Raw genomic sequence first — 57,671 nt, 5'->3', positions numbered from 1 at the left:
AAGACGTTCGTGATTTATGTCCTAAGATGGCGATTATCTCTAACGGAAAATTGATTTTGGAAGGAAAACCAAACGAAGCTATCGATTCTTTGAAAGATAAAATCTGGATGAAGGCGATTCAAAAAACAGAACTGAAGGATCATCAATCAAACTTTAATATCATTTCGTCCAACTTAAATTCAGGGAAAATCAATATTCATGTTTTCTCTGATCAACGTCCAGATTCTGGTTTCGAATTGATATCGCCAGATTTAAGCGATGTTTATTTTAGTGTTTTAGCTCAAAATCAACTTAAAAATTAGTGTTATGCTTTCTAAATTAATTCAATTTGAATGGCATAACAATACAAGAAGCTGGACTTTTTATGCCACATTTATCATTTATTTGGTTTTAGGATTTTTTGTGAGTGCTTTTGCGAATTTTTCTTTTTCGGGAGCTTACAAAAATAGTCCGTATGTGCTTACGTATGCGATTGGCCTAATTTCGCTGATGACGATATTTTCGATTACGCTTCAGGTTGCACAAAGTTTTTTAAAGGAATATGAAACGAAATTCGATTCGATTATTTTCTCCTCTCCTATTTCTAAGTTTCATTATTTGGCACCTAAATTTATTACTGCGTTTGCAATCGCCGTAGTTTCTTTTGGAATGTTCATTACAGGAATGATCGTTGGACACCAAATGTCATGGCTTTCTAAAAGCGAAATTGGCCCTTTTGAAATTATAAATTATCTCTGGCCGTATTTTGTAATTGTGATTCCGAATATTTTTCTTTGTCTTTCTATATTGACGGCTTTGGCTTGGCTTACGCGAAGTAAACTTTTTATTTATGTTGGCGGTTTATTAATTTACATTTTATATATCGCAGGTTCCATTTTTTCTAATTCGCCCATCTTTGCAAATGCTTCTCCGTCTTCGGCGAAAGCAATGTCTTTGGCCGCAAAAATAGATCCGTTTGGTTTGGCAGCGTTTTTAGAACAAACAAGATATTGGACTTCGATTGAAAAAAATACGGAACTGGTTTCGCTTTCGGGAAACTTTTTATTTAACCGACTGTTGTGGATTTTGGTTTCACTGTTTTTGCTTATTGTTTCTTATCGCTTGTTTTCTTTCCGAAAAACAAAAAACAAAAAGACAAAAACGCCTAAAACTATTTCAAAAGAAGCAAAAGTCTTTTCTTCGGAAATTCCAAAAAACATCGAGTTCAAAACGTTCAGGCATAATTTTGCTGTTTTTAAAAGCAATATCAAGCTGGATATTTTTTTAGTTCTAAAAGGAATTCCGTTTTTAGTGATTGTTCTTTTATTTTCGGGATTATTGGCAATCGAAATTTCGGATGAAATTGACGGCGGAATCCGATTAGCCGAAAAAATTACGGATACGGCTTTAATGATTTCCACCATAATGGATCGTTTGCCGTTTATTCTAATTTTAATTCTTCTCTTTTACAGCAATGAATTATTAAACCGAAGCGAAAATTCGACATTTGAAATGCTCGAAAATACTGCGCCCTATTCTCAATTTGTAGTTTTACTATCCAAATTGAAAGCGCTTTTTATCATTCCGTTAATCATAATCAGCATTAGTATTTTAATTGGATGCGCATTTCAGATTGTGAATCCCAATGCTCCAATCGAAACTGGTCTTTATCTTTCTTTGTTTTATTATCTCGGATTTCCGTTGTTGTTGATTTCGATTTTAGTAATTGCGATTCAAACTTTTATTAAAAATAAATACATCGGACTTTCGGTTGCTGCTTTTGTCTGCATTTTGTTTTGTACGGGAATTGGAGAACAATTGGGAATTTCGCATCCTTTACTACGATTTGGAAATGCTTTTAAAAGAGAATATTTTGATATGAATGGTTTCGGAAAATATACTTTTCCGTTTCATATTTCGGTGTTATACAATTTCGGATTGGCTTTACTGCTTCTTACTTTGACTGGAATGTTGTGGAAAAGAAATGCCTCAATCGTAAAAACCTTTCGAAGAAATTTATTGAATGGTATTCAAAAGACAACTTTTGCTTTCGGAGTTATTCTTTTTATTGGTTTTGGAAGTTATCTTTTTTATAAAACGAATATCGAATATCCGTATTTAACCGAAGAAGATCAGAATAATTGGAGCGAGCAATATGAAAAGCAATTCAAAAAATATACCAATCTTGCGCAGCCCACAATTGTTTCTGTAGAAAGTAAAGTTGATTTATTTCCTGATGAAAATCGTTATAAAGTAAAAGGCATTTATGAATTGATCAATAATTCTGAAAAATCAATTGATAGTTTACTCCTATATATAGATCGAAATTCGAAACTGACTTCTGTTGAAATTCCGAATTCTAAAAATCTCGATGATGTTTCGGCATTTCATCATTATTGGTATCGATTGGAAAAACCTTTGTTACCTCAACAGAAAATGAAAATGAGTTTTTCTTTTGAGTCGTCGTGGTCACCATTTAAAGGACATACTGCCTTTAATTCTATAATCGAAAATGGTTCGTTTATGCGAATAAGCCGTTACTTTCCGCTTTTTGGTTATCAGGAATCAAATGAAATCAGCAGTAAAAAAGAGCGAACAAAAAGGCATTTGAAACCGCAGACGCCTCTTAAAAAACTGGAAGACAAATCGGAAATTAAATATGATTTTATTGATTATGATGCTGTGGTTTCGACTTCTGAAAATCAAACGGCGATTGGTGTTGGAGATTTAATTGGGAATTGGAAAAAAGACAACCGTAATTATTTTCATTATAAATCTAACGGTAAGATTCCGTTTCGATTTGCTTTTTCTTCTGCCGAATATGAAATCCAAAAAACGAATTATAAAACTATTTCGATTGAAGTTTTTTATGATAAAAGACATTCGAGAAACATTAAAAAACTAATTCAGGATGTAAAAAATACTTTAGATTACTGCCAAAATAACTTTGGAAAATATCCATACAAAACAATTCGTTATGCCGAAGTTTCTGCTTTCGCCGATGGATTTGCCGCGACTTCTTATCCGTCGACGGTTTTTATGAAAGAGAATTTCGGATTTTACAGCAACCTCAACAATAAGGATAAGGAAGATGTAATTAATCAATTAACGGCTCATGAATTGTCGCATGAATGGTGGGGAAATTCACAAATAAGTCCGGAACAAAAAGAAGGAAGCTGGATTTTGACCGAAACTCTGGCGCAATACACTGAGCTGATGCTTTATGAAAAAGAGCATGGTTTGGAAAAAGCACTAGAAACTTTAAAAATTCATCTGGATTTATATCTAAGCAGCCGAAGTTATGATCCTGAAACGCCTTTGTATAAAACAAATTACGATACGCCGCATTTGCCTTATGATAAAGGTATGCTGGTAATGCATCAGCTTCGGGTTTTAATTGGTGAAGAAAAAGTAAATCTGGCTTTGAAAAATTTTCTGAATCATTATAAATATCCAAATCCGTTTCCTGATTCTGAAGATTTATTAAAAGAGATTTATGCTGTAACAGATCAAAAACTATATTCTAAATTAGATGAAATGTTTAAGCAGATTATCACATATTCTTCCAAAATAGAATCAGTCACCAATATTAAAAAGAATGGTTTTTATGAAGTTTCTTTTATAGCTAATTCCAAAAAGTACAAGGAAAATGCCACCGGAGAACGAAAATTAATTGCAAACGACGCCACAATAGATATTGGAATTTATGATGAAAACGGGAAATTATTTCGTTATCCTTTTGCAATCAAAAACAATAAAGTTGAAGGTAAAGTTAAACTGAAAACAAAACCTCAACGCATTGTTATTGATCCGTATTTAATGAATATTGATACTTTTATAAAGGACAACGAAAAGGAAATTGACTAGAAGTTTTTCGGTGAGAATAATTTTTAAACACATAGAAGCATAGTTTTTTTCTTTTACTCATAAAGAAAATCGAAAGAAACTAGTTTCTAACACATAGCTAGCGATGTGAATTTATGCAAGTGAAACGCCTTTTCTACATTCCAAAAAACTATGTTTCTATGTGTTTAAATTTTTATGAAACATTTTTATTTCAATTGAATGAAAATCTGTTTGTGAGTTGATTTTCCGTCGTCTTTAATTTTTAAATCTTTGTTGGATTCGATTTGAAATTTTGAAGAAGTATCAATTGCTAAAGAAATATCTTGATGTCTAAAAGTTTCTGGAATTTCCGGAAGTTTAATTGTAACTATTACTTCTTTATTTTTTTGCTGAAAATCGACTTTAATTCTGTCTCTTAACCAAATGTATTCGTAAACTTCCTGCCAAGGTGCCATCCAGATAGAATCGTTCCCTTTTGCTCCGTATTTATTGGCAAGCGTTGTCATATAGTATTTAAAATCAGGGAAACGCATGCTTAAATTCCACAGATTTGTGTTTCCTGTTCCGTGTGTAAATTCGTTAAACCAAATTGCATTGGGTTGTTTTACAATTGAATCTAAAGTTTTTAAATAGCGATCCATTGTTTTGAAACTGGTTGTATCTTTTGAACTCTGCACAAAAGTTCTGGCCGTAATCATTTTATCTAGATTTACTTTTGAATCGGCATTAAAAACTGGTCCAACACCATAATAAGACGCTACCGAAAAATGTCCGTTATTAAGTGCTTCTTTTTCATATTCCAAATAATATTTATCATCCCCTTCTCCGCCAGGAACTACAAAATGCGACATGGTAAAATCTATATTTTGTTTTATTGAAGTAGTATTTTCGGTTACTTCTGTCAAGTACTTAGTTCCATGTTTTGTTGCATGATGAAAACTGTGATTTAAAATATCCCAACCAGCATTGTACATTTCTTTAATTTCAGGCCACGAAAGATGTCCGCGATTTTCTGGCAAATCTCGAATTGAACCTCCGTTAACCGCCAAAGCCAATTTAAAAGGAATTTTATTTCCGAATCCGTCCGAATAGAAAAGTCCTTCCGAAGTTGTTCCGTCACCTCCTTGATCGATTTTCCATTCGTTAATTGATGAATTACTGATTTTTCCTCCATTCAATAATGGAAAAGCATTTAAATAAGCCGATCTGTAACCATCGTCAAGTGTAAAACTGTAAGCGAAATGTTTGTTGTATTTTAATTGCGAAACAGCAATTTTAATTTTATCTGCCGATTTTAGTTTTATTTTGAATGAAATGGTCTTTGGTTTTGAAGAATCTTTTTCGATAATTCCATTTGAAAAACTAGTAAAGCTTCCTAAGATTAAGAAAGCTATTATAAGGAGAATTCGTTTTGACATAAATTTTAGTGGTTCATTTTCGACTTAAAAGTACATTTCTTTTTCACAAAAATATTTTAAAACTGATTCTACTGCTTAAAATAATTTCTATCGATTCAAAAAAGTGAACAGATTTTAAACCTAACTTTGTACATCAAATACCAAAATTTGATTTAGCATCTCTGTAAATGACACACAAAATTTTAATTATAGACGACGAAGAAAAACTGAGAAGTCTGCTGGTTCGTATTATAAAATCGGAAGGATTTGAAGTTTTTGAAGCCAAAGATTTGAAATCCGGTTTTAAAAAACTGGAACAAACGCATATTGATGTTGTTTTATGTGATGTGAAACTTCCTGACGGAAATGGCGTTGATTTTCTTCAAAACATAAAAGGAAGTTTTCCGCTGACAGAAGTTATTCTGCTGACTGCTTTTGGGAATATTCCAGACGGCGTTCAAGCAATGAAAAATGGCGCTTTCGATTATATTGTAAAAGGCGACGATAATGATAAAATTATTCCGCTTCTTTATAAAGCTGTCGAAAAAGTACATCTACAGAAAAAAGTTCAGCAATTAGAAAAACGTATTAACGATAAATATTCTTTTAATACCATTATTGGAAAATCAAAAGGAATTGAACAAGTTATTGATCTCGCACAAAAAGTAGCCAAAACAGATTCGACTGTTTTACTTACTGGCGAAACCGGAACTGGAAAAGAAGTTTTTGCACAGGCCATTCATGAAAATAGTAATCGTGTTGGGAAATCTTTTGTGGCATTAAACTGCAGTACTTTTACAAAAGAAATTTTAGAAAGCGAACTTTTCGGTCACAAACAAGGCGCTTTTACGGGAGCAGTAAAAGATAAAAAGGGTTTTATTGAAGAAGCAAACGGCGGAACTTTATTTCTTGATGAAATTGGTGAAATGCCAATTGATCTTCAAGCCAAATTATTGCGTGTTTTAGAAACCAGCGAATATATTCCGGTTGGTGACACGACTCCTAAAAAATCAAATTTCAGATTAATTGCCGCTACAAATAGAGATTTAAAAACAGAAAGTGATGAACATCGATTCCGTTCTGATTTATATTTCCGTTTGAATATCTTCGAAATTAAATTGCCTTCTTTAAGAGAAAGAATTAAAGATATTGCCGTTTTGACAAATCATTTCGTGAAACAGTTTTCCGAAAAAACGAATAAAAAAACATTACAAATCTCTGATGATTTTCTGCAGAAATTAGAAAATTATTCCTGGCCGGGAAATATCCGTGAACTTAAAAATATAATCGAAAGATCGGTTATCTTAAGTAATGGCGATACCTTAACTTCGGATGTTCTGCCATACGAAATGCAACAACATCAAACTGAAAATAATTCAAAACCTATGTCGGCTTTCTCGATGCAGAGTGTTGAAAAACTGCATATACAAAAGGTTTTAAATTATACTAAAGGGAATAAAGCAGAAACGGCTCGATTATTAGAAATTGGAATTGCGACTTTGTATAGAAAGCTGGAAGAGTATCAAATTCAATAACAATTGCAAAATTCAATTTCAATATCAATTACAATTCTCAAAGCTTCGGAGAAGCATCATATTTATAGATTATTTTATTGCCAATAATAAAAAGCTCCAGAGGAGCGACACCTACGCAATCTGAAAAAATATGTCACCCCGCTGGGGCTTTGATAAATGTGGATTCATCATTTCTATAAATATTTCGCTCCTCTGGAGCTTGACAATAACATATCAAAACGAGAAAAGCTTATCAAAATGATAGGCTTTTTTTATGCCTGATTTTTGGCATAAAACTACATTCCTTTTATTTACAACACTTTAGCTATAAATCAACTTTTTCGGAACATATTTTGGCATAAGGAGGGAGAACATTAAAAATTCATTCCAAATGAAAAATCAAGTAACCTCAATCTACAAACAAGCCGAACGGTTTGCTGAGATAACCAAAAAATCTATTATTTCTGGAAATATAGTAAGAGCTAAGAAATGTCTGGCTCTTGCCGAACGTTTATTCATAACCGGAAGCATCGAAACTAAAAATGCCATTTCTAATGTGTATGTTTTTTCGGTTTCTTCTTTTATGGAAGTGCGTCACTGCAATATTTCTCATCTATTTCCGCAAACACTTAAAGCGGAATATATCAAGCAGGTTAATGCATCAGGAGTGTAAAAAGTTTAATCGGTTAACTGTTTAATTGTTTAACCGATCAAACACAATCTAAAATCTGAACACTAAAATCTAAAATAAATCCTATGATCACATTTCTTTTACTCGCATTGGCCGTGGTGCTATTTGCAATTTGTTTTATGTCAGTCGAATTTTTTGAAAAAATCTAAATCATGACCGCACTATTTATTATTTCAATCGCCGTTTTCGTGTATTTGGTTTATGTATTAATCAAACCTGAAAAATTTTAATAATGTAAAAAGTTATAAGTGAGATGTTAGATGTTATGCGTCCGTCTCATTTTTACAAATTACATCTTACATTTTACAAAAACTCACATATTATGAACACAGAATTATTAGGCGTCATTGGTATTTTTCTCCTCACCATTGTTTTAGCTATTCCTTTAGGAAAATATATTGCTAAAGTTTATTTAGGAGATAAAACACTTCTTGATCCGATTTTCAATCCAATTGAAAAATTTATTTTTAAAATCAGCGGTATTAATTCGGCTGAAGAAATGAACTGGAAACAACACTTAAAAGCACTTTTAAGTATCAATATGGTTTGGTTCTTTCTTTGCTTTTTTGTCTTATTATTTCAGGGATCTTTACCTCTTAATCCAGATAATAATCCCTCAATGTCACCAGATTTGGCATTTAATACTGCTATTTCATTTTTAGTTAATTGCAACTTACAGCATTACTCAGGCGAAAGCGGGGTTTCTTACCTTTCACAAATCGTCTTGATGTTCCTTCAATTTGTTTCTGCCGGTATCGGAATGGCTGCTGCCGCAATGATTTTTACAGCAATGAAAGAAAGAACTACAGAAAAACTGGGTAATTTTTATAATTATTTCATCAAAAGCTGTACTCGTATTTTATTACCACTTTCAGCAATTGTAGCTGTAGCACTAGTATTCAGCGGTACTCCTATGACATTTGAAGGTAAAGATGCTATTACAACGCTTCAGGGTGATCATGTAGAAGTTTCTCGCGGACCCGCTGCTGCCTTTATTGCTATTAAACATATTGGTACAAATGGTGGTGGATTTTTTGGAGCCAACTCAGCGCATCCATTAGAAAATCCAACTTATTTTACGAATGGAGTTGAGCTTTGGGCGCAAATGATTATTCCGTTTGCGATGATTTTTGCACTTGGATTTTATCTCAACAAAAGAAAATTAGCGAATATTATTTTGGGTGTTATGACGGTTGGTTTCTTACTCTTGGTTGTTCCAACAGTTATGAGTGAAATCAACGGAAATCCTGCTATCGAAAAAATGGGTATTGCACAAGCAACCGGAGCAATGGAAGGAAAAGAAGTTCGGTTTGGACCCGCAATATCAGGTTTCTGGAGTATTGCTACAACAGTAATTTCTACAGGTTCTGTAAACAGTATGCACGATAGTTCAATGCCTATGTCTGGTACTATGCAGTTATTATCGATGATGGTGAATGCTTTTTACGGCGGATGTGGTGTTGGTATTTTGAACTACTATATTTTCATTATTCTGGCTGTATTTATCTCCGGATTAATGGTTGGTCGAACTCCTGAATTTTTAGGGAAGAAAATCGAAGCTCGGGAAGTTAAAATTGCTGCTTTTATCGCCATCCTTCACCCATTATTAATATTAGCAGGAACTGCTTTAGCATCTTATTTTGCTGCACACGATACTGCAATGGGTTATTGGTTTAACGGAAACGCAACAGGCTGGTTAAACAATCCAGGCAATCACGGATTCTCAGAAATGTTATATGAATATACTTCAAGTGCTGCTAACAACGGTTCTGGTTTTGAAGGTTTGGGAGATAATAATCCGTTCTGGAATATCACTACAGGAATTGTATTACTGTTAAGCCGTTTTATTCCAATCATTGGGCCATTAGCAATTGCAGGTTTATTGGCAGGAAAAAAATACATTCCGGAAAGTGCAGGAACTTTAAAAACTGATACCTCAATTTTCGGAATCATGACTTTTGCTGTAATCGCAATTATTGCAGCTTTATCGTTCTTTCCAGCGTTGGCACTTGGACCTTTGGCGGAATTCTTTACACTAAAATAAAAATGCTGGATATTTTTAAACACATAAAAATAAACGCAAAATATTTCAAACATAGCCCGTGGTTTCAACCACGGGAAACGAATTGCGGGGGCAAAGATTGTGATATACGTTACGTCCCAGCGGTTAAAACCGCTGGCTATGTTCTATAATCTATGTGTTTTTAGCGCATAACATTTAACAAATAACATTTAACTTTTTACAAGAAAATGACAACTAATAAATCCACATCATTGTTTGAAAGCAAACAGGTAAAAGAAGCCTTAGCGCAGTCTTTTGTGAAGCTTAATCCAAAGTTGATGATCAAAAATCCGGTAATGTTTACCGTAGAAATTGGAACAGCCATTATGTTTGCTGTCTGCGTTTCGATCTTAATGGGCGCAAATGACCAAGGAAGTTTTACTTATAACTTAATTGTATTTTTAATTTTACTGGCAACGCTTTTATTTGCCAATTTCGCCGAAGCAATTGCTGAAGCAAGAGGAAAAGCACAAGCCGACAGTTTACGAAAAACACGTGAAGAAACTCCGGCTAAACAAATTATGCTAAACGGAGAAATTAAAAACATTAGTTCTTCTGCATTAAAAAAAGACGATATTTTCGTTTGTGAAGCAGGCGATTTAATTGCTGCCGATGGTGAAATTATCGAAGGTCTGGCTACAATCGACGAAAGTGCCATTACCGGAGAAAGTGCTCCTGTAATTCGGGAAGCTGGCGGAGATAAATCTTCGGTTACTGGAGGGACAAAAGTATTATCTGATAAAATTAAAGTAAAAGTAACTTCTGAACCAGGCGAAAGCTTTTTAGATAAAATGATTGCTTTGGTTGAAGGTGCGAGCCGTCAGAAAACACCAAACGAAATTGCCTTAACCATTTTATTAGCCGCATTTACTTTAATCTTCGTGATTGTGTGCGTTACGCTAAAACCGTTTGCCGACTATGCCAACGCACCCATCACGATTGCGGCTTTCATTGCTTTGTTTGTTTGTTTAATTCCAACTACAATTGGAGGTTTACTTTCTGCGATTGGTATTGCGGGAATGGACAGAGCGTTGCGTGCTAACGTAATTACAAAATCTGGTAAAGCGGTTGAAACTGCTGGAGATATTGATGTACTGCTTTTGGATAAAACCGGAACCATTACCATTGGAAACAGAAAAGCAACCAATTTTTATCCAACAAAAGGAATCTCTTTTGATGATTTTGTGAAATCGGCTGTTTTAAGTTCGCTTGCAGATGATACTCCAGAAGGAAAAAGTATTATTGAATTGAGCAAAACGATCAATTTAAACGGTAAAATGCAGGAAGACATTTCACATTTTACAGATAACATTTCGCACACTATAAAATTTACTGCCGAAACCAGAACTTCTGGGGTAGTATTAAAAGATGGAACTAATATTAGAAAAGGTGCTCAGGATGCTGCAAAAAATATTGCACAGCAAGCCGGAAATTCTTTTCCTGAAGATACTGCTCAACAAGTTATCACGATTTCGTCTAACGGAGGAACGCCGCTGGTTGTTATTAAAGACAATGTAGTTCAAGGTGTTATCGAACTTCAGGATATTATAAAAACCGGAATGAAAGAACGTTTTGAACGCTTGCGCAGAATGGGTATCAAAACGGTTATGGTTACGGGTGATAATCCGCTTACGGCCAAATTTATTGCCGAAGCTGCTGGTGTTGATGATTTTATCGCCGAGGCTAAGCCTGAGGATAAAATGAATTACATTAGAAAAGAACAAGCCGAAGGACGACTAGTAGCCATGATGGGTGACGGAACAAATGATGCTCCTGCCCTTGCTCAGGCGAATGTGGGTGTTGCCATGAACAGCGGAACTCAAGCTGCAAAAGAAGCAGGAAACATGGTCGATCTTGACAATGACCCAACGAAACTAATTGAAATTGTTGAAATTGGAAAACAGCTTTTAATGACTCGAGGCACTTTAACTACTTTTTCTATTGCAAATGACGTTGCGAAATATTTTGCTATTGTTCCTGCTCTTTTTATTACTGCGATTCCTGCGCTGCAAGGTTTGAATATTATGCATTTGCATAGCCCTGAAAGTGCGATTTTATCAGCCGTAATTTTCAATGCGATTATCATTCCGATATTGATTCCGCTTGCGCTGAAAGGTGTTGACTATCGACCAATTGGAGCAAGTGCCATCTTAAAAAGAAATCTTTTGATTTATGGTCTTGGCGGATTGATTGTCCCTTTTATTGGAATTAAAGTAATTGATTTAGTTGTCGCACTATTTATGTAAAAATCAAACCTGACAGGTTTTAAAAACCTGTCAGGTTCACAAAACTCAATTAAAAACATAGACTTTAAACTATAAGCTTTTAAGAAAAAACTTAGAATCTTAGCATCTTAGAGTCTTAGAATCTCAAAAGAAATGAAAAATCTATTTTCACTATTAAAACTTACCGTATTTACTTTGATTTTGTTTGCGGTTATTTATCCTTTAGCGATTTATGGAATCGCACAATTGGCTCCAAATCAAGGAAAAGGAGAAACGATTTCGGTTAACGGAAAAGTGGTTGGCTATCAAAAAATTGGTCAGAAATTCGATAAATCGAATTATTTCTGGGGAAGACCTTCGGCTGTTGATTATAATGCTGCAGGAAGTGCAGGAAGTAACAAAGGTCCAAGCAACGCTGACTATTTGGCTTTGGTTCAAAAAAGAATTGATACACTTTTATTGGTTCATCCGTACTTGAAAAAATCTGATATTCCATCAGATATGGTTACGGCTTCAGGAAGTGGTTTAGATCCGAATATTTCTCCACAAGGCGCTTTGATTCAGGTAAAACGAATTGCTAAAGAAAGAAAACTGGACGAAACTAAAGTAAAAGCTTTGGTTGAATCTAAAATTAATACAGCCGTTGTTGGTCCTGAAACAGTGAATGTTTTGGAATTGAATGCGGCTTTGGATCAGCTTCGCTAAGATGCTAAGGTTCTAAGATACTGAGCTACTAAGTTTTTCTCCTGCAAGGTTTTCAAAACCTTGTAGGTATGAAAATCGACATCAACTATAATCATACGGTAACCGAAAAGCTTGTCATCCTGAGGAACGAAGGATCACACGAGAAACTCCGTCTGCATGATCGCCAATCTTTGTCGAGCTATTAGTGTGATCCTTCGTTCCTCAGGATAACAAACAGAACTTAAACTGAAACTTATAATTAATACCTACAAGGTTTTGTCCCGAAGCTTCGGGATTGCAGGAAACAAAAACGCCTTTTTTACCCAAATGCCCTAGCCCCGATAGTAGTAGAAATCCTTTTGTGCCGGGGTTCGGCACAAAAGATTGAAACGGATAGCGGGATTAGCTCCTAAAAAATCTACTAATAAATAATAGAATACCACAAAAATGAAAAAAATAATACTTACTGCTTTAATCGCTTTTGGTTACTGCAATTTACATGCACAAGAAGAATCAAAAAGTCCGTTTACGTTTTCAGGATATGTAGACGCTTATTATAGTTATGATTTTGCAAAACCGGAAGATCATACGCGCCCGGGATTTTTTTACAGTTATAATAAAAGCAACGAGGTAAGCCTGAATTTAGGTATGGCAAAAGTGAATTATTCAAAAGATAATGTCCGAGGAAATTTTGCTTTGATGGCTGGAACTTATGCCGAATATAATATGGCTGCCGAGCAAGGTTTATTAAAAAATGTTTACGAAGCGAATGTTGGTGTGAAGATTTCAAAAAGTCATAATTTATGGATTGATGCGGGAATCATGCCTTCGCATATTGGTTTTGAGAGTGCGATTGGAAAAGATTGCCAGACTTTAACTCGAAGTATTATGGCTGAGAATTCTCCTTATTATGAAACGGGAGTTAAAATTGGTTATACGTCTGAATCTGGAGAATGGTATTTGGCAGGAATGTACTTGAATGGCTGGCAAAGAATTGAGAAAGTTGAAGGAAATCAAACTCCTGCTTTTGGAACACAGCTTACTTACAAACCGTCTGATCGAGTTGTTTTAAACTGGAGTACGTATGTTGGAAATGAACAGCCGGATATTGATAAAAAATGGCGTTATTTCAACAACTTTTACGGACAGTTTAAGGTAACGGAAAAGACAAATATTACTGCTGGTTTTGATATTGGATCTCAGCAATCGGCTAAAAATAGTAACAAATATGATACTTGGTTTTCGCCAGTTTTGATTCTGCAATACAAACCAGTTGACAAAATTCAGCTTGCAGTGAAAGGTGAATATTATAGTGATGAAAAAGGTGTAATTATCGCAACGGAAACGCCAAACGGTTTTAAAACTTACGGATTTTCGGCTAACTTTGATTACTTAGTTACTGATAATGTTATGTTTAGAATTGAAGCCAGAAATCTTTCAAGTAAAGATGAAATCTTCACAAATAAAGACAATCTTCCAACGGACACGAATACGTTTGTAACGACTTCGCTGGCGATTTCATTTTAGCTTTAGGCTATAGGCTTTAAGCAGTAAGCTTTTAAAAGTTATACTGCCTAAAGCCTAAAGCTTATTGCTTAAAGCATATTTTTATGGAACAGAAAAATAATAACGCACAGCACTTTCTCGATTTAATTCAGAAATCACGAAAGGGAAAGTTTAAAATCTACATTGGAATGAGCGCCGGTGTGGGCAAAACTTTTCGTATGCTTCAGGAAGCGCATTCGTTATTGAAAAACGGAATCGATGTAAAAATTGGCTACATCGAAACGCACATGCGAAAGGAAACACATGAATTATTAGCAGGCTTGCCTATAATTCCGAGACGGACTATTTTCTATAAAGGAAAAGAACTCGAAGAATTGAATGTTCAGGCGATAATCAATCTTCGTCCAGAAGTTGTTATTGTTGATGAATTGGCACACACGAACGTTGAAGGAAGCAAAAATGAAAAACGCTGGCAGGATGTTTTAGAAATTTTGGAAGCTGGAATTAATGTCATTTCGGCGGTTAATATTCAGCATATTGAGAGTTTAAATGAAGATGTAAAACGAATTACGAATATTGATGTTCAGGAACGAATTCCTGACAATGTTTTGCGTCTGGCTGATGAGGTTGTAAATATTGATTTGACATCAGAAGATTTGATTGCCCGCTTGAAAGAAGGAAAAATTTATACTGCAGATAAAATTCCGACTGCTTTAACCAATTTTTTTAAATCAGAACAGATTCTACAACTTCGCGAATTGGCTTTGAAAGAAGTGGCAAGTCAGGTAGTTCGAAAAGTTGAAAATGAAGTTCCGAATCTTCATGCTTTACGACATGAAAAATTGCTAGCATGTATTAGCAGTAATGAAAAAACTGCCAAAATTATAATTAGAAAAGCAGCAAGATTAGCCAGCTATTACAACGGATCGTGGTATGTTTTGTATGTAGAAACTCCGCAGGAAAGCAGTAATAGGATTGCACTCGACAAACAAAGGCATTTAATTAATAACTTTAAACTCGCAGTGCAATTAGGTGCGGAAGTAATTAAACTCGAGAATTCAAATATCGCCAATGCAATTTTGACAACCGTAGAAGAAAAACAAATTACAACTGTGTGCATCGGGAAACCACATTTGAATTTATTTAAAGTAATTTTGTCTACAACAATTTTTAGGCGTTTGCTAAACAAACTGTCTTTGTCAAATGTTGATCTTGTGATATTATCGTAAAATGTTTTATGTGAGATGTAAGATGTTATTTTTCATTTCACATTTTACAAATAACATTTCACACAAAAATAATTAATTTAGAGGATGAGATTGCTTCGTTCCTCGCAATGACTTTATGAGAATTAAAACCAAATTGAATCTGGGTGTTGGATTGTTATTTCTAATGATCATCATTCTCTCGTTAGTGAGTGCTTATTCTGTTTTTTTGATTAAGCAGGACACCGAGAATATTCTGAAATCTAATTACAATACGCTGGAATATTCGCGAAATATGATTTTTGCTTTAGACGGAATGAAATCAGATTCGAAAAAAACGATTCAGAATTTTGAAGAAAATCTTGAAAAGCAAACCCGAAATATTACAGAACCAGGCGAAAAACAAGCAACCGAACAACTGAAAGCAAGCTTTATTCTTTTAGCTAAAAATACCGCTGATGAAAGTGTAAAAGTGCAAATTCGTCAAGATATTTTTGCTATCATGAAATTAAATCTTGACGCCATAAAACAGAAAAGCGACATCGCCAAACAATCGGCTGAAACGGCAAATTTATCTATTGCCATTGTGGGGACTTTATGCTTTTTGATTGCTTTTAATTTATTGGTTAATCTGCCCAATAATATTGCGAATCCTATTAGAGAATTAACGCAGAGTATTAAGGAAATTGCGAATAAAAATTATTCAGAACGTGTTCATTTTACAAGTCACAGCGAATTTGGAGATTTAGCCAAATCGTTTAATACAATGGCACAAAAGCTGGAAGAATATCATGATAGCAATGTTTATAAACTTCTTTTTGAGAAAAAACGACTAGAAACTCTTATCAATAATATGAACGATCCAATTATTGGTTTGGATAACGAAGGAATTGTTTTGTTTGTGAATGATGAAGCGCTGAAAATTATTGGTCTAAAATCGGAAGATATTATTGGAAAACCTGCTTCTGAATTAGCGGTTTCTAATGATTTAATTCGTTCTTTAATTCTGAAAGAAAGTGAGACTCCGAAAAAACAGCCACTCAAAATTTTTGCTCACGGAAAAGAAAGTTATTTCGAAAAAGAAATTCACAATATCACGATAACGCCAACAGGCGAAGAAAAAGAGATCAATATTGGCGATGTAATTATTCTTCGAAATATTACGCTTTTTAAAGAATTGGATTTTGCAAAAACGAATTTCATTGCCACCGTTTCGCACGAATTAAAAACACCAATTGCTTCTATAAAATTGAGTCTCCAATTGCTTGAAAATGCTAAAACAGGCGATATGAACGACGATCAGAAACAATTAGTTGAAAGTATAAAAGATGATAGTCAGCGTTTGTTGAAAATTACGGGAGAATTATTGAATTTATCACAATTGGAAACAGGAAATATTCAGCTGAATATTGGAAAAAGCAATCCACATGAAATTGTGAAATATGCCGTAGAAGCTGTAAAAGTTCAAGCCGATCAAAAACAGATTCAGTTAGTTATTGATGCCAATGAAAACCTCAAAAACGTAAAAGCAGATGCTGAAAAAACAGGCTGGGTTTTGATTAATTATTTGTCAAATGCTATCAGATATTCGTCTGAAAAAAGCACGATTCTTATTAAATTAAAAGAAGAAAATAATCATATGGTTTTTCAGGTTATTGATACTGGAAAAGGAATTGAGCCAAGATACAAAGACAAAGTTTTCGATAAATATTTTCAGATTCCAGGAAGTCAGAAATCAGGAACTGGATTAGGCTTGGCGATCAGCAAAGAATTTATTGAAGCCCAAAACGGAAGTGTTGGGGTTGAGAGTAATTTAGGATTGGGAAGTACGTTTTGGTTTACGTTGAAAGTCTAAAAATTTATCAATCCAAATTCAAAAAAAATATTCTGACTGTTAAAAAAATAAAACAATTCTTATAAATTTTAAAAAAATATAATATCTTTATAATTGAATTTTGGTATTAATTAATATTCACTTAAGGTTCGATTAAGCACAAAATACTAGGTTCAAACATTCGTTAATTTTGTAAAATATAACAGCCCGAAAGATGTTCTACAAAACGATTTTCTTCCTATTTTTGTTCGGATTATTTTCTGCGAATGCACAGCAAAATGATTCCATTGCAAAAATTGACAGCACGTCAAATAATTTGAAATTCAATTACAAACAATTAATTGCTCCATCAATTTTGATTGGTTATGGTGTAATTGGTTTGGAAAGTCATCAGCTTCTGAGTTTTAACTCGCAAATCAAAGAAGAAGTTACGGAAGATATTGACGAGAAAATCACAATTGATGACTTCTCTCAATACGCACCTGCAGCATCTGTTTACGCTTTGAATGCCTTTGGTGTAAAAGGAAAAAACAATATGCGTGATCGTTCTGTCATCTTGGTGACTTCCTACGCTATTATGGCGACAACGGTTTTGACTTTAAAATCGGTTTCAAATGTAGAAAGACCAGACGGAAGTTCGAATAATTCCTTCCCTTCTGGACATACTGCAACTGCGTTTATGGGTGCCGAATTTTTATATCAAGAATACAAAGACAAATCGATTTGGTACGGAATTGCAGGTTACGCCGTTGCAACAGGAACTGGCCTTTTCAGAATTTACAATAACCGTCATTGGCTGACAGACGTTGCTGCCGGAGCTGGAATCGGGATTTTGAGTACGAAAATTGCTTATTGGATTAATCCGTATATCACTAAAAAATTGTTCAAATCATCAGCAGAAAATAAATCTACTTCTATGATAATGCCTTTTTATAACGGGCAACAATACGGTTTAGGATTTGCTAAGGTTTTTTAATTTATTAATTTGTTATAAAATGCTATTATTCTTTATTTAATATTTTAAGTTTGTTAGAAAAACAAATCAAAAATTAAATGAGTTATATAGTTGTAGATATCGAATCAGATGGGCCAATTCCGGGAGATTATTCTATGATATCTTTTGGTGCCGTCATTGTAAATGACAAATTAGATAAAACATTTTATGGCAAACTGAAACCTATTTCCGATAAGTTTGATCCGCAAGCTTTAGCAATTTCAGGTTTCGACAGAGAAACAACTTTAGAGTTTGATGATCCTAAAACGGTGATGCTAAATTTTGAAGAATGGATAAAAGAAAATTCAAAAGGAAGACCAATATTTATTAGTGATAATAATGGTTTTGACTGGATGTTTATCTGCTGGTATTTTCATCATTTTTTAAATAGAAATCCTTTTGGATATTCATCAAGAAGAATAGGCGATTTATACTGTGGTTTAGTAAATGATACTTTTGCTCAATGGAAACATCTTCGAAAAACGGAACATACGCATAATCCCGTTGATGATGCCATGGGAAATGCTGAAGCATTATTGCATATGAAAAATGAAATGCAATTGAAAATTGATTTAAAATAAACTCCCGAATTATAGCTTCATTTCCATAATTGGCATGAATCTATTTTTTATGGAAGTTTCAAATTCACCGATTTTTGTAAATCCGATTTTCTGGTAAAATTGTTCGGCATTTGGTTCTGAATCTAAAATGATTTTTTGACATTTTTCATTTCGCATTCTTTCCAAAAAATCATTCATTAAGAAAGAACCAAATCCTTTTCCTATATATTCAGGTAAAATAAATAAGTTGTCTAGTTTTACCTGATTGTTTTCTAATCTTAAATAAGAATAATAGCCAATAATCTGATTTTCATCAATCAAATTAAAAACAGGATTTTCTTCGATATAATCTCTCGTGATTGTTAGATTATTATTCCATTTCTCCATTTGCTCATCCGAATATCCCCAATATGCTTTTGACTTTTTGGTGATTTCCGTTAAACGGATATGATCTTCGGTTTTGGCGTTTTGGATGTTCATTAAAATATTGGTTTAAAGTAATTTTCTATTTTCGACAATTGCTTTTTCATATTCGGTTGAATCCATTTTCTGTAAATTATCAATCAAATAATCTATTTGTGCTAAACCAATTTCTTTATATCTTTTGACGTGTTCTTCGCTTAATTTAATTTCTCTTTGGACATCTGCTATTCCGCCTAAAAAACACCAAAGAAAATATTCTTTATTAAACACCCGAAATATAAAATTCCAATCTTCAAAATATAAAATCTGTCCTTCTATAGCTGTAAAATCTAAATAATTTTCAGCATATCTAAAACCTTCAAAAGCTTTGTTTGTAATTCTAATACTGACAAAACTCTTTTTACTGATTATTTCATTAATCTCTTCAACAGTTTTGTCATCAACACGATATGAAAATCGCAACTCATCCAGAAATTCTTCATCACTAATAAAACCAATAACTCTTAGAAACTTGTGAAATCGTTTATCCCACTCTGCAAGTGTTAATTCTGTTCTTGTTATAAAACTCACTGTGCCTGTATAAACAATAAATATCATTACTCTTAATTTCTATAGTTAATGAACCTCTAAGCATTCGAAGTATTATTCTTAATCTCTCGAACTTCACGTTTCAATTCTAAAAGCAAATCTTTCATTGCTCCAGTTTCTGTCATTTCTTGTTTTTTATCTGAACGGCCAATATTACATTCGTATTCCCAAATCTCCAAAATATCAGAAGCTTTCACTTCATAATTCGGATAAAAGCTGTTGTCAGATTCTAAAACCAAAGCGTTCTTTTTGTTTTTATTGAGACGCTTATATACCATTCCTTCATTCTTAGTAATAAGAATATAGGTTTTGCCGTCCATCACCTCTCCGAGTTTTTCTACATAACGACCAATAATAATAGAACCATCTTCGTGTGGAGGCATTGAATCGCCTTCAACGGGAAATCCGCGATGTTTTCCAGGTCCTAAAAACGGAAGTGTAATCTGCTGTAAACTTTCAATATATTCTGGATCAGCGTATCCGTTGAGGTAACCTGCTTTTGCTTTTTGAGACACAATTTCGATATAATTTTCTCCAAAACTATCCACTTGAATTGGTAAAATAAGTCGGTTGCCTTCCAGTTTTATCAAATTTTGCACATCAATTTTACGTATATCGACAGATAATATCAAGTCAATACTCATGTGAAAATATAACGCAATCTTCTTTAGAATATCATACGGTGCTTCCGAAGTTCCATCTTCGTATTTCACGTATCTTCCTCTGGTAATACTAAGGTTTTCAGCTAATTTCTCCTGTGATATTTTATGCTTAACCCTTAACGCTCTGATGTTGTCTGAAAATAAGGACATAATAAATTTGTTATAATTTGGAACAGCAAATATACTAAAAATGTTATTATCTGGACTAATTTTGCCTTATACAACGAATTATTTTTTTTGAAGTGATTACGAAATTGAACAATATAAATGCCACAAAATCAATTGAACTATACTCTCCAGATATAAGTTCGGAAGTAAAATTGCCTTTTTTTGACGTTGGTATCAGCGCTGGTTTTCCTTCGCCTGCTGATGATTTTATAGAATTATCCATTGATCTCAACAAAGAATTTATCAAGCATAAATACACCACTTATTTTGCAAGAGTAAAAGGACATTCTATGAAAAATGTGGGCATCCATGATGGTGATTTATTGATTATTGATAAAAGCCTTGAACCACAAAATAATAGAATTGCTATTTGTCAGATCGATGGAGAATTTACAGTAAAACGCATCAGAATGGAAAAAGAGATTATCTGGCTTATTGCTGAAAATGAAGATTATAAGCCTATAAAAGTGACTCCAGAAAATAATTTTGTGATCTGGGGAATTGTAGTTCATTGTATTAAAACTTTTTAAGTTATTGTCAGTCTGAGCGAAGTCGAAGACCTTTTATACGATAAAGCCCTTCGACTTCGCTCAGGGTGACAAAACAGAAATAGAAATAAAAAACAAATTAAAAATGTTTGCTTTAGTCGATTGTAACAATTTTTATGCTTCTTGCCAAAGAGTATTTGAACCGCATTTAAGAGGAAAACCTATCGTTATTCTCTCTAACAATGATGGCTGTGTTATTTCGCGTTCTGATGAAGCAAAGGTTTTGGGAATACCAATGGCAATTCCGGCTTTTAAGTATGAAGCTATTTTTAAAGAAAAAAACATTTTTGTTTATTCTTCTAATTATCCGCTCTATGGAGATATGAGCAATCGGGTCATGAATCTGCTTCAAACTTATACTCCGGAAATCGAAATTTACAGTATTGACGAAGCTTTTCTAAAATTTTCCGGCTATGATTTATTTGATCTGAATACTCTTGGTTTAAAAATGCGTAAAGAAGTCACGCAAGGAACAGGCATTCCCGTAAGCATAGGTTTTGCTCCGACCAAAGCTTTAGCTAAAATGGCGAATAAAATTGCCCGAAAATTTGCTGATCGTACGCAAGGTGTTTATTGTATTGATTCTGAAGAAAAAAGAATTAAAGCATTAAAGTGGACAAAAATTGAAGATGTTTGGGGAATTGGGCGAAAGCTCGCTAAACGACTGAAAGCAAGAAAAATCAATACAGCTTATGAATTTACGCAACTTCCGGATGCTTGGGTAAGAAAAGAAATGTCTGTAGTCGGGCTTCGGTTAAAACATGAATTAGAAGGGAAACCAACTTTGGATTTAGAAGTAGCTACTGATCGAAAAATGATTGCCACTACGAGATCTTTCGAAAAAAGATATACTAATTACGAAGAAATATCAGAACGAATTAGCACATTTACAGCTTCTTGTGCCGAGAAATTAAGAAGACAGAACTGTCATTGCAATATGGTAACTGTTTTTATACAGACTAGTTTCATAAAAAACGAAGAATCTCATTATTCAAGAAGTATTACGATTACAACAGATTTTCCAACCAATTCTACGATAGAACTTAATGCAGCTGCTCAAAAAGGATTTAAAGCTATTTTTAAAAAGGGCTATCGCTATAAAAAAGCAGGCGTAATTGTAATGGGCTTAACACCAAATAGTGAAACACAACTGAATTTATTCAACACTTCAAATCCTAAACATCAACCTTTAATGAAAGTAATTGATGAAATGAATCGGAGTTATGGCAACAATAAAATTAAATTCGGCGTACAATCTTTAGGAAGACAATGGAAAATGAAACAAAATAGATTATCTCCTAAATTTTCTACTCTCCTTAAAGATGTTATTACAGTTAAAGCTTAATTAAACAACAGAAAAAGAACATTTTACGTTATACACAAATGAAGAAGCAAGAATATGCCATAGTCGATATCGAAACCACAGGCGGAAATGCCAGTGGAAGCCGTATTACAGAAATTGCCATTATTATTCATGACGGTACAAATGTGTTGGATCGTTATGAAACACTCGTAAATCCTGAACAGGACATCCCTCCTTCTATTTTTGGATTGACTGGAATTAACAACGAAATGGTAGCCAATGCGCCCATTTTTGATGATATTTCAGAGAAAGTTTTGGAAATGCTCACTGATCGTGTTTTTGTTGCACACAATGTCAACTTCGATTATTCGTTTGTTCATCATCAACTGGAGCAAGCTGGTTTTAAATGGTCGGCAAAAAAGCTTTGTACAGTTCGTGCAGCTCGAAAAATTAAGCCTGGGTTGGGTTCTTATAGTTTAGGAAATCTTTGCAATTCTTTAAATATTTCGTTAGAGAACAGGCACCGCGCTGGCGGAGATGCCGATGCTACTGCTCTTTTATTTTCGCTTTTATTGGAATGGGATGATGCTGGAGAAATCGATAAAATGATCCAGAAAACAGCGCAAGATCAGCGCTTGCCTCCAAATCTTCCAGCAGACGATTTTAATAATTTACCTGACAAACCAGGAGTCTATTATTTTTATAATCAAGCTAAAAAAGTGATTTATGTTGGAAAAGCTATCAATCTAAAAAAACGGGTTACATCGCATTTTACAGGAAATAATATCAATTCGCAAAGACAGCATTTTCTGAGAGATATTCACGGAATTTCTTTCGAAATCTGTGCAACTGAACTCATGGCACTTCTTTTAGAGTGCACCGAAATCAAAAAACTTTGGCCAACTTACAACAGAGCTTTAAAACGTTTTGAAGCTAAATATGGCATTTATCAATACGAAGCTCGAAACGGCTATAAATATTTGGCAGTTGGTAAATTGAGTAAATTTCAGACTTGTATTCATGAATTTAATAGTCAATACGATGGCATTAATTTATTGCGAACTCTAGCCGAGCATTTTGAAATCGATCATCGTTTTTGCAAATACACAAGGCCCGAAGAAGGTGATTTTTTCCAAAATAATGACACAAAAACTTTGCCAGACGTTTCATTTCATAACGAACAAGTTGACAATGCTATTGAATTTTTATTGAATAACAGACCAAGTTTTGCCATTATAGACAAAGGACGTTCTACTGACGAAAGAAGCTGTATTTGGATCGAAAATGGTCATTTTCATGGAATGGGCTATATTCCGAGAGATGTTGCCATCAATGATTCTGATGAAGTAAAAAATTATGTTACGCCTTATAAAAGCAATCAATATATTGAGCAGTTAATTTTTGCTTATGCAGAAAAACATCCGAGAAAAATATTCTTTAACAAACAACTTTTCATTTCCTAAATCAATAAAATAGAGCTGTAAAAAATCAAAATTATGACACTATTTAGCGATACCGAATTATTTACCACTGGACACGGAGGTAAAAAAATATTTGATCTTCCGGATTGCGAACTAATTCTGATTGAAAATTTCTTCAGCAAAGAAGAATCAGATTCTTTTTATGAAAGAATACTACGCAAAACGAAATGGAGAGAATATGAAATGGAAATTTACGATAAGACCTATACCGTTCCTAGAATGATTGCTTGGTATGAAGACAAAGACAATGCAGGAGCTGATCCAAATGGACCTGACTGGACGTATGAATTATTAAAAATAAGAAGTCGAGTTGAAAAAGAAACCCAACTTGATTTTAACAGTCTTCTGTTAAATTTATACCGAAACGGAAAAGATGGCGTTGGCTGGCACAGCGATCGTGAAGACAATTCTGGCAAAGATCCAATTATAGCGTCTGTCACTTTTGGAGAAACGAGAATGTTCAAACTTCGTCACAAATTCCGAAAGGATATTCCGCTGGTTGAAATTCCGCTTCATCATGGTTCTTTCTTACTAATGGCGGGAACTACCAATAGTTTTTGGCAGCATCATGTACCCAAAACAGCGCGCAAAGTTTTACCCCGAATAAATTTAACTTTTAGGCAAACGCAACGTAATACGTAATGTATTCAGAACTAAAAACTAGCTGATTTATTAGCTTAATCTCTACGAGGAAAATTCTGTCGAAAAAAGTTAAAATACTGATTGTATGAACGTTTTATTAGGCTGAACCTTCCTTTTTTACTATTTTTGCAACCTTTTAAAAAAATATAATACCGTAATGGCTTATTCAAACAACGATTTAGCACGCTTCTTAGATGCGCAGAACAAACTTTATCTTACTGCTCTTTCTGAAATCGGAAAAGGGAAGAAAGAAACACATTGGATGTGGTTCATTTTTCCGCAAATTATCGGTTTAGGAAAAAGCGATACAGCAAATCTTTATGCCATTAATGATTTAAAAGAAGCTTCTGAGTATTTGGAACATCCAATCTTAGGAAAACATTTAATTGAGATCTCAGAATTGCTTTTAACTTTTAAAATGAAATCGGCTGACGGAATTTTTGGAGATTTAGATGCTCGAAAATTACGTTCTTGCATGACTTTGTTTTCTTTGGTAGAAAATGCAAATCCGATATTTCAGGAAGTTTTGGAAGCTTTCTTCTCAGGAGAAAACGATCCATTAACGCTGTCTATTATTAATTCAACTATAAAATCACCTACTGAACCTGCTGTTTTATAGCAAATTCATTGTGATTGTTTACATCAAAAGACACTGCTTCGTTGTATGTAGTGTCTTTTTTTATTGATGAATATCTCTAAATCAAATCATTCATTTTAAAAGAATTAGCCTTAACTTGCATATCCAACCTCAAAGCTAAACCAAATCATGAATGAAAAAATAAAAACATTACAAATTATTCATCTTGCCATTTGCGCAGGAACAGCTATTGCATATTATATTATAGGCGATATCTCATTAGAGACGCTTCGTATTCCTACTATTGACTCCTCTTCGATTGTATATCTTGCTATTCCAGCTTTAGCCTTTGTTTTAAGCTGTGCATTATTTAAAATGCAATTAAAACAAATCGATCCAAAATTAAAACTCGAAAATAAACTGCCTATTTATCAAGCAGCTTCAATTATGCGATGGGCAGTTCTTGAAGGCGCGGCTTTCATAATTCTTTTCATAAAACCTGATTTCATACTATTTGGAGTATTACTTATTATATACTTGATTTTCCTTAGACCTACCGAAGAAAGAATTAATAATGATTTGTCGGGTCTTTAAAATTATAAAGGACAAAGATTTTTCAATAAAAAAAGCGTCTTAAATTATAAGACGCTTTTTATATAGATAAAGTATTTTAAACTTGAAACAAAACTTATTCTTCTTTCGGTTTTGTTAAGTAATAAACTGGAATTCCTGCAACCATAATTAATACTCCCCATCCACAAGTTGAGAATTTAGTTATGAATAATGATATACAAATTGCTGTTGCGATAATAATATACAGCATTGGCAAAAACGGATATCCAAATGCTTTATAAGGTCTTTCTACATCTGGCATTTTTCTTCTTAAAATAAAGATTCCGTAGATTGTTAGAATGTAAAAAATCAAAACGATGATGATTACAAAATCTAATAAATCGCCATACTTCCCTGTCAAACACAAAGCTGAAGCCCAAATACATTGTGCCCAAAGCGCCCAAGCAGGCACACTCGAGCTATTTAAAACAGCTGCTTTTTTGAAGAACAAACCATCTTTTGCCATTGTATAATAAACTCTAGCTCCCGCCATGATCAATCCGTTGTTGCAGGCAAAAGTCGAAATCATAATCATAATTGCGATAATCAGTGCTCCAATATTTCCGAAAATATAATCTGAAGCCACAACCGCAACTCTATCAAATTTTGCTGTAGCGATTTCGTCAAACGGAATTACAGCTAAATACATAATATTTGTCAAAACATAAATAATCGTCACAATAAAAGTTCCTAGAAACAAACTGAAACCAACATTACGTTTTGGATTTTTAATTTCTCCCGCAATAAAAGTCACTCCATTCCAAGCATCGCTCGAAAATAAAGAACCTACCATCGCTGCAGATATTCCAGAAATCAAAGCTGTTCCGCTAATTGGCAGCCACGAACCGCTGTCTTTATCAAATGAACGTGTACTCCATCCGTCTGCCCAGTTTGCATCCCAAACAGAAGCTTTCGCGGCAAGCGTTAATCCAAATATGATTAATCCTAATAAGGATAAAATTTTAATGATTGTTAAAACGGTTTGCAGAATTTTACCGTTTTTTACCCCTCGACTGTTAATGAAGGTCAGTACAATAATTGTAAAAATCGAAACGAGTTGCGCCGCATTAAGTTTAAAAGCACCTAATTCGAACAGAACATTTTCGTCGCTTAAAGGTTCGTACAAATAAGCAGCGAACTTAGAAAAAGCGACTCCCACAGCCGCAATTGTACCCGTTTGAATAACTGCGAAAAAACTCCAGCCGTACAAAAAGGCAATCAATTTATTATAGGCTTCTTTCAAGTAAACATATTGTCCTCCAGCTTTTGGAAACATGGCACTCAACTCGCCATAACTTACAGCAGCAATAATCGTAATTAATCCAGACAAAAGCCAGATCAAAGTAAGCCATCCTGCCGAACCAACTTGTCTGGCGATATCGGCGCTTACAATAAATATCCCAGATCCGATCATAGACCCAACCACAAGCATGGTTCCGTCTAAGAGTCCGAGTTCTCTTTTAAAATTTTCTTGGTCGTTTTCTTGCATTTTTATTGGTTTAGGTTGGTTAAAGATATACTTTTTTTGGAAATGCAAATCTTCAAATTCTAAATTCCGATAATTCTTTAAAAACCGAAACCAATCTTTTTAGATTATTTTGAGCGTATCCCTCCGGGTCGGGCTATCCACTATATCTTTTATGGTGAACCCCACCATAAAAGGATGCCGTTTCTATCCCTTACGCAAACGGTAATAAAAACTTTTAAGAAAAATTCGCGTTTTACGTTTTCCCGTAAACTTATACAATTTCTACTATTTATATTTGATCAACTAATCAAGAAAAAACCAAAGATAAACAACCAATTTATGGAAATCCCTAACCAAGATTCTTTAGAAATTTCAAACCAAATTTATAATTATGCCGCAGACTTAATGTTAAATGAGCAAAAATCAGCTTCTGAAACAAAAAACGTATTGATCGCACTAGGATTAAGTTCTGAAAATGCAACGCTTGTTGTTGAAAATATAGAAGATCAAATACAAGAAGCACATAACTCAAAGGCCAGAAAAGATATGATTTATGGCGCATTATGGTTTGCTGGCGGAACTATTTTAACCCTTTCAAATATTGGATTCATTTTTTGGGGCGCAATATTATTTGGAGGCATTCAGTTTTTTAGAGGTCTAATAAATTTAAATTCTTAATTTTAAGATTAGAATTAAAAACAATCGTATGACTTGGGATCCGAAAAAATACAATGAATTTAAAACTGAACGTTCTAAACCTTTTGATGATCTTACAAGTCATATTATTGATAAACCAAATCTAAAAGTTATCGATTTAGGCTGCGGAACAGGCGAATTGACTAAAAAATTATTCGACATACTTACCAATCCGACCGTTCTTGGTATTGATAATTCAGCAGAAATGCTGGCAAAAGCGCCAAGTCAAGAGAATCTTGAATTTAGAGAAAAACCTATTTTGGAACAAGTTAAAGATGATGTTAAATGGGATTTAATTTTCTCCAATGCAGCATTGCAATGGATTGATAATCATTATGAACTTTTTCCGAAAATTATTTCCCGTATTAATCCTGGAGGACAACTTGCTGTTCAAATGCCTCAGCAAAATGAAAATATTCTCAACAAAATACTTTTTCAATTAGTTCAAGAAGAGCCTTTTGCTTCTTATCTTAAAAATTGGACGCGCCCTTCTCCTGTACTGACTTTGGATGAATATGCTAAAATTCTTTTCGAAAATGGCGGTAAAGATTTAGTTCTTTACGAGAAAGTATATCCTTTAATTTCGACTAAAAAAGATGATTTTTTTGATTTTATTTCCGGCTCAACTTTAACGGTTTATCAAGAGCGCTTAAAAGAAAAAGAATTTGAAGAATTAGCAACTGAATTCAAAAAGAGAATAGACACTTATTTTCCTAATGTCCCATCAATCTATGCCTTCAGAAGATTGCTTATTTATGCTAAATTTTAATTTTTAAAACAGCTTTTATTCTACGACTTTCTTTTAAAAAACAAATTCTAAAAACTTTTAAATACTTAAACAAAAAGATTGTTTTTTCGTTTTGTTTAAATGAATATGTTTTTGATTTTTTACAACTAAAAATTGAATAATGGAAGAGTAATTCTAAATAACGAAATGATTCATCTCCTCAAAATAAAACAATCAAAATACTGATTAACAAATAATTAAATAGAAATAATTATTTACAGAATATTTTTATTATTAGAATATAATTTTTAGAAAAAGCATAAGATAAATTTTACTATATTTGAAAGAACCAATCTAATCGTATTTATAAATGGCAAATTACATTAACAAGTGTTTAATGTAAAATATTGAAATTCTCTCCCCAAAAGATTATTTGTATTTACAAAAAATACGCAAAAAGGCACTTTATTATTAACCTACTAATTTTAAGTTTATGTCTAAGTTGCAAGCATTAAAAAACTTTCGGTTCCCAAATGTTTTCATTCTTATTTTAATAGTTTTTATTTCATGCGCATTGTTAATCTGCATCAATTTTTTTACCATTAAAATCTTATCTGCTAACAGAGCTTATGTAAATGGAGAATCCCATTATTCTAAAGGACAAAAAGATGCATCGTTGCATCTTATCAACTATCTCTATACTAAAAATCCAACTCAATGGAAATTGTATTTAGAAGAGTTAAAAGTTCCTCAAGGAGATGGTACTGCTAGAATTACGCTTTTAAAAGCTGGAGACAATGAAATAGCACGAAAAGGACTTTTAATTGGCCGAAATCACCAAGAAGATTTAAATGATATTATTTGGCTTTTTGACAATTTCAAGCAGGTTTCTTTTTTATCAAAAGCTATAGATGAATGGGGAAAAGGCGATAAATTAATCTTTAAATTATTCGTTATTGGCCAGCAGATTAATGCAAAAATCGAACGCAATCTTTTGACCGTTGAAGATCAGAAAAATTATTTAAAACAAATTAGTTTGATAAGTGATCGACTAACTGTAAATGAGCGTAATTTTTCGAACACATTGGGAGAAGGAACAAGAAAAATAAAAGATTTATTAATTATCACAAATGTCTTTTTCATTTTAATTATAATCTGCAGTGTTTGCCTTTATTATTCTATAATGGTAAAAAGATTATTGGTTTCAAAAAAAGAAACCGAAGTAAAAAATGAGAATCTTATTATTGTAAATCGTGAATTGGATCGATTTGTTTATAGCGCATCACATGATTTAAGATCTCCAATTACTTCACTAAAAGGGCTCATTGAAATAACAGCATTAGAGGATGATGTACAGCAAGTTCGAAATTATCTACAGATGATGCATCAAAGTCTTGCCCGACAAGATCAGTTCATTAGCGATATTATTGATTATTCTAAAAATAAAAGAAAAGAAATAATCATGGAACCTGTAAGTTTAAAAGAGCTGTTTAACGAAGCCATTTTACAATTAATGCACATTGAAAATGCTAACAAAATTAAATTCACACAAGAGTTATTAGTTGATCAAATTGAAAGCGATGGACTGCGCTTAAAAATAATTATCAACAATTTGATTTCCAACGCCATAAAATACTCAGATTGCAGCAAGCAAGAAATGTTTATTACGATCAAAACTTACTTTAGCGAAGGCTTAAATAAAATTGAAATATCTGATAACGGAATCGGAATTCATGAAGAACATAAAGCCAATATTTTTGACATGTACTTTGGAACAAACAAAAATAAAGGATCTGGATTAGGATTATACATTGTAAAAGAAGCTGTTGAAAATATTAAAGGAGATATCTCTGTTTTCTCAGAAAGCAAAATTGGAAGTAAATTTATAGTAACAATACCAAATTCGTATGCAGGAGTATAAACCTCAATTTGTAATTATAGAAGACAATTTAATTGACCAATTTATCACTAAGAAGCTACTTAAAAAAGGTCTTGATGTAAATCCTCTTTACATAGCCAATAATGGCAAAGAAGGAATTGATTGGCTAGTTAAAAATCCAAATCACAATTCGCTGGTTATTTTTTTAGACATTCAAATGCCTATTATGAACGGATTTGAGTTTCTGGATGAATTTTCCAGACTGCCAGAAGATATAAAGGAAAAAATTAGAATTTATGTTCTTTCTTCGACTTTAGATATTGACGAAATCAAAAAGGCTAAAGAGAACAAATATGTATCTGATTTTTGGAACAAGCCGTTCCGTTTAGATACTCTAAAAAGTACTTTTCTATAAAAAATACTAATTTAAAACGCGGTTTACTTGAGAAAAAGCTCTTGTATAATAAGGTTCTTTCGTTGAAGAAATCATTACCCCGCCGTGAGTAGAAGAGTGTACAAATTTAATTTCGCCATCAGAAACCTCTACAATCATTCCAACATGATTAATGTGTCGTCTTCCGTTTGTTCTAAAGAAAATTAAATCTCCTTTTTGAGCTTCGTCAGTACTAACTTTTGTTCCTATGCGTGACTGTTCTATGGAACTTCTAGGCAGTTTAATATCGAAATTGTTAAAAGTACAAATCATTAAACCTGAACAGTCAAAACCTGCTTTTGTTGTTCCTCCCGATCGGTATCTAATTCCAATATTTCCTGTTGCATTGGCAATAAGCTGATCTATTAAGTCTGAATTAGTTCCTGTCCTGACAAAAGTAGAATCTCTTTTTATTTCTGGAGTAGTTTCAGCAATTTGACTTGAAGGGGAAGAAACATTTGATTCCTGTAAAGTTTTTTCTGCTTGAATTGCATCTGCTTTTTCTTTTGGAACACGTATTGTTAAAAGAAATCCAACTGGCATTTTCTTTTTTATTGATGGATTCTGACGCACCAGTTCAGCCACCGTAATTCCATATTCTTTAGAAATACCATATTTGGTTTCTTTCGATTTAACTTCTCTATAAAGTTCCACCTCTGTTGAAACGATTTCCGTGGCATTTTCAGCTGGTTTTTCATTAACTGCAACAATACCTGAAGGAATAACAATTTGCTGTCCGATTTTCAATCCTTCTGTTTCTAGTTGAGGATTCGCTTTTTTTAAATCTTCTACAGAAACATTATATTTTTTTGAAATACCCCACAAAGTTTCTTTTGATGCTACTTCATGAGTTCCAGGTATATTATTGGACGGAGCATTATTTACTGCAACTTCGACATTTTTAGTTTTTGTCTTTGCAGTGCTTTTATTTTTATTAGGAATTAAAAGAGTTGAGTTAAGTTTAAGGATTTTCGGAGCATTTGGATTTGCATCTGCAATGTCTTTTACTTTCACTCCATATTTTTTAGCAATAACAGAAAGGTTCTCTCCTTGCGAAATTTTGTGCTTAATAAAATTATCCTGCGCAAAAGCCCCAAAACTAAAAAAAAACAATACTATTATTAACCTATAAACCATATTTCTTGAATTACATTTTTATTACTATTTCAAGAGCTCAAAACATTAATTTTTAAACTCGAAAAAATCATTTTTATTACGTGCATGGCGAATTTAACTTTTTAAAGTAAAAAAACCTCGATTTTTAACAACAAATTTTTGTCAAAACCTCAAATTTAAACGTTAGTTAATACCCAAAAATTCTTTTTAACTGAATTTCAAAACGTTACAAATTTATAATATTTTTCTTATAATTAAAGAAATAACAAATAAAAAACGCCCTGTTTTTACAGAGCGTTTAATTTATAATCGAAACTTAAAAAATTTAAGCTTTTCCTGCAGCAATTAAGTTTAATGCAGAACCTGCAACAAACCAACCAATTTGTCCTTCGTTGTAAGTATGGTTTGCTAAGACAATATCTTTAGAACCATCTGCGTGAACAAATTCTAATGTCAATGGTTTGCCTGGAGCAAATTCTGTTAAATCTAAGAAGTTGATTGTATCATCTTCTTGGATTTTATCATAATCTGCTTCGTTTGCAAATGTCAATCCTAAAAGACCTTGCTTTTTAAGATTTGTTTCGTGAATACGAGCAAAAGATTTTACCAATACTGCTTTAACACCCAAGAAACGAGGTTCCATAGCCGCATGTTCACGAGAAGAACCTTCTCCGTAGTTATGATCTCCAACTACGATAGATGGAACTCCAGCTGCTTTGTAAGCACGTGCAACTGCTGGTACAGCATCATACTGTCCTGTTAATTGATTTTTAACTGAGTTCGTTTTTTGATTGTATGCATTTACAGCACCAATCAGCATATTATTAGAAATATTATCTAAATGTCCACGGAAACGCAACCAAGGTCCAGCCATAGAAATATGATCAGTTGTACATTTTCCAAATGCTTTGATCAATAGTTTTGCGCCAGTAATATTTTTACCATCCCAAGCATCAAAAGGAGCCAATAATTGCAAACGCTCAGAAGTTGGATTAACCACTACTGCAACACCAGATCCATCCTCAGCAGGAGCCTGGAATCCTGGATCTTCTGCGTAGAAACCTTTAGCCGGAAGTTCATCTCCTGTTGGAGCGTCTAGCATAACTTCTTCTCCATCTTCATTAATCAGCTTATCTGTTAATGGATTAAAACCTAAATCACCCGCAATTGCCATTGCAGTTACTAATTCTGGAGAACCCACAAAAGCAAGTGTATTTGGATTACCATCTGCACGTTTTGAAAAGTTACGGTTAAAAGAGTGAACGATTGTATTTCTTTCTTCTTTTTCTGCTCCTTCTCTATCCCACATACCAATACATGGTCCGCAGGCATTAGCAAAAACGGTTGCTCCAATTTTATGGAATGTATCGATAAATCCATCTCTTTCGATAGTTGAACGAACTACCTCAGAACCTGGAGTAATTGTAAATTCCGCTTTTGTTTTTAAGTTCTTAGCGGCAACTTGCCTTGCTAAAGAAGCTGCACGCGAAATATCTTCGTAAGAAGAGTTTGTACAAGAACCAATTAATCCAACCTGAATTTGCAATGGCCAATTGTTTTTAATAGCTTCTTCTTTCATTTTAGAAATCGGAGTAGCTAAATCTGGCGTAAAAGGACCGTTTAAATGTGGTTCTAATGTAGATAAGTTGATTTCGATAACTTGATCAAAATATTTTTCTGGATTTGCATATACTTCTGGATCTCCAGTAAGGTAAGAAGCTACTTTATCTGCTGCATCAGCAACATCTGCTCTATTTGTAGAACGCAAGTAACGGCTCATAGAATCATCGTAACCAAAAGTTGAAGTTGTTGCTCCAATTTCAGCTCCCATATTACAGATTGTTCCTTTACCCGTACAAGACATTGCAGTTGCACCTTCTCCAAAATATTCTACAATTGCCCCTGTACCACCTTTTACAGTCAAAATACCAGCCACTTTAAGAATAACATCTTTTGGAGCTGTCCAGCCAGATAATTTACCAGTTAATTTAACTCCAATTAATTTAGGAAATTTAAGTTCCCAAGCCATACCAGACATTACATCTACGGCATCTGCTCCACCAACACCAATAGCCACCATTCCCAAACCACCTGCATTTACAGTGTGAGAATCGGTACCAATCATCATTCCTCCTGGGAAAGCATAATTTTCAAGTACTACTTGGTGAATAATTCCAGCTCCTGGCTTCCAAAACCCGATTCCGTATTTATTAGAAACAGAAGATAAGAAGTCGAAAACTTCATTACTTTGTGTTTTTGCTCTAGCTAAATCAGTTGCAGCATCAATTTTTGCTTGAATCAAGTGATCACAGTGAACAGTTGTAGGAACTGCCACTTTAGATTTTCCTGCATGCATAAACTGCAATAACGCCATTTGTGCTGTAGCATCTTGACAAGCAACACGGTCTGGTGCAAAGTCAACATAATCAACTCCTCTTCCAAACGCCTTCGTTGGATTTCCATCCCAAAGGTGATTGTATAAAATTTTCTCTGTTAAAGTAAGCGGACGACCAACAATCTCACGCGCTTTATCAACACGTGCAGGCATATTTTCGTACACTTTTTTAATCATTTCGATATCAAAAGCCATAGATTTTTTGTTTTTATTATTCTTTTTTGAACATGACAAGTTACAAAAAATAGAACAATTATTACTAAAAAAGCCCGAGTTTTACGACTCGGGCTTTTAAAATATTCTTAAATAATCTTTCGATTACATAACTAATTGTTTATTAGAAGGAGCGAACTTAGTTAAGTTGATTCCGTCTACCGCTGCAGTGTATTCTGCCATAGTTGGAGTTCTACCTAAAATCGTAGAAAGAACTACAACTGGCGTAGAAGAAAGCAATGATTCTCCTTTTTTACCTTCTTTATCTTCTACAACTCTTCCTTGGAAAAGACGAGTCGAAGTTGCCATTACAGTATCTCCTTTAGCTGCTTTCTCTTGGTTACCCATACAAAGATTACAACCCGGACGCTCTAAGTACAACATGTTTTCATATTCAGTACGAGCCGCACCTTTAGGAGCATTATCGTCAAATTCGAAACCTGAATATTTCTGCAATACTTCCCAGTCACCTTCAGCTTTCAATTCATCAACGATGTTGTAAGTAGGAGGAGCAACTACAAGAGGAGCATTAAATTCAACTTTTCCTGTTTGCGCTTCAACGTTTTTCAACATTTGAGCAAGGATTTTCATATCTCCTTTGTGAACCATACAAGATCCGATAAATCCAAGATCTACTTTTTTCTCTCCACCGTAGAAAGATAACGGTCTAATAGTATCGTGAGTATATCGTTTAGAAACATCAACGTTATTTACGTCTGGGTCAGCAATCATTGGCTCAGCAATCTGATCTAAATCAACTACAACTTCAGCATAATATTTAGCATTTGAATCTGGAGTTAAAGCTGGTTTCTCTGCCGATTTAATTTCAGCAATTCTCTTATCAGCTTTGTTGATCAATCCTTGAAGAACGTGTTTCTCGTTATCCATTCCTTTGTCGATCATGATTTGGATTCTGCCTTTTGCAATTTCCAATGATTCGATCAAAGTATCATCTTCAGAAATACAGATAGACGCTTTTGCTTTCATTTCAGCAGTCCAGTCAGTAAATGTAAACGCTTGGTCAGCAGTTAATGTTCCAATGTGAACTTCAATAATTCTACCTTGGAATACATTCTCTCCTCCAAATTGATGAAGCATTTGCGCTTGAGTAGCATGAACAACATCACGGAAATCCATGTACCCTTTCATATCTCCTTTGAAAGTAACTTTTACAGATTCTGGAATTGGCATTGAAGCCTCTCCAGTAGCCAATGCAAGAGCAACAGTTCCTGAGTCAGCACCAAAAGCAACACCTTTTGACATTCTTGTATGAGAGTCACCACCAATAATGATAGCCCACTCATCGATAGTAATATCGTTAAGTACTTTGTGGATTACGTCTGTCATTGAATGATAAACTCCTTTCGGGTCACGAGCTGTGATTAAACCGAAATCGTTCATGAATTTCATCAATTTAGGAATGTTTGCTTGCGCTTTTTTATCCCAAACCGAAGCAGTGTGACAACCAGATTGGTAAGCACCATCAACAATTGGAGAAATTACTGTAGCAGCCATAGATTCTAATTCCTGAGCAGTCATTAGACCTGTAGTATCTTGAGAACCTACGATATTAACTTCAACACGAACGTCAGAACCAGCGTGTAATACTTTACCTGGAGCGATACCAACTGCATTTTTGTTGAAGATTTTCTCTACTGCAGTAAGACCTTGTCCTTCATGAGAAACTTCTTTTGATGGAGCGTATACAAGCGGAGCTTCAACATTTAAAACTTTCGCAGCTAATGTTTGAAGTTTTTTACCAAATACGATAGCATAAGAACCACCTGCTTTGATAAATTCCATTTTTTGAGGAGTAAATGCTTTAGAAATATCAATCAATTCCTGATCGCCATTATAAAGCTTTTTCTCTTTAATATTTATAGTAAGAACCGTTCCTGTAGCAACAGAATATGCTTGCTCTAAAATTGGCTCATCATTTTCATTACGAATAACATTACCTTCTGCATCAACTTTCTTTACCCAGTTTTTAAGGTCTAAACCAATACCACCAGTAACATCAACTGTTGTTAAGAAAATTGGAGAAATTCCGTTTGTTCCTCCAACAATTGGAGCGATATTAACGAATGGAATATATGGACTTGCTTGTTTTCCTGTCCAAAGCGCAACGTTGTTTACACCTGACATTCTAGAAGAACCAACTCCCATTGTTCCTTTTTCAGCGATTAGCATTACGCTTTTATCTGGGTGCTGTGCTTGTAACGCTTTAATTTCTTGTTGTGCCTGAGGAGTAATCATGCACTGACCGTGAAGTTCACGATCTGAACGAGAGTGAGCTTGATTTCCTGGAGAAAGTAAGTCTGTAGAGATATCCCCTTCACCTGCAATAAAAGTAACTACCTTAACTTCGTCTGCTACGGCTGGAAGTTTTGTAAAAAACTCAGCTTGAGCATAACTTTCAAGGATTTCTTTTGCAATTGCATTATCATTTTTGAATGCCTCTACTAAGCGATCTGTGTCTGCTTCGTAAAGGAAAACTTGTGTCTTTAGTACTTTCGCCGCTTCTTTTGCGATAGCAGCATCATTACCTAAAGCTAAATCAAGTAAAACTTCGATTGATGGCCCACCTTTCATGTGTGAAAGCAACTCAAAAGCAAAAGCTGGAGTGATTTCTTTTACTACTGATTGACCAAGAATAATTTCTTTTAAAAACTTTGCTTTTTCACCTGCAGCACTTGTAGTACCAGGTAAAGTATTGTAAATAAAAAACTTAAGAGAGTCTTCGCGATTTGCGTTATCAACATCTTTAATTTGAGCAATGATTTCGCTTAATAATTCAGCTCCATCGATTGGTTTAGGGTGTAACCCTTGATTTTTTCTTTCTTCAATTTCTTGAATGTAATCCTGATAAATATTCATAATAAAAGCGGATTTATTTTTTTGTTGCAAATTTAAGCATTAATGCCGATAATTAAAAAAAATATAATAGAACTCCCCTTTTCAAAAATTATTATTGCTAAAAAACGATTTTCACTGCTTGTTTTTGCTAAAATCTTAATTTTGAATTGAAAAAATGAATTATTGATATTTTAATATCTTTTCTTTAACAAAGTCGAAATTTAATGTGATGAAGGAAGTGAGACTTTACATCGTTTTTAGCTAAGAATCTTTCTAAATTAGAATTTATAACGTTATAGTAACCCTTTTTGAGATCGTTTTGACATTTTTACCAATCTCAAAATTTTACGAAAATGTCAAAATTATTTATGCATAAAAACAAAAAATCCTGATAGTGAATTATCAGGATTTCTATATCTATTTAAAAAAAATTACATCAGCTTTTTAATAATAACTTCTTCGGTTATTCCTTCTGCATCTGCTTTATAATTTTTAATAATTCTATGTCTTAAAATTCCAGTTGCAACTGCTTTAACATCTTCAATATCTGGAGAAAATTTTCCATTAAAAGCGGCGTGTGCTTTTGCTGCTAAAATTAAGTTTTGCGAAGCTCTTGGCCCTGCTCCCCAATCTAAATAATTTTTCACAAAATCGTTTGTCAATGCATTATCTGGTCGCGTTTTACTTACTAAAGTAACTGCATATTCAATAACGTTATCAGCAACAGGAATTCTACGAATTAAATGCTGGAAATCTATAATTTCCTGAGCATTAAACAATGGATTAATTACTGTTTTAACATCAGAAGTTGTTCTTTTTACCACTTGTACTTCTTCTTCAAAAGTTGGGTATTCTAATTTTATGGCAAACATAAAACGATCCAGCTGTGCTTCTGGTAACGGATAAGTTCCTTCTTGTTCAATTGGGTTTTGAGTTGCTAAAACAAAATAAGGTAAATCTAATTTATGATGCTGACCTGCAATAGTCACCGATCTTTCCTGCATTGCCTCTAATAAAGCTGCCTGCGTTTTTGGCGGTGTTCTATTGATCTCATCTGCTAAAATAATATTAGAGAAAATTGGACCTTTAATAAACTTAAAATTTCTATTTTCATCTAAGATCTCACTTCCCAAAATATCAGAAGGCATTAAATCTGGTGTAAACTGAATTCTTTTGAAATCTAAACCTAATGCTTGAGACAAAGTATTAATCATTAAAGTTTTTGCCAAACCTGGAACCCCTATTAAAAGTGCGTGTCCTCCAGAAAATATACAAAGTAAAATTTGATCTACAACGGCGTCTTGCCCTACAATGATCTTCGCTATTTCTTTTTTTAATTCGTTTCTTTTTTGAACTAAATTATGAATTGCTGTTACGTCAGACATTTATGAATGTATTTAAAATTAAAAAGAGTTAGTTCTACGAATTCATAAAACTAACTCTTTTTATTTATTTAATAAAAATTATTTTTTCAACCAGTTATTTGCAAAAGAACAGTCTTTGTACTCCCCAATGATTTTGATATAGGTATCTTTAATCTTATTATCAAACCATTTTGCAATTGCGTTGATTTGTTTTTCTTTTAATGCTAATTCTTTAATTTTTGTATAATCTTTAGCATAATCAGCTGTGTGCTCGTCAATTCTATTTGTAACAGTAATCAACTTATACGTTTTTTTATTTTTATCATCTGTATTTAAAAGTGGCTGAGAAACCTCGTCTCCTTTTAAATTTGAAACTTGACTATATAAAGTCGGATCCATTTTTGTCAACTCAAAACGAGTATCTTGTGTTGTAGGATTCACTAAAGTACCTCCATTTGCTCTTGTCTCTTTTTCATCAGATTCTGTTCTAGCAGCTTCAGAAAATGTCAGTTCCTTATTAATAATCTTATTTCTGATATTAGTAATTCTTTCTTTTGCTTCTTTTAAAGCTGCTTCTGAAACCGTTGGCGAAATTAAGATATGACGAAGTTCTACTTCTTGTCCTTTAATTTTTTCGACCATTATAATATGGAATCCATAAATCGTTTCAAAAGGCTGCGAAATTTCTCCAGCTTGTAAACTAAAAGCAACATCTTTAAATTCTTTTACAAAAGGAGTTTTTCTGGTCATTTTATAGTAACCTCCATTTGGGGCAGATCCAGGATCTTGAGAATACAAAACGGCTTTAGTAGCAAAACTTGAACCTTCAAGAACATCTTGTCTTATAGCATTCAATCTATCAATAACTTTCTGTTTGTCTTCTTTAGAAATTTTTGGTTCTACAACGATTTGAGCAACTTCCATTTCAGCACCAAATGTTGGCAATTCATCTTTTGGGATTTTCTTAAAGAAATTACGAACTTCTTCTGGAGTAATCTCAACATCTTTAATGATTTTATCTCTCATTTCAGAAGCTAATTTTTGCTCTTTTAAGATGTCGGCAAAATAAGTTTTAAATTCTTCTACAGAACTTTTTTTGTAGTATTCAACTACTTTATTAATATCACCAACCTGCTGAATCATATAATTCAGACGATCATCCATCATACCTCTAACTTCGGCATCACTAACAATGATACTATCTTGAATAGCTTGGTGAGCATATAATTTATCCTCTAATAATTTACCAAGCATTTGACATCTTGTGATATCTTTTGTACTACCGCCAGAAGCTGCGATTTCCAAAAATCCTTTATCAATATCAGAATCTAAAACGATATAATCTCCAACTGTAGCGATAATTCCGTCAATTTTCAACTTCCCACCAGTGGGAGCTTCAACAGGTTTTTGAGCAACAACATCTGGAATTATTTCTTGTGCTGTAATAACTGGAGCAAAAAAAAGAAAAAAACAAATTGTTAGTACAAACTTGTAATCAATTGTTTTTAGCTGTAATTTTTTTAATAACATTATTTTAAAATTTTATTTTAATGTAAGTCTGTTTTAGATAATCCCCTTAAACTATCAACGTTTTCTGAATATCTCCATAAAACATAAATAATTAAAGTATAGTTCTTTCGTAACTTATAACGAACAAAAATAACAATTCAATTACATAATACAACTATCCGCTTTACTATTAACAAAAAATTATAGGATCGTTCTCTTTTAACAGCAAAAAATCCTCTTTTTGATTTTTATAAATCAATGAAAAACAATTTATACACGATTTTTACTTTTTAGATTTTTTACAACAAAACCTAATTATTAGCACTATAAAAAAAGTTCTCAACACTACAACGTTTTCGTAACAAACTATTTTCTTACAAAATAAAATTAAATCAAAAAAATTCTACTTTAGATGCGTAATTATTAATTTATAAGGTCAAAAAATAACAATATTTATTTTTAAAACCCTAAAATTTAATAATTACAAAACTTACTATTTAACTTAACCACATCTATTATGAAAAAACCTATTGCAAAATTGTGCCTAATTATGGCACTTGGCGGATTGCTTTATTCGTGTTCGCAAAATGAAATGAACGAAGTCGATTCTAAAGCTGAAAGTCAAAAATTTAAGATTATTGATGTTACGCATCACGACGGAAAACCTTTTAGTACTGGCACTTCAAGTTCTTTAACTGGAAAATATGTAGACAATCCCGGCGGCGGCGTTATGATGCAGGCTTTTTACTGGGACGTTCCTGCTGGAGGAACTTGGTGGAATACTGTAAGCAGTAAAGTAACAGCTTGGGGAAATGCTGGAATTGGTTCGATATGGCTTCCGCCTGCATCTAAAGCTCAAAACGGAGCCTTTTCTATGGGATATGATCCAACAGATTATTTTGATTTTGGAGATTACAATCAAAATGGAAGTACCGAAACTCGATTTGGGTCTAAAACTGAATTAGTAAGCTTAATTACAGCAGCTCATAATGAAAACATTAAGGTTTATGCAGATATTGTAATCAATCACAATAGTGGCGGACAATCTGAAGCTAATCCTTTTACTGGAACAAATACTTGGACAAACTTTACTGGAATTGCTTCTGGAAAATTTCCTCGCAACTATAATGATTTTTATAAAAATAGCTACGGAAATAATGACGAAGGATCTTTTGGAGGTTTTCCAGATTTATGCCACGCTGCGCCAAATGTTCAAAACTGGCTTTGGCTAAGAGCAGATGGTGTTGGAAAATATTATAAAAACACTATGAAATTTGACGGATGGAGATTTGATTACGTAAAAGGTTTTGCCCCTTGGGTTGTACATGACTGGAATGCAAATGTAGGCGGATTTTCTGTTGGAGAATATTGGGATTCTAACGTAAATACATTAGAATGGTGGGCAAACAATGCGAACAGTTCTGTTTTTGATTTTGCTTGCTATTATAAAATGAATGATGCTTTTGATGGAAATAATCTTGCGCTGTTAAATGATGATATGATGTGGAAACGCAATCCGTACAAAGCAGTAACTTTTGTAACCAATCATGACACTGACGAAATTTGGAGCAAGATGTTAGCTTACTCCTATATATTAACTCACGAAGGCTATCCAACAATTTTCTATAGAGATTACGAAGAATGGCTAGATAAAAATAAATTGAATAATCTGATTTGGATTCACAATAATAAAGCGACTGGAACAACTTCTATTTTATATTCTGACAATGATGAATACGTTGCAAGAAGAAACGGATACAACGGAAATCCAGGTTTAGTAGTTTATATCAATAATTCAGATGTTTGGCAAGAAAGATGGATTCAGACCAATTGGGCGAATACTCAAATTAAAGATTTCACAGGAAACTCAACTTGGTATCCAACTACTCAGGCTGACAAATGGGTAAAAATACAATGTCCTCCAAAAGGGTATTCAATTTGGTCAATTAATCAGTAATTTTAAAAATGATTATTTAAGGCTGTTGTAAAACAGCCTTATTTTTTTCTAAAAAAGCCACTTAATAATAAAGACTTCCCAAATTTAAGAAGTGAATATTTTTATAAAGCCGTATTTAATAGTACTTTTGCAACCTATTTATACGAAATATGAGCTTTTTAAAAGAAATACAACGCAGAAGAACATTTGGAATTATCTCGCATCCCGATGCTGGTAAAACGACATTAACAGAGAAATTGCTGTTATTTGGAGGTGCTATTCAAGAAGCAGGAGCAGTAAAAAACAACAAAATTAAAAAAGGAGCAACGAGTGACTTTATGGAAATCGAACGCCAAAGAGGTATCTCGGTTTCTACTTCTGTGCTTGCTTTTAATTATAAAGATAAAAAAATCAATATCCTTGATACTCCTGGACACAAGGATTTTGCTGAAGATACATTTAGAACTTTAACTGCTGTTGATAGCGTTATTGTTGTGATTGACGTTGCAAAAGGGGTTGAGGAACAAACGGAAAAACTGGTTTCAGTTTGTAGAATGCGTAACATTCCGATGATTGTTTTCATCAACAAATTAGACCGTGAAGGTAAAGATGCTTTCGATCTAATGGATGAAGTTGAACAAAAATTAGGCTTAAAAGTGACGCCGCTAAGCTTCCCAATCGGAATGGGTTATGATTTTCAGGGAATTTACAATTTATGGGAAGAAAACATTAACCTTTTCAGCGGAGACAGCCGTAAAAATATTGAAGAAACAATTGCTTTTTCTGATGTACAGAACAATCCAGAATTGGATAAAATTGTTGGTGAAAAAGCTGCTAATAAACTTCGTGAAGAATTAGAATTAATTGACGAAGTATATCCAAAATTTGAGCGTCAGGATTATTTGGATGGAAAAATTCAGCCAGTATTTTTTGGTTCTGCTTTAAATAATTTTGGAGTTCGCGAATTATTAGACTGTTTCATTACAATTGCTCCTTCTCCGAGAGCTAAAGATTCTGAAACTCGTACAGTTGAGCCTACAGAAGAAAAAATGTCTGGATTTGTCTTCAAAATCCACGCAAACATGGATCCAAAACACCGTGACCGTTTGGCTTTCATTAAAATCGTTTCAGGAACTTTCGAAAGAAATAAACCATATTACCACGTTCGCCAGAAGAAAAATTTAAAATTCTCGAGTCCGAATGCCTTTTTCGCTGAGAAAAAAGAAATTGTAGACATTTCTTATCCTGGTGATATTGTTGGTTTACACGATACAGGAAACTTTAAAATTGGAGATACTTTAACAGAAGGTGAAATCATGAGCTTTAAAGGAATTCCTAGTTTCTCTCCAGAGCACTTTAGATATATCAACAATGCTGATCCGATGAAAGCTAAGCAATTAGAAAAAGGTGTAGATCAGTTAATGGATGAAGGTGTTGCACAGCTGTTTACATTAGAAATGAACAATCGTAAAGTTATTGGAACGGTTGGAGCGCTTCAGTATGAGGTTATCCAATATCGTCTAGAGCATGAATATGGCGCTAAATGTACATACGAAAACTTTCCTGTACATAAAGCTTGCTGGGTAAAACCAGATGATGCAAAAAATGAGGAATTCAAAGAATTTAAGCGTATCAAACAAAAATTCCTTGCACACGATAAATATGGTCAATTGGTATTCTTAGCAGATTCTGATTTTACAATTCAAATGACGCAGAGTAAATATCCAACTGTAAAATTATATTTTACATCAGAGTTTGATTAAATCTCAACTATAAATAAAAAAAGGCTGTTTAATGTTTTAAACAGCCTTTTTTTATTATCTGTATAAATCTCTTCATTTCAACTTAAAAAAATGGTATAAAAAAAGCGCTAATTTTCGAATTAGCGCTTTTTTATAATTTGAATTAAATTAACCGTACTAAGTCATTATATTTCAAAAAAATAATCTTTTAAATAGGAAATGCAAAAATATACTTCTAGATAAAAAAGATGAAATTTTATCGATGAAAGTAAATTAAATCTGATTAACTGCATTTTATTCTAATTCAAGTATAAAAAAAAGCCCCTTAAAAAAGGGGCTTTAAAATTTATGCTTGTCCTGTTGGACCAAAATTAAGCGGAATTGGTGCTTGTTCCGTTTCTTTGATTTCGCCATGAGCTGCCTCAAATCTATGGATATTTTCACCTATTGCTTTTAATAATCTTTTAGCATGTTGTGGTGTCAAAACAATTCTTGACTTTACCTTGGCTTTAGGAATACCTGGCATAATGCTCACAAAATCTAAAACAAACTCCGATGATGAGTGGTTGATAATCGCAAGATTAGAATAAATTCCTTCTGCGATGTTTTCATCTAACTCAATATTGATTTGCTCTTGTTGTTGTTTCGGATTACTCATAGTTTCCTAATTAATAAATGTATTCTTCTTTATTAGCCATCATTTCGTTGTAATCGTCTTTAGATCCTACGATAGTGTTATCGTACTCTCTCATACCAGTTCCAGCAGGAATTCTGTGTCCAACAATTACATTTTCTTTCAATCCTTCTAAATCATCTACTTTACCAGCTACAGCAGCCTCATTAAGTACTTTCGTTGTCTCCTGGAACGAAGCCGCAGAAATGAATGATTTAGTTTGTAACGAAGCTCTTGTAATACCTTGTAAAACTGGCGTTGCAGTTGCAGTAATTACATCTCTTGCTACAACAAGATTTTTATCTGTACGTTTCAATAATGAATTCTCGTCACGTAACTCACGAGGAGTAATGATTTGACCTGGTTTCAATACAGAAGAATCTCCAGCATCTTCAACCACTTTCATACCATATAATTTGTCATTTTGAATGATAAAGTCTTTAGTATGGATCAATTGATCTTCTAAGAATAGAGTATCTCCTGGATCTTCAACTCTTACTTTACGCATCATTTGACGAATAACTACCTCAAAGTGCTTGTCATTAATTTTTACCCCTTGTAAACGGTAAACCTCTTGAATTTCATTTACCAAGTACTGTTGTACAGCAGCTGGACCTTGAATTCTTAAGATATCATCTGGTGTAATAGCACCGTCAGACAATGGAACTCCCGCTCTTACGAAGTCATTTTCTTGTACTAAGATTTGGCTAGAAAGTTTAACTAAATACTTTTTAATCTCACCAAATTTAGACTCGATAACGATCTCACGGTTACCTCTCTTAATTTTACCGAAAGATACAACACCATCAATTTCAGATACAACCGCTGGGTTTGAAGGGTTACGAGCCTCAAGCAACTCAGTAATTCTAGGAAGACCTCCCGTGATATCGCCTGCCTTAGAAGAACGACGTGGAATCTTAACTAATACTTTACCTGCTTTAATTTTCTCACCATTTTCAACCATTAAGTGTGCACCTACTGGTAAGTTGTAAGAACGAATCAATTCACCTTCTTTACCGTAAACCAATAAAGTTGGGATTAATTTTTTATTTCTAGCCTCAGAAATTACTTTTTCCTGGAAACCAGTCTGCTCATCGATCTCAACCATGAACGATTGTCCTTGCTCTAAATCTTCGTAAGCAATCTTACCAGTAAATTCAGAAACAATTACACCGTTATATGGATCCCATTTACAGATTACAGTTCCTTTAGCAACAGTATCTCCATCATTAACAAAAATACTAGATCCGTAAGGAATGTTATGTGTATTTAAAACAATTCCCGTTTTCTCATCAACTAATTTCAACTCAGTTGAACGTGAAACTACGATATCAACAGAGTTTCCTTCTCCGTCTTCACCTTTAACTGTTTTTAAATCTTCAATTTCAAGTCTACCGTTGAATCTTGTAACAATACTAGATTCTTCAGAAATACCTCCAGCAACCCCTCCAACGTGGAACGTACGAAGTGTCAACTGTGTACCTGGTTCTCCAATAGACTGAGCTGCAATAACTCCGACAGCTTCACCTCTTTGTGTCATCTTACCAGTAGCTAAGTTTCTACCGTAACATTTAGCACAAATACCTTTTAAAGCCTCACAAGTTAATGGAGATCTAACTTCTACTTTTTCAATTGGAGAAGCTTCGATAGTTCTCATAATTGCTTCAGTAATTTGCTCTCCAGATTTAACCATTACTTCGTTAGTAAGAGGATTAATAACATCTTGCAATGCAACACGTCCTAAAATTCTCTCTCCTAAAGATTCAACGATTTCCTCATTTTTCTTCAATGCTGCAACTTCAACACCTCTTAGAGTTCCACAATCTTCGATGTTAACAATAACATCTTGAGAAACGTCGTGAAGCCTTCTTGTCAAGTAACCAGCATCGGCCGTTTTAAGAGCCGTATCCGCAAGACCTTTACGAGCACCGTGAGTAGAAATGAAGTACTCAAGGATCGAAAGACCTTCCTTAAAGTTAGAAAGAATCGGGTTTTCAATAATTTCACCACCACCAGCAGTAGATTTTTTAGGCTTAGCCATCAAACCACGCATACCAGTTAACTGACGAATCTGTTCCTTAGAACCCCTCGCCCCAGAGTCAAGCATCATATATACAGAGTTGAAACCTTGCTGGTCTTCTCTAATATTTTTCATTGCTAACTCTGTTAACTGAGCATTTGCTGAAGTCCATACGTCAATAACTTGGTTGTAACGCTCGTTATTTGTAATAAGACCCATGTTATAGTTAGTTGAGATACCTTCAACTTGCTCTCTAGCATCTGCAATTAACTTAGTTTTTTGTTCTGGGATTCTAATATCACCTAAAGAGAATGATAAACCTCCTCTAAATGCGAATTTATACCCCATATCCTTCATATTATCCAAGAAAGCAGCCGTTGTAGGTACATCAGTCACACTTAAAATGTGTCCGATAATATCTCTAAGGTTTTTCTTAGTCAATACGTCGTTGATATATCCAGCTGCTTCAGGTACTACTTCGTTAAATAATACACGTCCTGCAGTTGTTTGAATAATTTTGTACACTAATTCTCCAGCGTCATTAAAATCTTTTGCTCTAATTTTCACACGAGCATTCAATTCTAATCTTCCTTCGTTTAATGCAATGTTTACTTCTTCAGCAGAATAGAAAGTTAAATCCTGACCAATAATTTTGTGATCTTCTGTAGAAATACGCTCTTTGGTCATATAGTATAGACCCAAGACCATGTCCTGAGAAGGTACAGTAATAGGAGCACCATTTGCAGGGTTCAAGATATTATGAGAAGCCAACATTAATAATTGAGCCTCTAAAATAGCCTCTGGTCCTAATGGTAAGTGAACCGCCATCTGGTCACCATCGAAATCGGCGTTGAATGCCGTACATACTAATGGGTGTAACTGGATTGCTTTTCCTTCAATTAATTTTGGTTGGAACGCTTGAATACCAAGTCTGTGCAAAGTAGGAGCACGGTTCAGTAATACTGGGTGTCCTTTAATTACGTTTTCTAAGATATCCCAAACTACAGGCTCTTTCTTATCAATGATTTTCTTAGCAGATTTTACTGTTTTAACAATACCTCTTTCAATCAATTTACGGATAACGAAAGGTTTGTATAATTCAGAAGCCATATCTTTTGGCAATCCGCACTCATATAATTTTAACTCTGGACCAACGACAATTACCGAACGAGCAGAATAATCTACACGTTTACCAAGTAAGTTTTGACGGAAACGTCCTTGCTTACCTTTTAATGAGTCAGATAATGATTTTAATGGTCTGTTAGATTCTGTTTTAACAGCAGAAGCTTTACGTGTGTTATCAAATAATGAATCTACAGATTCTTGTAACATACGTTTCTCGTTTCTTAAGATAACTTCTGGAGCTTTAATCTCCATTAATCTTTTCAAACGGTTGTTACGGATGATTACACGACGATATAAATCGTTCAAATCTGAAGTTGCAAAACGACCTCCATCAAGTGGTACAAGCGGACGTAATTCTGGTGGGATAACTGGAACCACTTTCATAATCATCCATTCTGGACGGTTTTCGCGGTTTTCGTTAGACTCACGGAAAGACTCAACAACTTGTAATCTTTTTAAAGCTTCAGTTTTTCTTTGTTTAGATGTCTCGTTGTTAGCGCTGTGTCTTAATTCATAAGATAAAGCATCTAAGTCAATACGAGCTAATAAATCCATGATACACTCTGCTCCCATTTTGGCAACAAATTTATTAGGATCTAAATCATCTAAATATTGATTTTCTTGCGGAAGAGTATCTAAAATGTTTAAGTATTCCTCTTCAGTTAAGAAATCTAATCTTTGTAATGATTCTCCATCTGCATTTTTAGCAATACCTGGTTGAATTACTACGTATCTTTCGTAGTAAATAATCATATCTAATTTCTTAGATGGAAGACCAAGGATATAACCAATTTTGTTTGGAAGAGAACGGAAGTACCAGATATGAGCAATTGGCACAACAAGGTTGATGTGTCCTACTCTATCACGACGTACTTTTTTCTCAGTAACTTCAACACCACAACGGTCACAGATGATACCTTTGTAACGAATTCTTTTGTACTTACCACAAGCGCATTCGAAATCTTTTACTGGTCCGAAGATTCTTTCGCAGAAAAGTCCATCACGCTCTGGTTTGTGAGTTCTATAGTTAATTGTTTCTGGCTTTAAAACCTCTCCTCTTGATTCTTTCAAGATAGATTCTGGTGAAGCCAATCCAATAGAAATTTTGTTAAATCTTTTTACTGGATTCTTATCTTTATTATTGTTTCTGTTATTCATCATAGTTTTTACTATTGATTTATTTGCAATTAAAAAATTGAATTTAGATTTATAATCTACTCTTTTGAAAATAAAGAGTTAATCATTCAGCTACTACCTCGGGTTACTTCTCTAAACCTCAAATTTTTATTTGAAGTGCTAGTTATAAAATGCCTCGCATTGTTATAAAAAATCGGAACGGTTTACGGGTATAAATCTTTAAAAACTTCTAACATTTAGTAAACGGTCTCAGTCCCAGTTTTCAGCGCTAAACTGAATACTGAGACTGTGACTGAAAACTTTTTATTTATTCTTCCAAACGAAGATCTAAACCTAGACCTTTCAATTCGTGCATTAATACATTGAATGATTCTGGTAAACCTGGTTCTGGCATAGTTTCACCCTTAACGATAGCTTCGTAAGTTTTTGCTCTACCAATAACGTCATCAGACTTAACAGTTAAGATTTCACGTAGTGTACTAGAAGCTCCATAAGCCTCAAGTGCCCAAACCTCCATCTCTCCAAAACGCTGACCTCCAAATTGAGCCTTACCTCCAAGTGGTTGTTGGGTAATCAATGAGTATGGTCCGATAGAACGTGCGTGCATCTTATCATCAACCATGTGTCCTAATTTAAGCATGTAAATTACACCCACAGTCGCTTTTTGTGCAAAACGCTCTCCAGTTCCACCATCATAAAGATAAGTATGTCCGAAACGTGGTACGTTAGCTTCATCAGTCAAGGCATTGATTTCGTCAAGAGAAGCACCGTCAAAAATTGGAGTAGCAAATTTTCTACCCAAGTTCATACCAGCCCATCCAAGAACAGTCTCATAAATCTGACCAATGTTCATACGTGAAGGTACCCCAAGTGGATTCAATACGATATCTACTGGTGTTCCATCTTCTAAGAAAGGCATATCTTCATGACGAACGATTCTTGCAACAATACCTTTGTTACCGTGACGTCCTGCCATTTTATCCCCTACTTTCAACTTACGTTTCTTAGCAATATAAATCTTAGCTAATTTCAAGATTCCAGATGGTAATTCATCTCCAACTGTAATAGTGAATTTCTCTCTTCTTAAAGATCCTTGTAAGTCGTTTAGCTTAATTTTATAGTTATGAATCAAATCATTAACCATTTTATTAGTAGCATCATCAGCAACCCATTGACCTTTGCTTAAGTGAGCAAAATCTTCTACTGCGTAAAGCATTTTTTGAGTATATTTTTTACCTTTTGGTAAAACTTCTTCACCCAAATCATTCATTACACCTTGAGATGTTTTTCCGTTCACGATCAAGAATAATTTCTCAACCAATCTGTCTTTTAATTCAACAAATTTAGTTTCGAACTCCATTTCTAAAGCGCCTAAAGCATCTTTATCCTGAGTACGTTTACGTTTATCTTTTACGGCTCTTGCAAATAATTTTTTGTCAAGAACTACACCGTGTAAAGATGGAGAAGCTTTTAATGAAGCATCTTTTACATCACCTGCTTTATCCCCGAAGATTGCACGAAGCAATTTCTCCTCTGGAGTAGGATCTGATTCTCCTTTTGGTGTAATTTTTCCGATCAAAATGTCGCCAGGTTTAACCTCTGCTCCAATTCTAATCATACCGTTTTCATCTAAATCTTTAGTAGCTTCTTCAGAAACGTTAGGAATATCGTTTGTTAACTCTTCGTTTCCTAACTTAGTATCTCTAACCTCTAATGAATAATCATCAACGTGGATAGATGTAAAAATATCATCACGAACTACTTTTTCAGAAATTACAATCGCATCCTCGAAGTTGTACCCTTTCCATGGCATGAACGCAACTTTTAAGTTTCTACCTAAAGCTAATTCTCCATTTTGAGTAGCATATCCTTCAGACAATACTTGACCAGGAACAACTCTATCACCTCTTCTTACGATTGGTTTCAAGTTGATACTTGTACCTTGATTGGTTTTTCTAAATTTAATTAAGTTGTACGTTTTCTCATCAGCATCAAAACTTACCATTCTCTCGTCTTCTGTACGATCGTATTTAATAGTAATGATGTTAGCATCTACGTATTCAACAGTTCCATGCCCTTCAGCATTGATTAATACTCTTGAATCTGAAGCTACCTGACGCTCTAAACCTGTACCAACAATCGGTGCTTCAGGACGGATCAAAGGAACTGCCTGACGCATCATGTTTGATCCCATCAACGCACGGTTCGCATCATCATGCTCCAAGAAAGGAATCAATGACGCAGAAATCGATGCAATCTGGTTAGGAGCAACGTCTGTATAATGAACAACTGATGGCTCAACAACTGGGAAGTCACCTTCCTCACGAGCAATAACATTGCTTGCTGTAATTTTACCTGTAGCATCCATTTCAATGTTTGCCTGAGCAATCATTTTACCTTCTTCTTCTTCAGCACTTAAGTAAACTGGAGTACTTTCTAAATCAACTACACCATTAGTTACTTTACGGTATGGAGTTTCGATGAATCCCATTCCGTTTACTTTCGCATAAACACCAAGAGATGAAATCAAACCAATGTTTGGTCCCTCAGGAGTTTCAATCGGACATAAACGACCATAGTGCGTATAGTGAACGTCACGAACCTCGAAACCAGCTCTTTCTCTCGAAAGTCCACCTGGTCCAAGTGCAGAAAGTCTTCTTTTGTGTGTAATCTCAGCTAATGGATTCGTTTGGTCCATAAATTGAGATAACTGGTTAGTACCAAAGAAAGAGTTGATAACTGATGATAATGTTTTAGCATTAATCAAATCAATTGGTGTAAACACCTCGTTATCTCTAACGTTCATTCTCTCACGAATAGTTCTAGCCATACGTGCTAAACCAACACCGAATTGTTGAGACAATTGTTCACCAACTGTTCTAACACGACGGTTTGATAAGTGATCAATATCATCAATCTCAGCTTTAGAGTTGATCAATTCGATCAAATATTTTACGATTGTAATGATATCTTCTTTGGTAAGCACTTGCTTATCCATAGGAATATCTAAAGCCAATTTTTTGTTCATTCTGTAACGACCAACTTCACCTAAGTTATAACGTTGATCAGAGAAGAACAATTTATCTATAATACCACGAGCAGTTTCCTCATCAGGCGGTTCAGCGTTACGCAACTGACGGTAAATGTGCTCTACAGCTTCTTTTTCAGAGTTTGTTGGATCTTTTTGTAACGTGTTGTGGATAATAGCGTAATCAGCTTGATTATTATCTTCTTTATGCAACAAAATAGATTTAACGTTAGAATCGATGATCTCTTCAACATTATCTTTGTCGATAATAGTGTCACGATCAAGGATGATTTCGTTACGTTCGATAGAAACTACTTCTCCAGTATCCTCATCAACGAAATCCTCATGCCATGTGTTCAATACACGCGCAGCAAGTCTTCTTCCAATATATTTCTTAATACCAGTTTTAGAAACTTTAATTTCTTCAGCTAAGTCGAAAATTTCAAGGATATCCTTATCTCTTTCGAAACCGATAGCACGGAATAAAGTTGTTACAGGTAATTTTTTCTTTCTATCGATATACGCGTACATTACGCTGTTAATATCTGTAGAGAATTCTATCCAAGAACCTTTAAAAGGAATTACTCTTGCAGAATAAAGTTTAGTTCCGTTTGCGTGGAACGATTGTCCAAAGAAAACCCCTGGAGAACGGTGTAATTGAGATACTACAACACGCTCGGCACCATTGATTACAAAAGTACCACTTGGAGTCATGTAAGGTATTGTTCCAAGATAAACATCTTGTACAATTGTTTCAAAATCTTCGTGTTCTGGATCTGTACAGTATAGTTTTAACCTAGCTTTTAAAGGCACACTATAAGTAAGACCTCTCTCTATACATTCTTGAATTGTATAACGTGGCGGATCAACAAAATAATCTAGGAATTCCAATACAAAGTTATTTCTTGTATCTGTAATTGGGAAGTTTTCCATGAAGGTATTGTATAACCCTTCGTTGCCTCTTTCGTCAGATTTCGTTTCTAATTGAAAAAAATCTTTAAAAGATTTAACCTGAACATCTAGAAAATCTGGATAGTCAGGGATATTTTTTGTAGAGGCAAAATTCAATCTTTCAGTCTGATTTGTTATCATCAATGGACAAAATTTTGATTAAAAAAAAGTAATTTTTTTGTGTAAGACACACTGTTTAATCTATACTTTCTTATTATAATCAATACATCTTTAAAAATAAACCGTAAAGGAAGTTCAATTTTTTTTCTTCGTATTGATCAAAAACTTTTTCGTATTTTAAACTATTTGATAATAAAACTTGATATATTTTATTATACGAAAAATGGTTTAGACCCTTGGATGGTTACATCCAAGGTCTAAACCTAGTTCTAAACTGTGTTTTGTTATTTTAACTCAACAACAGCTCCAGCTTCTTCTAATGATTTTTTAAGACCTTCAGCCTCTTCTTTAGAAACACCTTCTTTAACAGTACTTGGAGCACCGTCAACTACATCTTTAGCTTCTTTAAGACCTAAACCTGTAAGTTCTTTAACTAATTTTACAACTGCTAATTTAGAAGCACCAGCTTCTTTTAATACAACTGTAAATTCAGTTTGTGCTTCTTCAGCAGCACCTTCTCCACCACCAGCAGCAACTACTACAGCTGCAGCAGCAGGCTCGATACCATACTCGTCTTTTAATATTGTTGCTAATTCGTTAACTTCTTTAACTGTTAAGTTAACTAATTGTTCTGCGAATTGTTTCAAATCTGCCATTTTTTCTATCGTTTAAAATGATTTGTAAAAATATAATTTAATTATTGTGCGCTAATTAAGCAACAAGGAAGCAAACTTCCCTGCTTTGATTATTATGCTTCAGTTTCTTCTTCGCTACCAGCGAATTTGTTTTGTAAAGCAGAAATAATTCTTTGAGCTGGAGATTGTAATAATCCAATAAGTTCTCCAAGTAACTCTTCTTTTGATTTAATAGTTGCTAGTGCATCTAATTGGTTGTCTCCAATGTATACTTCAGAATTGATGTAAGCTCCTTTTAAAACTGGTTTATCAGATTTCTTACGGAAATCTTTGATAATTTTTCCAGGTGCATTAGCAACATCAGAAATAAATATAGCACTGTTACCCGCTAAAACTGTAGGTAAATCACCATAATCATTAGCAGAAGCTTCCATTGCTTTTGCAAGCAAAGTGTTCTTTACAACTTCTAATTTAATACCTGCTTTAAAACAAGCTCTACGTAAGTTTGAAGTTGTCTCTGCGTTTAAACCAGAAATATCAGATATGTAAATGATATTTGTACCAGCTAACTGCGCAGTTAAATTTTCAATCGCGATTGATTTTTCTTCTCTAGTCATACTAAAAATTTTTAACTACCAATTATACTGCTTTTGGGTCTAATGCGATAGCAGGACTCATAGTGCTTGTAAGGTGAATACCTTTAATGTATGTACCTTTAGCAGCAGTTGGTTTAAGTTTTATTAATGTTTGAATAATTTCGTGTGCGTTGTCAACAATCTGCTCAGCTCCAAAAGAAACTTTACCGATTCCTGCGTGTACGATACCAGTTTTGTCAACTTTAAAGTCAATTTTACCAGCTTTAACTTCTTGAACAGCTTTTGCAACATCCATAGTTACAGTACCTGTTTTAGGGTTTGGCATTAAACCTCTAGGTCCTAAAATACGACCTAATGGACCTAATTTACCCATAACAGCTGGCATAGTGATGATAACATCAACATCTGTCCAACCATCTTTAATTTTTTGTAAGTAATCATCAAGACCAACGTGATCTGCTCCAGCCTCTCTTGCTTCAGCCTCTTTATCTGGAGTAACCAATGCTAATACTTTAACATCCTTTCCTGTTCCGTGAGGTAAAGTTACCACACCTCTAACCATTTGATTCGCTTTTCTTGGATCAACACCCAAACGCACTGCGATATCAACAGACTCATCAAATTTTGCAGAAGCAACAACTTTCAATAATGCCGCAGCATCTTTTAGAGAGTATAATTTGTTCTTTTCAATTTTTGAAGCAGCCTCTTTTTGCTTTTTTGTTAATTTTGCCATGTCTTTTTCTTAATTAAAAAGGAGCATCTCCTGATACAGTTATACCCATAGATCTAGCTGTTCCAGCAACCATACTCATAGCTTTCTCAATTGTGAAAGCGTTTAAGTCTGGCATTTTGTCTTCAGCAATAGTTCTAATTTGTTCCCAAGTAACGCTAGCTACTTTTTTACGATTAGGCTCACCAGAACCAGATTTTAGCTTTGCAGCTTCCATTAACTGAACTGCTGCTGGAGGAGTCTTAACAACAAAATCGAATGATTTGTCTTTGTACACAGTGATTTGCACTGGACAAATTTTGCCAGGTTTATCCTGAGTTCTAGCATTAAATTGCTTACAGAACTCCATGATGTTTACCCCAGCAGCTCCTAAAGCAGGTCCAACCGGTGGCGACGGGTTCGCAGCACCTCCCTTAACTTGTAGTTTAACTACCTTACTAATTTCTTTAGCCATTTTTAAAAAATTTAACACTGTAATCAATGGAAGCGATTACAATGGTTTATTATAGTGTAACAAAAAATTATACTTTTTCTACTTGCATAAAACTCAATTCTAATGGAGTTTTTCTTCCGAAAATCTTAACCATTACCTCAAGCTTACGCTTCTCTTCGTTGATTTTTTCAACCGAACCATTAAATCCGTTGAAAGGACCATCAATAACTTTAACAGTCTCACCAACACTAAATGGAATAGAACGAGTATCTGTATTTACAGCTAACTCATCTACTTTACCTAACATACGGTTTACTTCAGAAAGCCTTAAAGGAACAGGCTCCCCGCCTTTAGTCTCTCCTAAAAATCCAATAACACTAGTAATTGACTTAATAATATGAGGAATCTCACCAACCAAGTTAGCTTCGATCATAACATATCCAGGAAAGTAAACTTTATCCTTAGATGATTTTTTCCCATCTTTTACAGTAACTACTTTTTCAGTAGGAACCAAGACCTGAGAAACATAATCCTCCATACCTAGTCTCGCAATCTCAGTCTCAATATAAGCTTTCACTTTATTTTCTTGACCACTAACCGCTCTAACTACGTACCATTTTTTCACATTATTATCTGCCATCACAAAAAAATTATCCTTTTAACCAGTTAAAAAATCCAGCCAAAGCTTTTGCAAAAAATTCGTCTACTCCCCATGTTGCCAAAGCGAATAAGATCGAAAATACAGCCACAACAATTGTCAATTTTTGAACTTCAGCCCAAGCTGGCCAAGTAACATTTGACTTTAACTCCTCGAAAGCCTCTGATAAATAATTAGTAACTTTTGTCATTTGATATATTTTTTATTGCACGGGCGGAGGGATTCGAACCCCCATCAACGGTTTTGGAGACCGCTATTCTACCCTTGAACTACGCCCGTAATTAAAGCCAGTGATTTTACTTAAGAAAATCACTGGCTTTTATTTATTTATAGAATTACTCTACGATTTCAGTAACCTGACCAGCACCAACTGTTCTACCACCTTCACGGATAGCAAAACGTAAACCTACGTTCATAGCGATTGGGCTTAATAAAGCAACTTCAATAGTTAAGTTATCACCTGGCATTACCATCTCTACACCTGCTGGTAAAGAAATAACTCCTGTTACGTCAGTTGTACGTACGTAGAACTGTGGACGGTAGTTATTGTGGAATGGAGTGTGACGTCCACCTTCTTCTTTTTTCAAGATATAAACCTCAGCTTTGAATTTAGCGTGTGGTTTTACTGAACCTGGCTTAATAATAACCATACCTCTTTTGATATCAGCTTTATCAATACCTCTTAACAATAAACCTACGTTATCTCCAGCTTCACCTCTATCAAGGATTTTACGGAACATCTCAACTCCTGTAATAGTAGAAGTTAATTTTTCAGCTCCCATACCAATGATTTCAACAGGATCTCCAGTGTTAGCAACTCCAGTTTCGATACGACCTGTAGCAACAGTTCCACGACCTGTAATTGTAAATACGTCCTCAACTGGCATCAAGAATGGTTTAGCTACGTCACGCACTGGCTCTTCGATCCAAGCATCAACAGCTTCCATTAATTCAATAATTTTAGGAACCCAAGCAGGATCATTATTCAATCCTCCTAAAGCCGAACCTTGAACTACAGGACCATTATCTCCATCATATTCGTAGAAAGATAATAAATCTCTAATTTCCATTTCAACAAGCTCTAATAACTCAGCATCATCAACCATATCCACTTTGTTCATGAAAACAACGATTCTTGGAATACCTACCTGACGTCCTAAAAGGATGTGCTCACGAGTTTGTGGCATTGGACCATCTGTAGCAGCAACTACTAAGATAGCTCCGTCCATTTGAGCAGCACCAGTAACCATGTTCTTTACGTAATCCGCGTGACCTGGACAGTCAACGTGAGCGTAGTGACGGTTAGCAGTTTCGTACTCTACGTGTGATGTATTAATAGTAATACCTCTTTCTTTCTCCTCTGGAGCGTTATCGATTTGATCAAACGATTTTGCTTGACAGTAACCAGCATCTGACAATACTTTAGTAATTGCAGCAGTTAATGTAGTTTTTCCGTGATCTACGTGTCCAATTGTACCTATGTTTAAGTGCGGTTTGGAACGATTAAAATTCTCCTTTGCCATTTTACTTAATTTTTAATCTTAGTTATATATTAATTTTCAATTTCCTACTTACTTGAGCCAATGTCGGGATTTGAACCCGAGACCTCTTCCTTACCAAGGAAGCACTCTACCCCTGAGCTACACCGGCAGAGTTTTCAATTTTAGATTGAAGATTTAAGAATTCAGATTTAACAATCCGTTACTTACAATCTAAAATCTAAACTTTTA

Annotated in this window: 45 protein-coding genes and 2 tRNA genes (1 of these 47 running past the window's edge); 25 read left to right on the top strand and 22 right to left on the bottom strand. The window is 34.2% G+C overall.

What is annotated here, in order from left to right; genetic code table 11:
• Positions 1 to 302, top strand: partial view of an ABC transporter ATP-binding protein gene (locus DM444_RS01750; protein ID WP_111283404.1) — the 3' end only. The gene continues 583 nt to the left of window position 1, outside the view; the window shows 302 of its 885 coding nt (coding positions 584–885); the start codon falls outside the window, past its left edge; it ends in the stop codon at positions 300 to 302.
• A gap of 4 nt (positions 303 to 306) precedes the next feature.
• Positions 307 to 3,846, top strand: a complete 3,540-nt coding sequence (locus DM444_RS01745) for an ABC transporter permease/M1 family aminopeptidase (RefSeq protein ID WP_111283402.1) — start codon at positions 307 to 309, stop codon at positions 3,844 to 3,846.
• A gap of 185 nt (positions 3,847 to 4,031) precedes the next feature.
• Here DM444_RS01745 and DM444_RS01740 read toward each other — a convergent pair whose 3' ends face one another.
• Positions 4,032 to 5,243: a polysaccharide deacetylase family protein gene (locus DM444_RS01740; RefSeq protein WP_111283400.1), complete on the bottom strand. Its 1,212-nt coding sequence runs from the start codon at positions 5,241 to 5,243 to the stop codon at positions 4,032 to 4,034.
• Positions 5,244 to 5,410: 167 nt separating this feature from the next.
• Here DM444_RS01740 and DM444_RS01735 point away from each other — a divergent pair, with 167 nt between their 5' ends.
• From DM444_RS01735 to DM444_RS01685, 11 genes are all read left to right on the top strand, one after another.
• Positions 5,411 to 6,757: a sigma-54-dependent transcriptional regulator gene (locus DM444_RS01735; protein WP_111283398.1), complete on the top strand. Its 1,347-nt coding sequence runs from the start codon at positions 5,411 to 5,413 to the stop codon at positions 6,755 to 6,757.
• A gap of 370 nt (positions 6,758 to 7,127) precedes the next feature.
• Positions 7,128 to 7,409: a DUF7674 family protein gene (locus DM444_RS01730; protein ID WP_026730398.1), complete on the top strand. Its 282-nt coding sequence runs from the start codon at positions 7,128 to 7,130 to the stop codon at positions 7,407 to 7,409.
• 170 nt (positions 7,410 to 7,579) lie between these two features.
• The gene (gene kdpF / locus DM444_RS01725) at positions 7,580 to 7,657 is read left to right on the top strand and encodes a K(+)-transporting ATPase subunit F (RefSeq protein WP_081909388.1); all 78 of its coding nucleotides are present in this window, start codon (positions 7,580 to 7,582) and stop codon (positions 7,655 to 7,657) included.
• Positions 7,658 to 7,749: 92 nt separating this feature from the next.
• A complete protein-coding gene (gene kdpA / locus DM444_RS01720) occupies positions 7,750 to 9,471 on the top strand; it encodes a potassium-transporting ATPase subunit KdpA (protein ID WP_111283418.1) in 1,722 nt (573 codons plus the stop codon).
• 206 nt (positions 9,472 to 9,677) lie between these two features.
• Complete coding sequence (kdpB, locus tag DM444_RS01715; RefSeq protein ID WP_111283396.1) at positions 9,678 to 11,735, top strand: potassium-transporting ATPase subunit KdpB; 2,058 nt, start codon at positions 9,678 to 9,680, stop codon at positions 11,733 to 11,735.
• Between the two features lie 132 nt (positions 11,736 to 11,867).
• Positions 11,868 to 12,419 carry a K(+)-transporting ATPase subunit C gene (locus DM444_RS01710; RefSeq protein WP_111283394.1) on the top strand — a complete coding sequence of 184 codons (552 nt, stop codon included), beginning with the start codon at positions 11,868 to 11,870 and terminating at the stop codon, positions 12,417 to 12,419.
• Positions 12,420 to 12,845: 426 nt separating this feature from the next.
• Positions 12,846 to 13,925 carry a porin gene (locus tag DM444_RS01705; RefSeq protein WP_111283392.1) on the top strand — a complete coding sequence of 360 codons (1,080 nt, stop codon included), beginning with the start codon at positions 12,846 to 12,848 and terminating at the stop codon, positions 13,923 to 13,925.
• Positions 13,926 to 14,008: 83 nt separating this feature from the next.
• Positions 14,009 to 15,133, top strand: a complete 1,125-nt coding sequence (locus DM444_RS01700; RefSeq protein WP_111283391.1) for a sensor protein KdpD — start codon at positions 14,009 to 14,011, stop codon at positions 15,131 to 15,133.
• Between the two features lie 115 nt (positions 15,134 to 15,248).
• Positions 15,249 to 16,964, top strand: coding sequence for a sensor histidine kinase (locus DM444_RS01695; RefSeq protein ID WP_111283390.1), 1,716 nt, complete (start codon positions 15,249 to 15,251; stop codon positions 16,962 to 16,964).
• A gap of 193 nt (positions 16,965 to 17,157) precedes the next feature.
• A complete protein-coding gene (locus DM444_RS01690; protein ID WP_111283389.1) occupies positions 17,158 to 17,919 on the top strand; it encodes a phosphatase PAP2 family protein in 762 nt (253 codons plus the stop codon).
• Between the two features lie 77 nt (positions 17,920 to 17,996).
• A complete protein-coding gene (locus DM444_RS01685) occupies positions 17,997 to 18,518 on the top strand; it encodes a 3'-5' exonuclease (protein WP_111283388.1) in 522 nt (173 codons plus the stop codon).
• A 9-nt stretch (positions 18,519 to 18,527) separates the two neighbouring features.
• Here DM444_RS01685 and DM444_RS01680 read toward each other — a convergent pair whose 3' ends face one another.
• Genes DM444_RS01680 through DM444_RS01670 form a run of 3 tightly spaced genes read right to left on the bottom strand, consistent with a single transcriptional unit; the run spans position 18,528 to position 20,320 of the window.
• Positions 18,528 to 18,977 (bottom strand): GNAT family N-acetyltransferase, encoded by a 450-nt coding sequence (locus tag DM444_RS01680; RefSeq protein WP_111283387.1) that lies wholly within the window; start codon positions 18,975 to 18,977, stop codon positions 18,528 to 18,530.
• A gap of 12 nt (positions 18,978 to 18,989) precedes the next feature.
• Positions 18,990 to 19,517, bottom strand: a complete 528-nt coding sequence (locus DM444_RS01675; protein ID WP_111283386.1) for a hypothetical protein — start codon at positions 19,515 to 19,517, stop codon at positions 18,990 to 18,992.
• Between the two features lie 29 nt (positions 19,518 to 19,546).
• A complete protein-coding gene (locus tag DM444_RS01670) occupies positions 19,547 to 20,320 on the bottom strand; it encodes an XRE family transcriptional regulator (protein WP_111283385.1) in 774 nt (257 codons plus the stop codon).
• Positions 20,321 to 20,424: 104 nt separating this feature from the next.
• Between DM444_RS01670 and DM444_RS01665 the strand changes: the two genes are divergently transcribed.
• The 6 genes from DM444_RS01665 to DM444_RS01640 all read left to right on the top strand — a co-directional run bounded on the left by DM444_RS01665 (position 20,425) and on the right by DM444_RS01640 (position 25,483).
• Positions 20,425 to 20,868, top strand: coding sequence for a LexA family protein (locus tag DM444_RS01665; protein ID WP_239455555.1), 444 nt, complete (start codon positions 20,425 to 20,427; stop codon positions 20,866 to 20,868).
• 103 nt (positions 20,869 to 20,971) lie between these two features.
• On the top strand, positions 20,972 to 22,231 hold the full coding sequence (locus tag DM444_RS01660) for a Y-family DNA polymerase (protein ID WP_204251657.1): 1,260 nt from the start codon (positions 20,972 to 20,974) through the stop codon (positions 22,229 to 22,231).
• Positions 22,232 to 22,269: 38 nt separating this feature from the next.
• The gene (locus DM444_RS01655; RefSeq protein ID WP_111283382.1) at positions 22,270 to 23,652 is read left to right on the top strand and encodes an exonuclease domain-containing protein; all 1,383 of its coding nucleotides are present in this window, start codon (positions 22,270 to 22,272) and stop codon (positions 23,650 to 23,652) included.
• Between the two features lie 33 nt (positions 23,653 to 23,685).
• A complete protein-coding gene (locus DM444_RS01650; protein ID WP_111283380.1) occupies positions 23,686 to 24,312 on the top strand; it encodes an alpha-ketoglutarate-dependent dioxygenase AlkB family protein in 627 nt (208 codons plus the stop codon).
• Between the two features lie 157 nt (positions 24,313 to 24,469).
• Positions 24,470 to 24,931 carry a DUF1810 domain-containing protein gene (locus DM444_RS01645; protein WP_111283378.1) on the top strand — a complete coding sequence of 154 codons (462 nt, stop codon included), beginning with the start codon at positions 24,470 to 24,472 and terminating at the stop codon, positions 24,929 to 24,931.
• A 147-nt stretch (positions 24,932 to 25,078) separates the two neighbouring features.
• Positions 25,079 to 25,483 (top strand): MFS transporter, encoded by a 405-nt coding sequence (locus tag DM444_RS01640; RefSeq protein ID WP_111283376.1) that lies wholly within the window; start codon positions 25,079 to 25,081, stop codon positions 25,481 to 25,483.
• 94 nt (positions 25,484 to 25,577) lie between these two features.
• Here DM444_RS01640 and DM444_RS01635 read toward each other — a convergent pair whose 3' ends face one another.
• A complete protein-coding gene (locus tag DM444_RS01635; RefSeq protein ID WP_111283374.1) occupies positions 25,578 to 26,990 on the bottom strand; it encodes an APC family permease in 1,413 nt (470 codons plus the stop codon).
• Positions 26,991 to 27,308: 318 nt separating this feature from the next.
• On the opposite strand from DM444_RS01635, the gene DM444_RS01630 reads away from it, so the two are divergent.
• The 4 genes from DM444_RS01630 (at position 27,309) to DM444_RS01615 (ending at position 30,686) form a co-directional block, all read left to right on the top strand.
• The gene (locus DM444_RS01630; protein ID WP_111283372.1) at positions 27,309 to 27,647 is read left to right on the top strand and encodes a hypothetical protein; all 339 of its coding nucleotides are present in this window, start codon (positions 27,309 to 27,311) and stop codon (positions 27,645 to 27,647) included.
• A 28-nt stretch (positions 27,648 to 27,675) separates the two neighbouring features.
• A complete protein-coding gene (locus DM444_RS01625; protein ID WP_111283371.1) occupies positions 27,676 to 28,434 on the top strand; it encodes a methyltransferase domain-containing protein in 759 nt (252 codons plus the stop codon).
• A gap of 451 nt (positions 28,435 to 28,885) precedes the next feature.
• Complete coding sequence (locus tag DM444_RS01620) at positions 28,886 to 30,313, top strand: sensor histidine kinase (RefSeq protein ID WP_111283370.1); 1,428 nt, start codon at positions 28,886 to 28,888, stop codon at positions 30,311 to 30,313.
• Positions 30,300 to 30,686, top strand: a complete 387-nt coding sequence (locus tag DM444_RS01615) for a response regulator (RefSeq protein ID WP_111283367.1) — start codon at positions 30,300 to 30,302, stop codon at positions 30,684 to 30,686. The genes DM444_RS01620 and DM444_RS01615 overlap by 14 nt, the downstream gene beginning before the upstream one ends.
• Positions 30,687 to 30,692: 6 nt before the next feature.
• Here DM444_RS01615 and DM444_RS01610 read toward each other — a convergent pair whose 3' ends face one another.
• The 5 genes from DM444_RS01610 to DM444_RS01590 form a co-directional block, all read right to left on the bottom strand.
• Positions 30,693 to 31,718, bottom strand: a complete 1,026-nt coding sequence (locus tag DM444_RS01610) for a C40 family peptidase (RefSeq protein ID WP_338841066.1) — start codon at positions 31,716 to 31,718, stop codon at positions 30,693 to 30,695.
• A gap of 427 nt (positions 31,719 to 32,145) precedes the next feature.
• Positions 32,146 to 34,410, bottom strand: coding sequence for an aconitate hydratase (locus DM444_RS01605; RefSeq protein WP_111283414.1), 2,265 nt, complete (start codon positions 34,408 to 34,410; stop codon positions 32,146 to 32,148).
• A gap of 123 nt (positions 34,411 to 34,533) precedes the next feature.
• Complete coding sequence (locus tag DM444_RS01600) at positions 34,534 to 37,305, bottom strand: bifunctional aconitate hydratase 2/2-methylisocitrate dehydratase (RefSeq protein WP_111283363.1); 2,772 nt, start codon at positions 37,303 to 37,305, stop codon at positions 34,534 to 34,536.
• A 410-nt stretch (positions 37,306 to 37,715) separates the two neighbouring features.
• Positions 37,716 to 38,669, bottom strand: a complete 954-nt coding sequence (locus tag DM444_RS01595; protein WP_111283361.1) for an AAA family ATPase — start codon at positions 38,667 to 38,669, stop codon at positions 37,716 to 37,718.
• Positions 38,670 to 38,747: 78 nt separating this feature from the next.
• Positions 38,748 to 40,178, bottom strand: coding sequence for a peptidylprolyl isomerase (locus tag DM444_RS01590; RefSeq protein WP_111283359.1), 1,431 nt, complete (start codon positions 40,176 to 40,178; stop codon positions 38,748 to 38,750).
• Between the two features lie 496 nt (positions 40,179 to 40,674).
• Here DM444_RS01590 and DM444_RS01585 point away from each other — a divergent pair, with 496 nt between their 5' ends.
• Together DM444_RS01585 and DM444_RS01580 are read left to right on the top strand one after the other, a co-directional pair.
• On the top strand, positions 40,675 to 42,114 hold the full coding sequence (locus DM444_RS01585) for an alpha-amylase (RefSeq protein WP_111283357.1): 1,440 nt from the start codon (positions 40,675 to 40,677) through the stop codon (positions 42,112 to 42,114).
• Positions 42,115 to 42,263: 149 nt separating this feature from the next.
• Positions 42,264 to 43,856: a peptide chain release factor 3 gene (locus DM444_RS01580; RefSeq protein ID WP_111283355.1), complete on the top strand. Its 1,593-nt coding sequence runs from the start codon at positions 42,264 to 42,266 to the stop codon at positions 43,854 to 43,856.
• 325 nt (positions 43,857 to 44,181) lie between these two features.
• On the opposite strand, the gene DM444_RS01575 is transcribed toward DM444_RS01580, so the two are convergent.
• From DM444_RS01575 to DM444_RS01520, 12 genes are all read right to left on the bottom strand, one after another.
• The gene (locus DM444_RS01575; protein ID WP_111283353.1) at positions 44,182 to 44,493 is read right to left on the bottom strand and encodes a DUF3467 domain-containing protein; all 312 of its coding nucleotides are present in this window, start codon (positions 44,491 to 44,493) and stop codon (positions 44,182 to 44,184) included.
• Between the two features lie 10 nt (positions 44,494 to 44,503).
• A complete protein-coding gene (rpoC, locus tag DM444_RS01570) occupies positions 44,504 to 48,814 on the bottom strand; it encodes a DNA-directed RNA polymerase subunit beta' (protein WP_111283351.1) in 4,311 nt (1,436 codons plus the stop codon).
• A 283-nt stretch (positions 48,815 to 49,097) separates the two neighbouring features.
• Positions 49,098 to 52,910 (bottom strand): DNA-directed RNA polymerase subunit beta, encoded by a 3,813-nt coding sequence (rpoB, locus tag DM444_RS01565; RefSeq protein ID WP_111283349.1) that lies wholly within the window; start codon positions 52,908 to 52,910, stop codon positions 49,098 to 49,100.
• A gap of 263 nt (positions 52,911 to 53,173) precedes the next feature.
• Positions 53,174 to 53,545 carry a 50S ribosomal protein L7/L12 gene (gene rplL, locus DM444_RS01560; protein ID WP_025572412.1) on the bottom strand — a complete coding sequence of 124 codons (372 nt, stop codon included), beginning with the start codon at positions 53,543 to 53,545 and terminating at the stop codon, positions 53,174 to 53,176.
• Between the two features lie 92 nt (positions 53,546 to 53,637).
• Positions 53,638 to 54,141 (bottom strand): 50S ribosomal protein L10, encoded by a 504-nt coding sequence (rplJ, locus tag DM444_RS01555; RefSeq protein WP_111283347.1) that lies wholly within the window; start codon positions 54,139 to 54,141, stop codon positions 53,638 to 53,640.
• 22 nt (positions 54,142 to 54,163) lie between these two features.
• Positions 54,164 to 54,853, bottom strand: a complete 690-nt coding sequence (gene rplA / locus DM444_RS01550; protein WP_012024013.1) for a 50S ribosomal protein L1 — start codon at positions 54,851 to 54,853, stop codon at positions 54,164 to 54,166.
• 13 nt (positions 54,854 to 54,866) lie between these two features.
• The gene (rplK, locus tag DM444_RS01545; protein ID WP_008466923.1) at positions 54,867 to 55,304 is read right to left on the bottom strand and encodes a 50S ribosomal protein L11; all 438 of its coding nucleotides are present in this window, start codon (positions 55,302 to 55,304) and stop codon (positions 54,867 to 54,869) included.
• Between the two features lie 67 nt (positions 55,305 to 55,371).
• Positions 55,372 to 55,923: a transcription termination/antitermination protein NusG gene (gene nusG, locus DM444_RS01540; protein WP_008466925.1), complete on the bottom strand. Its 552-nt coding sequence runs from the start codon at positions 55,921 to 55,923 to the stop codon at positions 55,372 to 55,374.
• A 10-nt stretch (positions 55,924 to 55,933) separates the two neighbouring features.
• Positions 55,934 to 56,131, bottom strand: coding sequence for a preprotein translocase subunit SecE (gene secE, locus DM444_RS01535; RefSeq protein ID WP_008466927.1), 198 nt, complete (start codon positions 56,129 to 56,131; stop codon positions 55,934 to 55,936).
• A gap of 18 nt (positions 56,132 to 56,149) precedes the next feature.
• Positions 56,150 to 56,220, bottom strand: a tRNA-Trp gene (locus DM444_RS01530).
• Between the two features lie 56 nt (positions 56,221 to 56,276).
• Positions 56,277 to 57,464 carry an elongation factor Tu gene (gene tuf / locus DM444_RS01525; RefSeq protein ID WP_057123935.1) on the bottom strand — a complete coding sequence of 396 codons (1,188 nt, stop codon included), beginning with the start codon at positions 57,462 to 57,464 and terminating at the stop codon, positions 56,277 to 56,279.
• Between the two features lie 55 nt (positions 57,465 to 57,519).
• Positions 57,520 to 57,591: transfer RNA gene (locus DM444_RS01520), tRNA-Thr, on the bottom strand.
• Between the last annotated feature and the right edge of the window lie 80 nt (positions 57,592 to 57,671).

Origin of the sequence: Flavobacterium ginsenosidimutans (genome assembly GCF_003254625.1) — a bacterium.
Taxonomy (GTDB): Bacteria; Bacteroidota; Bacteroidia; order Flavobacteriales; family Flavobacteriaceae; genus Flavobacterium; species Flavobacterium ginsenosidimutans.
The sequence above is the reverse complement of the archived record's forward strand: the minus strand, read 5'-3'. Positions and strand labels throughout refer to the sequence as shown.

Coding starts and splice junctions, on each gene's coding strand:
- DM444_RS01615 (WP_111283367.1), top strand. CDS start 30,300: ATGCAGGAGTATAAACCTCAATTTGTAATTATAGAAGACAATTTAATT.
- DM444_RS01645 (WP_111283378.1), top strand. CDS start 24,470: ATGGCTTATTCAAACAACGATTTAGCACGCTTCTTAGATGCGCAGAAC.
- tuf (WP_057123935.1), bottom strand. CDS start 57,464: ATGGCAAAGGAGAATTTTAATCGTTCCAAACCGCACTTAAACATAGGT.
- DM444_RS01675 (WP_111283386.1), bottom strand. CDS start 19,517: ATGATATTTATTGTTTATACAGGCACAGTGAGTTTTATAACAAGAACA.
- DM444_RS01575 (WP_111283353.1), bottom strand. CDS start 44,493: ATGAGTAATCCGAAACAACAACAAGAGCAAATCAATATTGAGTTAGAT.
- DM444_RS01640 (WP_111283376.1), top strand. CDS start 25,079: ATGAATGAAAAAATAAAAACATTACAAATTATTCATCTTGCCATTTGC.
- DM444_RS01680 (WP_111283387.1), bottom strand. CDS start 18,977: ATGAACATCCAAAACGCCAAAACCGAAGATCATATCCGTTTAACGGAA.
- DM444_RS01670 (WP_111283385.1), bottom strand. CDS start 20,320: ATGTCCTTATTTTCAGACAACATCAGAGCGTTAAGGGTTAAGCATAAA.
- rplK (WP_008466923.1), bottom strand. CDS start 55,304: ATGGCTAAAGAAATTAGTAAGGTAGTTAAACTACAAGTTAAGGGAGGT.
- DM444_RS01635 (WP_111283374.1), bottom strand. CDS start 26,990: ATGCAAGAAAACGACCAAGAAAATTTTAAAAGAGAACTCGGACTCTTA.
- kdpB (WP_111283396.1), top strand. CDS start 9,678: ATGACAACTAATAAATCCACATCATTGTTTGAAAGCAAACAGGTAAAA.
- DM444_RS01580 (WP_111283355.1), top strand. CDS start 42,264: ATGAGCTTTTTAAAAGAAATACAACGCAGAAGAACATTTGGAATTATC.
- DM444_RS01710 (WP_111283394.1), top strand. CDS start 11,868: ATGAAAAATCTATTTTCACTATTAAAACTTACCGTATTTACTTTGATT.
- DM444_RS01735 (WP_111283398.1), top strand. CDS start 5,411: ATGACACACAAAATTTTAATTATAGACGACGAAGAAAAACTGAGAAGT.
- DM444_RS01625 (WP_111283371.1), top strand. CDS start 27,676: ATGACTTGGGATCCGAAAAAATACAATGAATTTAAAACTGAACGTTCT.
- secE (WP_008466927.1), bottom strand. CDS start 56,131: ATGACAAAAGTTACTAATTATTTATCAGAGGCTTTCGAGGAGTTAAAG.
- rplL (WP_025572412.1), bottom strand. CDS start 53,545: ATGGCAGATTTGAAACAATTCGCAGAACAATTAGTTAACTTAACAGTT.
- DM444_RS01605 (WP_111283414.1), bottom strand. CDS start 34,410: ATGGCTTTTGATATCGAAATGATTAAAAAAGTGTACGAAAATATGCCT.
- DM444_RS01695 (WP_111283390.1), top strand. CDS start 15,249: ATGAGAATTAAAACCAAATTGAATCTGGGTGTTGGATTGTTATTTCTA.
- DM444_RS01700 (WP_111283391.1), top strand. CDS start 14,009: ATGGAACAGAAAAATAATAACGCACAGCACTTTCTCGATTTAATTCAG.
- nusG (WP_008466925.1), bottom strand. CDS start 55,923: ATGGCAGATAATAATGTGAAAAAATGGTACGTAGTTAGAGCGGTTAGT.
- rpoB (WP_111283349.1), bottom strand. CDS start 52,910: ATGATAACAAATCAGACTGAAAGATTGAATTTTGCCTCTACAAAAAAT.
- DM444_RS01630 (WP_111283372.1), top strand. CDS start 27,309: ATGGAAATCCCTAACCAAGATTCTTTAGAAATTTCAAACCAAATTTAT.
- rpoC (WP_111283351.1), bottom strand. CDS start 48,814: ATGATGAATAACAGAAACAATAATAAAGATAAGAATCCAGTAAAAAGA.
- kdpF (WP_081909388.1), top strand. CDS start 7,580: ATGACCGCACTATTTATTATTTCAATCGCCGTTTTCGTGTATTTGGTT.
- DM444_RS01730 (WP_026730398.1), top strand. CDS start 7,128: ATGAAAAATCAAGTAACCTCAATCTACAAACAAGCCGAACGGTTTGCT.
- rplA (WP_012024013.1), bottom strand. CDS start 54,853: ATGGCAAAATTAACAAAAAAGCAAAAAGAGGCTGCTTCAAAAATTGAA.
- DM444_RS01620 (WP_111283370.1), top strand. CDS start 28,886: ATGTCTAAGTTGCAAGCATTAAAAAACTTTCGGTTCCCAAATGTTTTC.
- DM444_RS01745 (WP_111283402.1), top strand. CDS start 307: ATGCTTTCTAAATTAATTCAATTTGAATGGCATAACAATACAAGAAGC.
- DM444_RS01705 (WP_111283392.1), top strand. CDS start 12,846: ATGAAAAAAATAATACTTACTGCTTTAATCGCTTTTGGTTACTGCAAT.
- DM444_RS01660 (WP_204251657.1), top strand. CDS start 20,972: ATGTTTGCTTTAGTCGATTGTAACAATTTTTATGCTTCTTGCCAAAGA.
- DM444_RS01685 (WP_111283388.1), top strand. CDS start 17,997: ATGAGTTATATAGTTGTAGATATCGAATCAGATGGGCCAATTCCGGGA.
- DM444_RS01600 (WP_111283363.1), bottom strand. CDS start 37,305: ATGAATATTTATCAGGATTACATTCAAGAAATTGAAGAAAGAAAAAAT.
- DM444_RS01740 (WP_111283400.1), bottom strand. CDS start 5,243: ATGTCAAAACGAATTCTCCTTATAATAGCTTTCTTAATCTTAGGAAGC.
- DM444_RS01585 (WP_111283357.1), top strand. CDS start 40,675: ATGAAAAAACCTATTGCAAAATTGTGCCTAATTATGGCACTTGGCGGA.
- DM444_RS01590 (WP_111283359.1), bottom strand. CDS start 40,178: ATGTTATTAAAAAAATTACAGCTAAAAACAATTGATTACAAGTTTGTA.
- rplJ (WP_111283347.1), bottom strand. CDS start 54,141: ATGACTAGAGAAGAAAAATCAATCGCGATTGAAAATTTAACTGCGCAG.
- DM444_RS01650 (WP_111283380.1), top strand. CDS start 23,686: ATGACACTATTTAGCGATACCGAATTATTTACCACTGGACACGGAGGT.
- DM444_RS01690 (WP_111283389.1), top strand. CDS start 17,158: ATGTTCTACAAAACGATTTTCTTCCTATTTTTGTTCGGATTATTTTCT.
- kdpA (WP_111283418.1), top strand. CDS start 7,750: ATGAACACAGAATTATTAGGCGTCATTGGTATTTTTCTCCTCACCATT.
- DM444_RS01655 (WP_111283382.1), top strand. CDS start 22,270: ATGAAGAAGCAAGAATATGCCATAGTCGATATCGAAACCACAGGCGGA.
- DM444_RS01595 (WP_111283361.1), bottom strand. CDS start 38,669: ATGTCTGACGTAACAGCAATTCATAATTTAGTTCAAAAAAGAAACGAA.